The following is a 55,068-nucleotide window of genomic DNA, read 5'->3' as shown; positions in this document are numbered from 1 at the left end:
CCGCCTCGCTGACGTCCGTGTAGATGCCCCGCCGGTCGGTGTCGCAGATGTAGCGGTTCAGCAGGCCGCGGTCCTCCAGCCTGCTGACCAGCCGGGTCGTCGCGCTCTGGCTGAGGACCACCGAATCGGCGACCTGGTGCATCCGCAGGTGCCCGCCCGGTCCGCTGTGCTGGCGGCTGAGCACGTCGAGCAGCGAGTACTCGCGCACGCTGAGCCCGTGGCCCGCCTGGAGCGCCCGTTCGATGTGCGCCTCGATCCGCCCGTGCAGGAGGGAGAGGGCGCACCAGCCCTGGGAGAGGGCGGTGAGCGCGCTGTCCGTGGCCGTCATGGGCTCCTCCATCGAAGCGTCCCGGGCTGGGATGTGTGACCACCAGGATAGTCCACATGCGCAATAGCCCGCGCTTGCGAATATCCCGCGCCTGCAACTAATGTGGACGCATGCAACCGGCGACCGCAATCAGCGGTGCTCAGCCGTGATCGACCGTGATCGACCGTGATCCACCGGGATCGCGCCGTCGCCGACCTTGCACCCGGCACCACCCCCTCCCCTGAAGGACACCTCCCGCCATGCCTCTCGCACTCCTCGCCCTCGCCGTCGGGGCCTTCGGGATCGGCACCACCGAATTCGTGATCATGGGCCTGCTCCCCGAGGTCGCCGGCACGTACGGGGTCTCGATCCCCACCGCGGGCTTCCTGGTCACCGGCTACGCCCTCGGCGTCGTACTCGGCGCGCCGCTCATGACCGTGCTCGGCACCCGCATTCCCCGCAAGCGCATGCTGATGCTGCTCATGGGCCTCTTCATCGCGGGCAACGTGCTCTCCGCCCTCGCCCCCTCCTTCGGCATCATGCTCGCCGGCCGCGTCGTCGCCTCACTCGCCCACGGCGCCTTCTTCGGTATCGGCGCGGTCGTCGCCGCCGAACTCGTCGCCCCCGAGAAGAAGGCCGGCGCGATCGCCATGATGTTCACCGGACTGACGGTCGCCAACGTGGTCGGCGTCCCGCTCGGCACCCTCGTCGGGCAGACCCTCGGCTGGCGCGTCACGTTCCTGATCGTCGCTTCGCTCGGCGTCGTGGGCCTGCTGGGCATCGCCCGGCTGGTGCCCGAGCTGCCCCGCCCCGAGGGCGGCGTACGGATCCGCCGCGAGCTCGCCGCCTTCCGCAACGTCCAGGTACTGCTCGCGATGGCGATGACCGTCCTCGGCTTCGGCGGCGTCTTCGCCGCGATCACCTACATCACCCCGATGATGACGAACGTCGCCGGCTTCGCCGACTCCTCCGTCACCTGGCTCCTGGTCCTCTTCGGTCTGGGCATGGTCGCCGGAAACCTCATCGGCGGCCGCTACGCCGACCGCGCGCTGATGCCCATGCTGTACGTGGCCCTGGGCGCCCTGGCCGTCACGCTCGCCGTCTTCACCCTCACCGCCCACACCAAGGCCGGCGCGGCCGTCACCGTCGTCCTGATCGGCGCCCTCGGCTTCGCCACCGTGCCGCCGCTCCAGAAGCGGGTGCTCGACCAGGCCGCCGGGGCGCCCACCCTGGCCTCGGCCGTCAACATCGGCGCCTTCAACCTCGGCAACGCGCTCGCGGCCTGGCTCGGCGGGCTCGTGATCGCCGCCGGCCTCGGCTGGACCGCCCCCAACTGGGTCGGCGCGGCACTCGCCGCCTCCGCCCTGGCGCTCGCCCTCGTCTCCGGCGCGCTGGCGCGCCGTACGGCGGGACGCGCGGCCCGTAGCCGGCAGGGCGCGGTCGCCGCGGCGGGAGCCCCCCGGGCGCCCGCGGCCGTCCCCGCCCACCACTGACCACCACTGCCCCCCATCACCACCCCCTTCCCCCGTACGGACCTCCCGCAAGGAGAACCCCCGCATGTCCACCCCCACCCGTACCGCAGTCGCCCCCCTGACCACCGAGGACGCCGAACTGCTCGTCGCCACCGCCACGGCCGCCGCCGAAGCGGCCGGGGTCACGGTCAGCGTCACCGTCCTCGACGCCGGCGGCCACCTGCTCGCCTTCCGCCGCGACGACCGCGCCGTACTGATCTCCGGCGAGACCGGCACCCGCAAGGCCTACACGGCGCTCCAGCTGAACGCAGCCACCGCCGACCTCGTGGAAGCGGTCCGGCCCGGCGGTCCCTTCCACACGCTGCCCACGGCCCTGGACCGCCCGCTGCTGTTCATCGCGGGCGGGCTGCCCGTCCACCGCGACGGCCGCCTCATCGGCGCCATCGGCGTCGGCGGCGGCGCCCCCGACCAGGACCACGTCTTCGCCACCGCCGCGCGGGACGCCCTGGTCTGAGCCCGCCCGGTCGCGCGTCCGCGTCCCCCGTGCCAGGTTGGTACGGGGGACACACGCACATGATGAGCACACCGAGGCGGCACAAGAGGGTCCACACGATCGCGACGGCCACGGTCGCCGCGCTGGTCACCCTTGCCCTCCCGGGCTGTACGGCGGCCTCGGACGAGGCACGCGTCCCCGGTGCCCCGGACTCGTCCACCGCCTCCTCCGCGACGGCGGCGCGCCCGGCCGAGGCCGCCCCCACGCCGACCCCGTCCTACCCGCTGTCCACCGCCCCGCGCACCATCCCGGCGGTACAGGAGCACGTACCTGCCCGCGGACCAGGCTGGAAGCCCACCCCAGAGGCCCGCGTGGTCGTCGCCCCGGACGACACCGCCGCCCTCTCCGACGAGGCCGAACTGCTCGCCGGTGAGCTGAACATCGGATACGGGGCGGCGGCGGCTCCGCGCGCCGGCGACGTCCAGCTGTCCCTGGACGCCGGGGCCGCGGGAGGGTCCGAGTCGTACACCCTCGACGTCAAGGACGGCGGCGTCCGGATCAACGGACGCGACCAGGCCGGGGTGTTCTACGGCACCCGCACCCTCAAGCAGGCGGTCAAGAGCGGCGGTGCGGCCCCCGAGGGAACCGTGCGCGACGCCCCCGCCAAACCGCAGCGAGGACTCAACCTCGACATAGCCCGCAAGTTCTTCACCCCGGACTGGATAGAGGACCGGCTGCGCGAGATGGCCGACCTCAAGCTCAACCAGCTCGGCCTGCACTTCTCGGACGACCAGGCCTTCCGCATCCAGTCGGACACGCACCCCGAGATCGTCTCCACCCCGCACCTCACCAAGGCCCAGGTCAGCGAGATCAATGCGCTCGCCGCCCGGCTGCACATCACGGTGGTCCCCGAGATCGACTCGCCCGGCCACCTCGGCGCGGTCCTGCGCGCCCACCCCGACCTCCAGCTCCGCGACACGCAGGGGCGGGCGGTCAAGGGCGCCGTGGACATAGCGAACCCGGCGTCCGCGAAGCTCGTGGACGAGCTGCTGCGGGAGTACATTCCGCTCTTCCCCGGCGGGGCCTGGCACCTGGGCGCCGACGAGTACCAGGCGCTGGTCTACCGCGACCCGCAGGCCTCCTTCCCCCAGCTCGCCCGCGCCGCCCGGCAGCGGTACGGGCCCTCGGCGCGGGTCCAGGACCTGGCGACGGGCTGGCTGAACGACCGCGCGAACGTCGTCCGGCCGTCGGGGAAGGCGCTCAAGGCGTGGAACGACGGGTTCTTCGCGGGCGGGGTGACGAGCGCCGCCAAGGACATCCAGGTCGAGTACTGGACCGGCAAGGAGACGGGCGCCCGGCCGCCGCTGGAGTACCTGCGCGAGGGCCGCAAGCTCGTCAACCTCAACGACGAGTTCCTGTACTACGTGCTGGGGGAGCCCAACCAGTTCACGTACCCCACCGGGAAGCGGATCTACGAGCAGTGGACCCCGCTCGTACTGCGCGGCACGACCCCCGTCCCGGCCTCGTACGGGCCGCAGATCCTCGGCGGGCGCCTGGCCATCTGGAGCGACCTGGCCGGCGCCCAGACCCAGGCCCAGGTGGCCCAGGGCATCCAGGCCCCGATGGCCGCGCTCTCCCAGAAGGTGTGGGACGCGCGCACCCCCCAGCTGCCCTGGACCGACTTCAAGGCCCTCGCCGACCGCCTCTGACCCACCGGCGGCCGGCCGGCCTTACGGCTTTACGGGCTGATGGGCCTACGGGCTCACGAGCGGTCGGCGCGGCCCCGGCGCTGCCCGCGACGCCGGAACCACTGGCCGACGAGGGGCAGCGCCAGGATCACCGCGACGGTCCAGACGGCGGCGAAGACCCAGATCACGACCCGGGAGACGGTGACCGACGCCGCCACGAACAGCACCGCCGCCACCACACCGAGCAGCCAGGCCGCCACGATGCGCAGACGACGGTGCGACGTGGACCGCAGGATCCGGTCGAGCGAACGATCACCCTTGAGTTCGGCCTCGATCGCGGAGAGGGCGCGCTGCTCGCGATCCGAGAGTCCGGCTCCGTCCATCACGACGTACCTCCGCCGGCTGCTGCCGTCGGGCGCGGGTCGCAGCCTCTGGCCTGGGAATACCCTGCCTGACGCGGCCCAACCCCCGCAGGAGGCGGTGACTGGCGACCATGGTCACCAAATGGAGTTGACCCACTCCGGGTGGTCGATGAACGGGTTGCGGTTGTGCTGGTACTGGTCGAATATGACCTGGTTCCGGCGCTGCTCGAAGGCGTCCGGCGGGTCCATCTGGCTCCACTGCTTCAGCAGGCTGATCCGGCCCATCGCCGGCGCCGACCCGTTGTTGACCTTGTCGTTCATCTCGAGGTTGGCGAAGCCGTCGCCGCCGTCGTAGCGGACGGCCATGTACAGCAGCATCCGGGCCACGTCGCCCTTGACGGCGTCGCGCGGCTCGAAGGAGTCGCTGTCGGTCAGGCTGCCCGGTGCCTCGCTGACGGGGCTGCCGCCCTTGTCGAAGTCCTTGTTGCCCCGGGTGCTGTTGACGGTGACGTCCTCCGGGCGCAGGTGGTGCAGGTCGGTGCCCGGGCCGGTGGCGGTACCGAAGTCGCCGTGGCTCTTGGCCCAGACGTGCTCGCGGTTCCAGTCGTTGGCCCCGCCGCCGTTCGTGGCCTTGGACTGGGAGCGGCCGGAGTAGAGCAGGATGACGTTGTTGGCGTTCGCCGGGTCCTGGTCGGTCACCTTCAGGGCGTTCCACACGCCGTCGTAGGTGACCTTGGACTGGGTCTTGATGATGTCGTGCAGGGCCGTCTTCAGCGCGGCCCCGGTCTTGCCCTGGGCGTTCGCGTAGTAGTCGGCGTAGGCGGCGCTTCGGTCCCCCGCGGGGGCCGTCGCGTTCTCGGGAGTGGCCGCGTTCTCCTGTCCGGCGGACGCGGCCGCCGGTATGCCTATCAGGGCGGCGGCGGCGAGGGCGGCCGCCCAGGGGGTCATGCGCGAGATCTTCATCAGGTGGGGGGTACCTCTCCATACGCACCGTCCCCGCCCGGGGAATTGGCGGAGTGTCAGTGGCACAGCGAGGGTCACATTGTCATGTGCCGAACAGGTGAAAACCATGTGTCTGTAGTGGGGGGCCTTCGTGTGTGCCGGCCGTCCGCCGCGGGCAGGGTAGCGGTGGCCCCGGGCGGGGCCGGACCGATCGTGACCAGCCCCATCGGGAGCAGCCCATGGCAGTGAAGATCCTCATCGTGACCGGCGACGCGGCCGAATCGCTGGAGGTCCTGTATCCGTACCAGCGCCTGCGCGAGGAGGGGTACGAGGTCCACATCGCGGCGCCGCAGGTGAAGAAGCTCCGCTTCGTGGTGCACGACTTCGAGGACGGCTTCGACACCTACACCGAGAAGCCGGGCTACACCTGGCCCGCCGACCTGGCCTTCGTGGACGTGGTCACCGAGGACTACGCGGCCCTGGTCGTCCCGGGCGGCCGGGCGCCGGAGTACCTGCGCAACGACCCCGAGGTGCGCCGCATCCTGGCCGCCTTCGCGGAGGCCGACAAGCCGATCGCCCAGATCTGCCACGGCCCGCTGATCACCGCCGCGGCCGGTGCACTGAGCGGCCGGCGGGTCACCGCGTACCCGGCGCTCGAACTGGACATGAAGGCGGCCGGGGCGGAGTTCGAGGACTCCGAGACCGTGGTCGACGGCACGTTGGTCTCGGCCAGGGCCTGGCCCGACCACTCGCGCTGGATGCGGGAGTTCCTGACCGTGCTGCGGAGCAAGGCCCCGGTGGTCTGAGCGGGACGCACGCGGACGGCCGTGACCCCCGGTGCCAGGGGGTCGCGGCCGTCGGGTCGTTCGGGTGGAGGGCGCGGAGGGCGGGGGCCGATTTCAAGCCAGCCGTGAGGCCGCCGCCTCGGTGATCGTCAGCCGACGGGGGCGACCGCCGGGGCCGGCTCGTACTTGTAGTTCGCCCCGAAGTTCTTCTTCACGGCCGTCTCCCAGGAGCCGTCCGCGACCATCTTCTTCAGCGCGTCGTTGATCTTGCGCTGGAGTTCCTTGTTGCCCTTCTTGACGCCGATGCCGTAGTTCTCGTTGCTCAGGTTCTGGCCGAGCAGCTTGAACTTGCCCTCGTTGCCCTTGCGGGCGGCGTAGCCGGCCAGGATGGAGTTGTCCGTGGTCATGGCGTCGACCCGGCTCTCCTGAAGGGCGACGACGCAGTCCGAGTACCCGCCGAGCTCCAGCAGGCCCGCCTTGGGGGCGAGGTTCTTGCGGAGGTTCTCGGCCGAGGTGGAGCCGGAGACCGAGCACAGGCTCTTCGAGTTGAGGTCCTCGGGCTTGTTGATCGACGCGTCGTCGGCGCGGGTCAGCAGGTCCTGGTGCGCGACGAAGTACGGGCCGGCGAAATCGACCTTCTCCTTGCGCTTGTCGTTTATCGAGTAGCTCGCGACGACGAACTTGACCTCGTTGTACTGGATCAGCAGTTCGCGGTCGTTGCTGTAGACCTGCTTGAATTCGATCTTGTCGGCCTTGTAGTCGAGCTCCTTGGCCACGTAGGTGGCGACATCCACGTCGAAACCGGTGAAGGTTCCGTCCGTCTCCCGCATTCCGATGCCGGGCTGGTCGAACTTGATACCGACGGCGAGGGTCCCGTCCCCCTGGTCCCCTTCGTCACCGACGCACCCGGAGGCGGTCAGGGCGATTGCGATCACTGCGGCGACCGCACCGGCCTGGGGAACCTTCATGCTGCACTCTTTCCTGAGGAACGCGGGGCGCGTCACCGGGATCGCCGGGGGCGTGTGGAACCGCGGGAATACGGGGAACGTGGGGACGCGTGTACGAGGAAGCTAGGAAGTGGACGGGCGCACCGTCACTACATTTGAGGAAAACTTGAGGATAACAATCCGGTTCTGCTCGACGTTCTGCGGTTGACCTGGGGCAGGGCGGGAAAAGGGGTGGCCTCATCCCTCATTCGTGCCTGGCGCCTGCCCGAATTCAGTACTCGGCTACTTACATCGGGTTTAGGGGTATTTGTGCTGAGGTGGGTGAGGATTCGCCGGTTCGCCGGGATCGGTGTGGAGTGGGAGGTCGAACCGGCCCAACTGGCCTAAGTGGCCGGGAACGTATGGTCGTTCGGAGCGGGCTGGGGGGGCTCGTGGGATCATGGACGGGCAATGCCTGTGAACGAAGGGGGAGTTCGGTGACCGGTGTACGCAAGGGCCTGGCCAAGGTGGAGTTCGCGCTGCGATGGGACCCCAGCCCCGCCGGCACGCCCGCGAACGACCTGGACATACTGGCCGCGGTCTACGGCGCCGCGGACCTCCACGGGACGCCCGTCCAGCTCGTGCACTTCGGCAGCCGGTCGCCCGACGGGACCATCGCGCTGAACCGGGACAGCCATACCGGCCAGGGCTTCGGCTTCGACGAGGTGATGACCATCGAGCTGGACCGGATGGCGCCGGAGTCGGGACGGGTGGTGGTCGGCGTCGTCATCCAGAACTCAGAGGCGGGCCCCGAGGGCGACGCGAAGACCTTCGCCGACATCGCCGGCACCGGATTCCGGATCCGCGAGGGCCACACGGACCTCGCCCAGGGAGACTTTGCGGCCGTGGCCGCCGCCACCGCCGCCACGGTGGCCGAGTTCACCCGTGACGCGTCGGGTGCCTGGTCCTTCGACCTGCGGCTGCGGGGATCGGATGCCGACCCGGAGGAATTCGCCCGGACCATGGGCGCACTCGGCTGAGGCGGGCCGCCCGGGCCCGGTGCGGAGCCGCGCAGACCGGGCGGCGACCACCCCTGGGGTGAGTGGTCGCCGCCCGGTCCGGGTGGCGCGCTGCCGCCGTCCCCACGAGGCAGCGCGGGCAGGTCGCCGTCAGGTCATCAGGACGGCGGCCCGCCGGTTCAGGGGGCCTGACCGGCCGGGGGCCGGGCGGGGTGGGAGGGTGCGAGGCCCAGGGACGGGAGCATCACGGCGTCGACGAACCGGACCAGGTAGTCGGCGTCCGCGTACCGGCCTTCCAGCACCGGCCGGATGCGGAGCACACCCATCAGCTGCGCGGGCAGGAACTCCACCGCCGGGTGGTCCGCGGCGATCTCGCCGCGCGCCACGGCCCGGTCGACCATCTCGGCGAACGCGGCCAGCTCCGGCTCGACCAGCGCCTCGCGCAGGGCGGCCTGGAGCTCCTCGTCACTGAGCACGGCGTGCCCCAGGGCCTGCGTCAGCCGGGTGTCCCTGCCGGAAGTACCGGCCGCGATCCGGGCCGCCTCGCGCAGGTCGCTCGCCAGCGAGCCGGTGTCCACGGCGACGAGGGTGCCCCGTCGGCCCGCACGCAGGGCGGCGGCGACGAGCTGGGGCTTGGTCTTCCACTGCCGGTAGAGCGTGGACTTGCCGCAGCTGGCCCGGGCGGCGACGCCCTCCATGGTCAGGGCCTCGTAGCCGTGCTCGCGCAGCTGCTCCAGTACGGCGTCGTAGAACTCCTGCTCACGCTCCGGGGTGATCTTGGAGCGGCGTGCGGGGGTCGGTGTCGACGTCATGGATGCGGCTCTCCTCGGGGGCGCCTCGGCGGCAGGTTCCACTACGGAAGTGTACGGGAACGCGACCGTATCGGTACACAAGCGTATCGATACGCCAATGTATCGATACACTGGCGTGTCGCTGTGCGCGCAAACAGGAAGAGAGACCGGGGGATGAGCTCCCACACCACACCTGCCGAGCCGGCAGCCGGACCGAGAGCCGCGCGCCGCCGACTCATACGCGAGCTGCTGCTCGTCGCGGGCTTCTTCACCGTCTACAAGGCGGGCCGGCTGCTCTCGACCGACCGCACCGAAGAGGCCTTCCGCAACGCGGGGCGAATATGGGACGCCGAGCGGGCCGTGCACCTGCCCGGCGAAGGCTTCGTACAGCGGCTGCTGCTGCACGGGGACGCCCTCGTCACCAGCGCGAACACCTACTACGCGGGAGTCCACTTCCCCGCCACCGCGCTCTTCCTGATCTGGCTCTACGTCCGCCGCCCCGCCCACTACCTGTGGGCGCGCCGGGTACTCGCCGGACTCACCGCGGCGGCCCTCGTCCTGCACCTGGCCTTCCCGCTCGCGCCCCCGCGCCTGCTCGACGCCGCGCGGCTGATCGACACGGCGCAGGTCTACGGGCCCAGCGTCTACCGGGCCGCACCGGCCGAGGACACCCTGGCCAACCAGTTCGCCGCGATGCCCTCACTTCACTTCGGCTGGGCCCTGATGCTCGCGCTCGGCATGATCGCGGCCACCTCCTCGCGATGGCGCCTGCTGTGGCTCCTGCACCCGCTGCTGACCCTGATCGTGATAGTCGGTACCGCCAACCACTACTGGCTCGACGCCGTCGTCGCCGCGGTGCTGCTCGGGGCGGCCCTGCTGCTGGTCCCGCGGCCCCGTCCCGGCGACGACCCGGACCGTGACACCGGGCCCGGCCCGCAGGCCGCCGCCGAGAGCGACCCGGACGGACCCGTACGAGGACTGCCCCGCCCGCGGAGCGCGGACGCGGCCGTAGGAGCAAAACCATGAATGACACCGCCCTCGCCGTCGGACTCTGCCTCGCGTCGGCCGTGGCCTACGCGGCCGCCGCCGTCGCCCAGGAACGGCTCGCCCGGGCCGCCGTCGCGCGCACCGCCAAGGCCTTGCTGGGCTCCGGTGCCTGGTGGTCGTCGGCCGGCCTGAACGCCGCCGCCGCGCTGCTGCACGCGGCGGCCCTGCGGTACGGCCCCCTCACCCTGGTGCAGCCGCTCGGCGCGCTCACCCTCGTGGCCGCCGTCCCGCTGGGCGCGCGCAGGTCCGGCCGCCGGGTCGCGGCCACCGAATGGCGGGGCACCCTGGCCACCGTCGCAGGCCTCGGCCTGCTGCTGCTCCCGGCCTCCGGTCCGGCCCCCGACGACACCCTCACGCTGGTCGAGGCGCTGGCCGTCTCCGGAGCGACCGTCGCCGTGATCATGATGCTGACCGCGGCCAAGGACCCGCGCTCGGGCCTGCGCCACGCCACCGCGTCGGGCCTCGCCTCCGCGGCCGCCTCCGCGCTGACCCAGACGGTGGCCGTTGCGGCCGGTCGCGGCGGAGCCCTGCTCAGCGTCCGGGTCGTCTCCGTGGCCCTGCTCGTCATGGTGTTCGCGGTCGGCGGGATGCTGCTGTCGCAGCGGGCCTACCGCGGCGGACTCGGCGCCCCGCTCGCCGTGGTGAACCTGGCCAACCCGCTGGCCGCGGCCGCCATCGGCATGGTCCTGCTCGGCGAACGCCTCCAGGGCGGGCCGGCGGGGCTGCTGCTCGCGGCCGCCGGAGCCCTGTTAGCGGCGCGCGGGGTGCTCCTGCTCACGCGGACGCCCTCCGCCCCGGCGGGTCCCGGGGCCGGAGCCGTCACGGGTGCCGATCTCGCCGTACCGGTCGGCCGCGTGGCGGTCTGAGCAGCGGAGAACCGATTCGGCCCCGGTCGCGTCCTCCCAGGAGAACGCCCGAACGACTGAACGACCGGACAACCGAAGCGGAGTGACTGGACATGGGGATCGTCAGCTGGATCATCCTGGGACTGCTGGCCGGAGGCATCGCCAAGGTCCTGCTGCCCGGCCGGGACCCCGGCGGCCTGATCGGTACCACCCTCATCGGCGTCGCCGGAGCCTTCATCGGCGGCTGGCTCTCGGCGAAGGTGCTGGACAAGCCGATCCAGACCGAATTCTTCGACCTCGCCACCTGGGGCTCCGCCATCGCGGGCTCGCTGGTCCTGCTGATCGGCTACCGCATCCTGTTCGGCAACTCCCGCGACTGACCCGCTTCCCGGCGGGCCGGACCCCGATCCACGACCCCGGCCCGCCCCCGGTTCCCCGTACGTCTCCCGCCCGGACAGCCTCGCCCCGCTGCTCGCTGCCGGTGTTCTGCACCCGTCGCGAGGAGGCGGGCCGGCAGCGCACGAGCAACTTGTCGTACGCGCTCGTCGCAGCCCACGCGCGCTGAGAGGGCCGGACTCACCCCGCTGCCGGTGCCATTGCTGTTCAGCTCTTGCGGGTCAACGGCTGCCCGGCGAAGCTCACCCCTGCCAGACCATGCGTCATGAGGTTGCGGATGTTGCCGTGATCAGTGTCGTTCGGCGTTGCCAGCACGCTGCGGTAGTGCTCGCCGAATGCCTGGAGGGCTTCCTGGTCGCTCAGCCCTTCCAGCAGGGCCAGTCCCAGCGTCTTGCAAGAACCCTCGTTCTCACCTGCGGCGTTCTCCAGTTCTCCGTTGCGGAACGCCTGCCGCTGGTACGCGTAGTGCGCGGCGATGAAGGCCAAAGTGTCGGCGAACTCGTGTGCACCTGACGCAAGGCTCGCCCGCAGTGAGTTCAGATCAGTCATGTCGGTTTCCTCGGGTTGAGCAGACGATCGGGTTGCCGTCCGTGACCGGGGGACAATAACTCTCTGAGGCCAGCCGGTAGGAATCGCGCCACATATCGGAACGAGCGGCGTCTGCGCAGGTCACCACGTACGTCGGGGTAACCCGCCGGGTTCGGCCCGAGCGATCGGCGGGCTCGGTCGAGTGTCGCGCAACGGCGGCGGGAGGGGCTGTGCAGGGGCCAGCTGGCGAACCGGTGAGGTTATACCGCTGCGACGGCGGGTCCCCCCTGTGCGGCCCTGGCGTGCTGCATGGCCGTCAACCTGCGGACGAAGACAACCGCGAGGACGGCCGCGGCGATGTCGAGGAGGTCACTGACCAGCATCGTCGTGGCCGCGTCATGAGCGGCCTCGGCGCTGTCCGCAACGGAATAGGTCCGGCCGCCGTACCAGCTCAGCAGCTTGGACAGGATGAAGACTCCCCACCACAGGTTGACCAGGGTCAGCGGGAACCGGCGGTAGCCACCGTCGGACCCGGTGGGGATGCTCGACCCCCAGGTCGTGACGGCGATCCGGTACGGCAGCCAGAGGTTGGCGAGCGGTACGAACCACGCGCCGATCGCCCAGCCGCGCGAGAGCCTGTCCGCGCCGGGTGCGAAGACCTCGGCGTTCGTGCGCACCAGGTGGAACCAGATGATGAAGACGATGCCCGTCAGGATCGCTGCCTGCCCCTGGAGCATGCCGGCCCTGCCCGTCAGACGGTGGCCGCGGTCCAGCTCGGCATCGCTCAACGCGGGATCCGTGATGAGCCGCTCCATGAGCAGGCGGAGGTTCCAGTCCGCGTACACGGCGAAGACGTCGAACCCGATGACCAGCGCGAACAGCACGGCCAATGTGATGGCCAGGCCCACGGGCGCGCGCAGCCGTACGCCCTTCACATCGGGCGCGGCGTACGGGGACGGGGTCGGTGGACCGACCGGAACTGCGGGCATGCTGAAAAATCTCCTACGGGTGCGCAACAACAAGAGGGCACGCCGCACAGGGCGGGCCAGGCAGGAACCTACGTCAGAAGGCCTGGCCGCGTCACGCTCGTTTCCCCAGGCCGGAGCCGGTTGGATCCTGCCTCCTTGCCACGAGTCCTTCGGTCAAGGAGCCTCCAAGGAGCGGAACCACTCCACCAGCGGTCCCCAAGTGGGCTCCGGGTCCTCGCTCGCCTGCTCGCTCAGTCGCTCCGCCAGTTCCGCCAGTTCCGCCGGTTCCGCCGGCTCGACGGTGGTCGCGGCGAACTGCTCGGCGTGCCGGCGGATCGCTTGCCAGGCGTTCTCCAGGGCCTCCTGGAGGGTGTGGATCTCCTGGGCGCCCTGCCGGATCCGCGCCGTGAGACGGAGGATCTCGTCTTTCCGGTGCGCCAGGCCCCCGTACGCACCTTCGGTCACATCGGTCAGCCTGCTCACGGCCAAGGCGTAGCGCGAACGGGCGTCCTGCAGCTGTGTTCGCTCCTTCCGGCCGGGTGGCCCGGTGGGACGCGAACAGCCGGGTGCTCGAACTGGTCGCTCCGCTGGCGCTGGTGGCCGGGTGGGGGCGTTCGGAAAGGGGAGCGCCCACCACGTGGGGCGCGCGGTGAGAGCGCCCCCGCGAAGGCACCGGCGGAGGTACGTGTTCCGGTCGAGGCCGTCGGGGACACCGCTCCCATGAGCAGCTATGCCGCGGGCTTTCTGATCGTCCCTACCCTGACGGTCGTCGGCCGGGGCCTGGCACGGGGGAAGCTCTCGAGTGCCGCCGGGAGATCGACGACCGTGCCACGGCTCGCCGGTGAGCAGCCGTCGGGCCGGCCGATCCCGTCCCGTCGCCGCGCGAGCAGCACGCCGCATGCCTCGGGCGGGGGCCGCGCGATCGGGCCGGATCCGCGGCTGCGGACCGTACGGGAGGGGGCGCGGCCCTGAACCGGACCGCCCGGGACCGCCCGCCCCGGACTGCCCCGCCGGACGGACGGCCGCATACCCTGGCCGCACCACCGCGATGTACGAGTTCGAGCCCGAGTGCGAGCAGCGAGGAAACCGGTACCCGATGAGTGTCACCCCCGTCCCCACGGCCGACCTGTACGACGAGTACGGCGAGTCCCTCGCCATCTGCGCCACCGGGTTCCGCCAGTTCGGCGGCCGCCGGCTCTTCGCGGGCCCCGTACGGACCGTCCGCTGCCACGAGGGCAACGCACTGCTGCGCACGCTCCTCCACACACCGGGCGAGGGCGCGGTCCTCGTCGTGGACGGCGGCGGCTCGCCGCGTGCCGCGCTCGTGGGCGACCTCATCGCCGGCGCGGCCGAGGCCAACGGCTGGGCCGGACTGATCGTCAACGGCTCGGTCCGCGACAGCGTCGCCCTCGGCGGCCTCGACCTCGGCATCAAGGCACTGGGCACGGTCCCCCGCAAGAGCGGCAAGACCGGTGAGGGCGCGGTCGACGAGCCCGTCACCATCGGCGGGATCACCTTCAGTGTCGGGGACACCGTCCACGCGGACGAAGACGGCGTGGTCGTCCTGCCCCGCTGACGCACCCCCTGACACGCCCCCTGACGCACCCGCTGACATGCCCCCGACGTGCCCCGTTGACGACCGGTCACGGACCAGAACCGGCCAGGGCCCGCGACCGGGCCCTGGCACGGCCGTCGCCGGCCGGGTATCACTGCGGGCCCATGAGACGACGACACCGGATCACCGGCCTGCTCGGCGCCATCGCGCTGACCGCCGCCACCCTGACCGCCGCGGGACCCGCGTACGCCGGAACCCCGGCCGCCGACCCGCCGCCCGCGGAGTTCGGGACCGACTGGCACGACCCCCTCACCGCGGCGCCGCCCGTCACCCGGCCCGCGACCCGGTCCTGCCGGGTGACTCTCGCGGAGGCGCAGTTCCGCGACTTCACGCCGTACCGGGGCGCCTACACACCGCCCACCGGCTGCGGCGCCGACGGCTGGGCCAAGGTGGTGCTGCGCCTCGACGGCAAGGTCGAGGGCCGCCAGTACGACCGCCTCGGCCACCTCTCCCTCGGCGGGGTGGAGGTCCTGCGCACCTCCACCCCGCAGCCCTCGCCCGACGGCATCACCTGGTCCGTCGAGAAGGACGTCACCCGCTACCGTGACACCCTCACCCGCCCGCAGTCCGTCGAGATGCTCATCGGCAACGTCGTCGACGACACCTACACCGGCGTCATCGACGTCAAGGTGACCCTGACCTTCTACGCGGCCGACGGCCGCACCAAGGCCCCCGACACCCCCGACCGCGTCCTGCCCCTCACCTCGCCGGCGGTCACCACCCCGCGCAACACGGAGCGCCTGCTCGCGGAGGTGTACGCCACCGGCTCGGGCGGCGGCTGCGAGGAGTACTGGTACATGACCACGCCGGAGGCGGCCCCGTACTCCTGCAAGGCCGCCGACGGCCCGCACCGCGAGGTCCGCGTCTCGGTCGACGGACAACTCGCCGGAATCGCGGCGCCCTTCCCCACCGTCTGGACCGGCGGCTGGTCCAACCCCTTCCTCTGGTACGTCACCCCCGGCCCGCGCGCCTTCGACGTCCAGCCCGTCCGCTACGACCTGACCCCCTTCGCCGCCCTCCTCAACGACGGCCGTCCGCACCGGATCGAGGTCTCGGTCGCCGGGGTCCCCGCCGGGCAGAGCGGCTGGAGCACCCCCACCAACCTGCTCCTGTGGCAGGACGAGGCCCGCGAGGTCGTCACCGGCGCCCTGACCCGCCACGAGCAGAGCGATCCGACGGGCCACTCCCGCTGGACCCCCGCGGCGCCCGGCGGACAGCACCGCCTGGACACCGAGGGCGGACACCGGCTGACCGTCGCCGGACACCTGAACACCTCCCACGGCCGGGTCGCCACCACCGTCACCCGCACCGTGCGGGGCAGCTCCGTCCACCGCTGGACCGACGGCGAGAACCAGGACGCGCTCACCGCCACCTGGACCGACGAGGAGAGCGTGACGCACGGGCCGAGCACCACCCGGACCGACCGCACCTACACGATGGACGGCGAGACCACCCTCGGCGCCGGCGACCGGCTGCGCACCGTGCTCTCGCTCGGCGACCGCGCGGACACCGTGACCCTGCGGGGCGGCCGCACGGTCGACAGCTCCCGGTTCGACGACCGGTACACGGGCGACGCCACCTACACCGCTAACGTCCCCCGCGACCAGCGGCACGCGGTCGCCACCACCACCGCCCGCTACCGGTGGTACGGGTCCGGCGCGCCCGGCGGATGTTACGACCGCACGGTGGCCACCGCCCAGGGAACGCTGACGGCGGACCGCCTGCGCTGCTGATCCGTCCGCCCCCTACGATGAGCGGCCATGGATACGAGTGAGGCCGGCAGACAGCTGATCGACGGCCGTTTCGAGCTGGTCGCACCCCTGGGCAGCGGGGGTATGGGTACGGTGTGGCGCGCCCGCGACATCGCACTGCACCGCGAGGTCGCCCTCAAGGAGGTGCGCCCGCCGGACCCGGCGACCGCCGCCGCCCAGCCCGGACTCGCCGACCAGCTGCGCGAACGGGCTGTCCGCGAGGCCCGCGCCCTCGCCCGCCTCGCCCACCCGCACGTGGTGACCATCCACCACATCGTGGAACCGCCCGAAGGCGCGGACGGCCACCCGTGGATCGTCATGGAGCTGGTCCAGGGCGGCTCCCTGCACGACCGGCTGGCCTCCGGGCCGATGCTGCCCGCCGACGTGCTGCGGCTCGGCCTCGACGTGCTCTCCGCTCTGCGCGCCGCACACGACGAAGGCGTCCTCCACCGCGACGTGAAGCCGGCCAACGTGCTGCTGCGTCCCAGCGGGTCGGCCGTGCTCACCGACTTCGGCATCGCGGCCCTGCACGGTTCGACCGGGCTCACCTCGACCGGGGTGCTCATCGGCTCGCCCGAGTACATCGCGCCCGAACGCGTCCGCGGCGAGGAGGGACTGACCGCCTCCGACCTGTGGTCGCTGGGCATGCTGCTCTACGTGGCCGCGGAGGGCGTCCACCCGCTGCGCCGTGCCACCAGCCTGGCCACCGTCGTCGCCGTGCTCGACGAGCCGATCCCGGCGCCCGTGCGCTCCGGCCCGCTGGCGCCCGTACTGGAACGGCTGCTCGTACGGGACCCGGCCGCGCGGCCCGACGGGGCGCAACTGGAACAACTGCTCCGGGACGCGAGCGCCGCTCTCGGATCCGGCTACGGGGCGGGCGTACCGCCGGTCGCCGCCGCGCCGTCGGTCGCGGCCACGCCGGTCGGCGCCCCGATCGGCGCTCCGGTCGGCCCCCAGCCGGCCGTCCCCGGTCAGTTCGGCCCGTACGGCGGCCCCTACGGGTCGCCCACCCCGCCGTACGGCTCCGGCGGGTCCCCGTACGCGGCCACCACGACGCCCGTCCCGCTGGCATCGGCCCCGCGCCGGCGCCCGGCCCTGATCGGCGCCGCACTCACGGCGGTGCTCGCGGCAGCCGTCGTCGGGATCGTGCAGCTGCTGCCCGACGGGAACTCCGGCGACGACGACACCGCCGACGCGCGCGCCACCCGGCCCGCCGTCGCCACCCCGGCGGGTACCCCGGGCGCCACCCCCGGCCCGAAGACGAGCACGTCCAAGGCCACCGCGGCCCGCGGCAGCATGCTCACCCCGCAGAACATCCGGACCGCCCTGGAGGCGCTCAAGGAGAAGACCGGCACCACGACCTTCGTGGACCTCAAGGTCTACGACGGGTACGTGCTCGCCTCGATCCCCACCGCCAACGGTGCCGAGACCGTCGACGCCTGGCAGTACCGCGACGGCGCGGCCAAGCGCACGGGCCCGGACGGCACGGTCGAGGAGGGCGAGCCGCTGATCGACATGTCGACCGTCAACTGGGACGCGCTGCCCGCCCTGCTGGAGCAGGCCAAGAAGGAACTCGGCGTGGAGAAGCCGACCTCGACCTACGTGATCGTCGAGCCGTGGATGATGGACCAGGTCCCCTGTATGCGGCCCTACCTCAGCGACGAGTACGGCCGCGGAGGGTATGTGCTCGCCGGTATCGACGGCAAGGTCAAGAAGGTCGTCGGCTCCTGACATCGTGTACCCGTACGCGCGTACGGTCCGACAGGTCAGGGAGCCCCACCACCATGCCCAGCTGGCGCACCACCCTCACGGCGGCCGGGATATCCGGCCCCCGGCTGCGGGACGACTACACGCACGCCGCCCGCCGGGTACTGCGCCGCGAGCCGGCCCCGTACCTGGCGCTGCGGCTGCTCGCGGCGCCGCCGCTGGTGCCCTGCCTCGCCGCGGGTCTCGCCTTCATGAACCTGGTCGACGACGTCGCCGAGACCGGTACCCCGCGGGAACGGGCCGCGGCTCTCGCCGCGTTGTCCGAGCGGGTGGAGGCGGCCCTGAAGTCCGGGGACAGCCCCGACCCCCTCCTGCGGGCCTACGCGCACGCGGTGGACTCCCGCGGCCTGCCGCCGCACTGGGTCTCCCGCTTCCTCGCGGGCGCCGCCACCGCCGAGGCCGGCTTCGACGGCTTCGAGGCGGAGGAGGACTTCCAGGTCTACCTCGACGACTACGCGTGGCCCGGCGTGCTGGTCTTCACCGGGCTCCAGTACCAGGGCGGCCCCGACCTCGAACAGGCCGCGGGCTGGCGGCGGTTCGTCGACGCCGCCCAGCGCGTGGACTTCCTCGCCGATCTCTGCGGGGACCTCGCTACCGGCTCTGCATACCCCGCGCCCGTCTCGCCGAGCACGAGGTGACTCGGGCCGATCTGGAACAGGCCCGCGACACCCCGGCCGTACGGGCCCTCCTCGCCGCCGAGTGCCGGCGTGCCCGTACGGCACTGGACGCCGCCCTGGGCGTCCTCGGCCTCGCCGAACCCGGGCTGCGCCCCGTGATCGCGACCATGGCGGAGCTGATGGCGCATCAGCTGACCGCCGTGGAGCGCGCGGGGGCCGCCGCCCTGCGCCGGGACATCGGGTACGGCCTGGCGGCGCCCCTGCGGATCCTCGTCCGCGCCGCCCGCCGTCGCCCGGTGTGAGCCGGCGCGGGGAGTTTCCTAGTAGGCCCCGTTGACGTTGTCTATCGAGCCGTAGCGCTTGGCCGCGTAGTTGCAGGCGGCGGTGATGTTGGCGACCGGGTCGTAGGAGTCCTGCGAGGTGCCCGGCACGTGGTAGGCGCGGAAGGTGGGATCGATGACCTGGAGCAGGCCCTTGGAGGGAATACCGTTCTGGGCGTTGATGTCCCAGTTGTTGATCGCCAGCGGATTGCCGGAGGACTCGCGCATCACGTTGCGGTGAATTCCGTTGTAGGAACCGGGAATACCGTGCTTCGCCATGACGTCGAGGGACTCGCGGATCCACCCGTCGAGGTTGTTCGAGTAGGCGGCGACGGGCTTGGCGGCGGTCGTGGCCGCGACGGCCTTGGTCCCCGCGGCCGTCTTCGCCTGGGCGGCGATGGTCAGTTTGGTGCCGGGGCGGATGACCGACGGGTTGTCACCGACGGCGTTCCGGTTCGCCTCGTAGAGTTGCTGCCAGCCACCGCTCAGGGAATGGTTCGCCGCGATCTGAGAAAGGGTGTCGCCCGCGACCACGGAATACGTCATGGGGGCGATGGCCGTCTCCACCGCTCCGGCGGTGGTCGCGCTGATCAGCGGGAGAGTGAGGGCCGCGCCGCCCGTGCCGGCGAGCGCCAGCTTGCGGGTGATCCGGTAGTGCTTCGGCCGACGGTGCTTACCCTTTGCAGGCATGGCGGAATTCCTCACGTGGGGGGACGGGAGATCCCGGGCGGCGGCCTCAAACAGCCGCTGACCACCAGGAACGAGGTGACCGTAGGCGAGCGCGCCGCGTGCGAACAAGCCCCGAATTCCACCGATAGATCGACATCTCGCTTTCGGTCGGGTAAATGACCTTGAAGGCGGCATGCCGCAATAGCCGATTTCCTTTCCGGGAAAAGGGAATCGGCTATTCGGTGGAAATGATGTTGAGGTGTCGGGTGTGGCTCACATCACGGGCCGCCGACCGGGCGGTCAATTCGGGCAAGTCCACTCTCTGGGTGCCTCATTCGGGCGACAGGCCCGTAGGCGGCGAATCGCCCATTCAGGACTCTTTCCGGCGGATTGCCGCCGGTTTGCCGCCGGACGACCCCAGGTCCGAACCCTCAGGTCACACCAGCCCCTCCAGTGCCGCAGTCACCGCCTTCACCGCCCCCTGCGAGGCCGGCAGCAGGGGCAGTCGGACGTCCGGGGTCGGGATCCGCCCCTGCGCGTGCAGAACGCCCTTGAGCACCGCCGGGTTGGGCTCGGCGAAGGCCGCCGCCGACATCCGGGCCAGCGCGTGCCCCAGCGGCCGCGCCCGTGCCGCGTCACCCGCCCGCCAGGCCCCGGCGAGCTCCGCGAAGCGGTCCGTCGCCAGATGGGCCGAGGCCAGGATCCCGCCCGCCGCACCCATCGCCAGTAGCGGCGACAGGTACACGTCGTCACCGGCCAGCACCTCGAACCCGGCCGGCAGGTCGCCGAGCAGCGCCACCGCGTCCTCGCCGATGCCGCCGGCCGCGTACTTCACCCCGGCGACCCCCGGCAGCGACCCGAGCGCGCGCAGGGCCGCCGCGTCCAGCGGCTGCCCGGTGCGGTAGGGGACGTGGTAGACGATCAGCGGGACGGGGCTCACTGCGGCCAGCCGCGCGAAGTGCGCCAGTACCCCCGCGGCAGCGGGCCGGACGAACGCCGGCACCGTCACCAGCGCCGCCCGCACCTCGGGCCACCGGGCCAGTCGGGCCAGCGAGGCCTCGGCGGCCCGGGTGCCGCTCGCCCCCGCCCCCACGGTCAGCGGCGCGTCCCGCTCCCCGCAGACCCGGGCGCACACCCGCGTGACGAGGTCGCGCTCCGCCTCGTCGAGGCAGGCCGCCTCCGCGGTGGTGCCGAGCGCGACGATGCCGGTGGCGCCCGCGTCGAGCACCTCGTGGGCGAGCGCCTCGAGAGCCTCGGCGGCGACCTCCCCGGCGCGGGTGAAGGGGGTGATGAGCGGTACGTGGATCCCGTGCGGCGGCCGGGCCGGGCGGGCCGCCGCGTGTGCCGCGGCTGCTGTGTCTGCGATGTCCTGTGCCATGCGAACGAGCCTCACCCACGGAATGGATCAAATCCAGTTCGCATTTCTTACCCGAACAGTAAGCTGAGCCGATGCTCGATGTACGACGCCTGCGCCTGCTGCGCGAACTGGCCCGCCGCGGCACCATCGCCGCCGTCGCCGAGGCCCTCACCTTCAGCCCCTCGGCGGTCTCCCAACAGCTCACCGTCCTCGAGCGCGAAGCCGGCCTGCCGCTGCTGGAACGCACCGGCCGCCGGGTCCGGCTCACCCCGGCGGGCGAGGACCTGGTCCGGCACGCCGAGGCCGTCCTCGAACGGCTGGAGCAGGCCGAGGCCGACCTCGCCGAGGCCCGCGGGGGCCTCGCCGGAGTCCTGCGGATCGGCGCTTTCCCCACCGCCACCCGGGCCATCGTGCCGGCGGCGCTGATCACGCTCGCCCACCGCCACCCGGGGCTGGAACCGATGGTCTCGGAGACCGACCCGGCGGCGGTGGCGCACGCCCTGCGGGCCGGGGACCTGGACGTGGCGCTGGTGCACGAGTACGACTTCGTACCGGCCGAGCCCGAGCCGGGACTGGCCACCGAGCCGCTCTACGGCGAGGCGATGTACCTGGCCGCGCCCGCCGACCCGGCCCCCGGCCCGGCCGCCCACCCGGTCCCCGACCCGGTCGCCGATTCGCCCTCCGAACCCGAACCCGACCAGGGGGTGACCCTGCGCGCGCACGCCCGGGCGCCCTGGATCACCGCCACCCCCGGCACCCTCTGCCACGCCATGACCGTCCGGGCCTGCCAGGCCGCCGGTTTCACCCCGCGCGTGCGCCACCAGGTCGACGAGTTCGCCACCGTGCTCGCCCTGGTCGCGGCGGGCCAGGGCGTGGCCGTCGTACCCCAGCTCGGAGTCACGCACCCGGCCGACCCGGCCGTACGCCTCACCCGCCTGCTCATGCAGCGCCGCACCGGCCTCGCCTTCCGCAGCGGAGCGGGCGGCCACCCCGCCGTGGCCGCCTTCGGAGCGGCACTTCGGGCCGCCGTACCACTGGATCTGGTCGGGTCGCGCGCCGTGACGTGACACAACTCCCGTACCGGGTGCCGTCCGTGTACGTTCGTTGATCCAGACCGATTCGATCAGAGCGGGGTACGAAGTGACGCATCGCGTACGAGGGGTCATCGCCCGGAGCAAGGGCGCACCGGTGGAGACGACGACGATCCTCGTGCCCGACCCGGGCCCCGGCGAGGCACTCGTGCGGGTGCAGGCCTGCGGGGTCTGCCACACCGACCTGCACTACCGCGAGGGCGGCATCAACGACGAATTCCCCTTCCTGCTCGGCCACGAGGCCGCCGGAGTCGTGGAATCGGTCGGACCGGACGTCACCTCCGTGGCCCCCGGCGACTTCGTGATCCTCAACTGGCGCGCGGTGTGCGGCACGTGTCGCGCCTGCCGGCGCGGCCGCCCCTGGTACTGCTTCGCCACGCACAACGCCACCCAGCCCATGACCCTGGAGGACGGCACCCCGCTCTCCCCGGCCCTGGGGATCGGCGCCTTCGCCGAGAAGACCCTGGTCGCGGCCGGCCAGTGCACCAAGGTGGACCCGGCGGCCGCCCCGGCCGCCGCCGGCCTCCTCGGCTGCGGGGTGATGGCGGGCCTCGGCGCCGCCCTCAACACCGGCAACGTCGGGCGCGGAGACTCCGTCGCCGTCATCGGCTGCGGGGGAGTGGGCAACGCGGCCGTGGCCGGAGCCCGCCTGGCGGGCGCCTCCCGGATCATCGCGGTGGACCTGGACGACCGGAAGCTGGAGTGGGCCCGGGGCCTGGGCGCCACGCACACCGTCAACGGGCGCACGGACGACGTGGTCAAGGCCATTCAGAGCCTGACCGGCGGCAACGGTGCGGACGTCGTCATCGACGCCGTGGGCCGCCCCGAGACCTACCGCCAGGCCTTCTACGCGCGCGACCTCGCCGGGACGGTGGTCCTGGTGGGCGTGCCGACGCCGGAGATGAAGCTCGAACTCCCGCTCCTGGACGTCTTCGGCCGCGGCGGCGCCCTGAAGTCCTCCTGGTACGGGGACTGCCTGCCCGAGCGCGACTTCCCCCTGCTGATCGACCTCTACCTGCAGGGCCGGCTCGACCTGGACGCCTTCGTCTCCGAGACCATCGCGCTCGACGACGTCGAGGACGCCTTCGCCCGGATGGAACGCGGCGAGGTCCTCCGCTCGGTCGTCGAGTTCTGACACCCCGTCCGGCCCACCCGGTCGGACGCGGCCCCACCTAGAATCGGGCCACCACCCCGCGCCCCCGCCGCCACCCGGCCGGGGCGCGGTCCTGCATCACCTCGTACCCCTGGGGGCCTTCCGTGACCATCGCACACAGCTACCGCCAGCCCGGCACGGTCCTCACCGACCACCGGTTCTCCGTCCCCCTGGACCACGAGCGCCCGGACGGGGAGCGGATCGAGCTGTACGCCCGCGAGGTCGTGGCCGCCGGCAAGGACCCCGGGACGCTGCCGTGGCTGCTCTACCTGGAGGGCGGTCCGGGCTTCGGCGCCCGCCGTTTCATCGGCCGCCAGGCCTGGCTGGAGCGCGCGCTGACCGAGTACCGGGTGCTGCTGCTCGACCAGCGCGGAACGGGCCGCTCCACCCCGGTGAACCGGCAGACCCTGCCGCTGCGCGGCACCCCCGAGCAGCAGGCCGAGTACCTCGCCCACTTCCGTGCCGACTCCATCGTGCGCGACGCCGAGGCCATCCGGCCCGGCCTGACCGGCGGCGCGCCCTGGACCGTGCTCGGCCAGAGCTTCGGCGGTTTCTGCGCGACCCACTACCTGTCCACCGCGCCCGAGGGTCTCAGCGCCGCTCTCATCACCGGCGGCCTGCCGTCCCTGACCGCCACTGCCGACGAGGTGTACGAGGCCGCGTACCCCCGGATCGAGCGCAAGAACCTGGCCCACTACGCCCGCTACCCGATGGACGTCGAACGCGCCCGCCGGATCGCCGCCCACCTCGCGCAGGCCCCGGCCGAACTCCCCGGCGGCCACCGCCTCACCGTGGAGGGCTTCCAGTCCCTCGGTATCCTCCTCGGCGGGGGCGACGGCAGCCACCAGCTCCATTACCTGTTGGAGGACGCCTTCGTGCCGACCCCCGCGGGACCCGCCCTCTGCGACGCCTTCCTGGAGGGCGTACGCGCCCAGCTCTCCTTCGCCGGACACCCGCTCTACGCGCTGGTCCACGAGGCGATCTACGCCCAAAACCCGGCCACGCCGACCGCCTGGGCCGCCGAACGCGTGCGCGCCGGCCACCCCCGCTTCGACGCCGCCAAGACCCTCGCGGGCGACGAGCCGATGCTCTTCAGTGGCGAGACCATCCACCCCTGGCACTTCACCACCGACCCGGCCCTCGCCCCGCTGCGCGAGACCGCGGAGATCCTGGCCGCCCGCACGGGCTGGCAGCCGCTCTACGACCGGGCGCGCCTGGCCGCCAACGAGGTGCCGGTGGCCGCCGCCGTCTACCACGACGACATGTACGTGGACACCGCGCACTCACTGGAGACGGCCCGCTCCGTCCGGGGCCTGCGGACCTGGGTGACGGACGAGTTCGAGCACGATGGCGTCCGCGCCGGCGGCCCCCGCGTCCTGGACCGTCTGCTGTCCCTGGTCCGCGACGAGGCGTGAGGGCTGTCCGTGCAGGTCAGGAGTGAGATGGGAAGTTGATCACACGCTTGGGGCGGGCCCTCGTACCCGAGGAACCGACCGAGGTGGAGTCGGCACCGCCGCCTCCACATCGACCGGAGCGATCCCCGCCGCCGCGGCCCGATCGCACCCGGATCCAGCTCCGCGCCAGCGCCCACGCGGCCCCGCCCGTCCCCGGGAAAGCGGTGCGGGCCGGCTCGAAGAAGATCCCCGTGGTGTCGAGCAGCGCCACCACCTGCCCCTGTCGATCCATTCGCCTATGGTGCGAGATATGACCGAACAACCTGACCAGCAGGACACCTTGCAGCCCATGCCCACCGACTGGACGCGCGCCCTCGCCGTGGTCGCGCACCCGGACGACCTGGAGTACGGGTGCGCCGCGGCGATCGCGGACTGGACGGACGGGGGCCGGGAAGTCGTCTACCTCCTCGCCACGCGCGGCGAGGCGGGCATCGACAGCATCGCCCCCGCCGACTGCGGTCCGCTGCGCGAGGCGGAGCAGCGGGCGAGCGCCGCGGTCGTCGGCGTGTCCGAGGTGGAGTTCCTCGACTACCACGACGGCGTCATCGAGTACGGCCTCGGCCTGCGCCGGGACATCGCGGCGGCCATCCGGCGGCACCGTCCCGAGCTGATCGTCACCCTCAACCACCGCGACACCTGGGGCGGCGCGCAGGGCGGCGGCTACTGGAACACCCCCGACCACAAGGCCGTCGGCCGGGCGGTGCTGGACGCCGCCGGTGACGCCGGCAACCGCTGGATCTTCCCCGAGCTGATCGAGCAGGGTCTGCAACCGTGGAACGGCGTGCGCTGGGTCGCGGTGGCCGGATCCAGCACCCCGACGCACGCGGCCGACGCGGGCCCCGGCCTGGAGCGCTCGGTGAAGTCCCTGCTGGAGCACAAGGCGTACATCGAGGTGCTCACCGACCAGGACCCCGAGGAGTACGTCCGCACCTTCCTCACCGGGAACGCCCAGCAGGCGGCGGCCCGGTTCGGCGGCCGCCCCGCCGTGCCCTTCGAGGTCTTCCCCCGCTGACCGGCCACCCCTAGTCTGACGACTCGTCAGTACGGCAGTTCGTCAGGTCGTCAGCCATGGGGCCGGGGGTGCGGGACACGGTGATCGACACCATCTCCACGGAGATAGCGGAGGGTGAGGAGCGGATACGCCTGGAGGTTGCCGACGGCCTCGCGGTCCTCACCCTGTGCCGCCCGGACAAGCTCAACGGCTGGAGCTGGGAGTCCACCCGCCAGCTCGGCCTGCTCGCGGACCGGATCCGCTTCGACGAAGCCGTCCGGGCGGTACTGCTGCGGGCCGAGGGCCGGGCCTTCTGCGCGGGCATCGACGTGAGCGCCCCGGGCGGAGCCATCACGGGCGGATCCCCGGCCGAGCGCACCCGCAACTACTACGAGGGCATCCGCTGGGTTCACGAGCGCTTCGCGGTTCTCGCCCGCCTCCCGCAGCCCGTGGTGGCCGCCGTCCAGGGTTACTGCCTCGGCTTCGGCTTCGAGCTGGCGCTGATGGCGGATGTCCGGGTGGCGGCCGAGGACGCCGTCTTCGCCCTGCCGGAAGCCGGTCTGGGCGTGGCGGTGGACGCGGGAGGCGACCTCCGCATCGCGCGCGAGGCGGGTGCGGGCTGGGCCAAGTACCTGGCCCTGACGGGCCGCCGCATCGACGCCGAGACGGCGCGGCGCCTCAACCTGGTCCAACTGGTCGTCCCCGGCGCGGACCTGGAGGCCACCGCCCGCACCGTGGCGCGGGAGATCGCCGCGAACGCGCCGCTCGCGGTCCAGGGCATCAAGCGCGCGATCGACGCCTACGCCGATGCGGCGCTCCCCGCGGCCCTGGACCGGGTGTCGATGACTGCGGCCCTCACTCTCACCTCGGAGGACTGCCGGGAGGGCTACACGGCCAGGGCGGCCCGCCGTCCCCCGCGGTTCACCGGAGGCTGAGCACGGGCCGCGTCGAGAACTCCTCGTACATGCCCACGCCGTCCGGCCCGTAGGCGAACTCCGCCGCGTACGGATTGCGGTTGGCGGTCGCCAGCGGCAGCCACCCGAGCAGGTTCCCGTATCCACCGCAGACGGCCTCGCCGCCGTCGCCGCCGTGCACCGCGGTCGGGTCGCCGCTGAGCTCGGTGCCGTAGCTGTCGTAGGCGATGTGCAGCCCGAAGGCGTTCGGTTCCTGCCGCGGTCCGGTACCGCCTCCGTACGGCGGCTCGTCCAGGGGGCATTCGTTCCCCCAGCGGAACAGGGTGCCGGCCCCGGCCCCGCACGCGTGCTCCCACTCGTCGGCGCCGGGCATCCGCAGCCCGCGCGCCGCGAGGGCGGCCGGCATCTCGTCCGGGCACGCGGTCAGCGCCTCGTCCCGCACGGCCATGAGCACGGTGGCCGGCGTCGCGGTGCGCGGCGGGCTGAGCACATCGGCGAGGTAGGACTTCAGGTCCGGCTGCCCGTACCCGTACCCCTCGTCCGCGCTCTCCAAGTAGTCGGCGCTCTGCGCGGGCGTCGCCGCGAAGGCGTCCGGGTCGAACCCCAGCCGCACGCTTCCGCCGGGTATGAGGGCGAACTCCTGTCCCTCGCGCTCGATGCGCACGCGGTGCAGGGGTCCGCCCAGGTGCTCGACGACGTCGCACAGCACGACCCGGCCGCCCACCTGCGCGGCGGCCTCGTGCGCGATGCGTCCGGCGGCGGCCGAATCGAGCGAGCGCCAGCGGTCAAGGGTCAGTTCGGCGAGAGACATGCCCCGATCCTCGCACCGGCCACTGACAACGGGGCTACGGGGCTACGGGGCGAAGGGGCCGCGGCCCAGCTGGGTGCGGATCGGGACCACCTCGGGATTGACCACGGACCGGCGCTGCCAGTTCGCCCCGTCCACCACCAGGGTGTGCCCGGTGATGAACCGGGCGTACGGCGAGGCCAGGAAGGTGGCGGCCCAGCCCAGTTCGCGCGGCGCGCCGACCCGCAGAGCGGGCTGCCGTGCGTCCCTCGCGTCGGGCGCGGAGTGCTCCAGACCGTCCCGGATGTCCTCGGTCATGTCGGCGTGCGGGAACAGCCCGGGGACGAGCCCGTTGACCTGGATGCCGTACGGCCCCCACTCGACCGCCAGCGTCTCCACCAGGTTCTTGACCCCGGCCTTGGCCGCGGCGCTGTGGGCGAAGCCCGGACCGCCCGTCCAGGCGTACGAGGCGCCGATGTTCACGATCGATCCGGGGGTGTTCGCGGCGAGGTGGCGGCGGCCGAACTCGCGGGTCATGAACCAGGTGCCCGTCAGGGTGATGTCGACCACCGCCCGCCAGGCGTTGGGGGAGAGGTCCTCGGCGGGGGAGGGGAAGTTCGCGGCCGCGTTGTTGACCAGCACGTCCGGCAGGCCGAAGGCCGCCTGCGCCGCATCGAAGACCTCCGCCACCCGCTCGGGGTCCCTGATGTCGCAGACGGCGGCCGTCACCCGGCCCGCGCCGGGGACGGCCGTCAACTCCTCACGCGCCGCCTTGAGCTGCCCGGCGCGCCGGCTCGCGATGACCACGTCGGCGCCGAGCCGGGCGAACTCGGCGGCCACGGCCTTGCCCAGCCCGGTGCCGCCGCCGGTCACGAGGACCACCTGTCCCGCGTAGGTCCCGGCGGGCAGGGCGGCGGCGCCGAGCGCCGGTGGCGCGGGCAGCCCGCGCAGAGGGTTCTCCATGCGCCCATCGATAGCGTGCGGGCGCTCAGATCACCATCCCCGGGCGGACCCGAGCGCTGCGGCAAGATCCGAAAGAGATGGTCTAGCTCCCCGGGTTGTACGCCTGCTTGGTCGCGCAGGTCCAGATCACCGGCTTGAGCTTGCCCTTCGCGTTCACGGCCGCCCCGCCGACCCGGTCTCCGTCCGAGACCGCTTCGGCCATGCTCGCCCCGCCCGCGGCCAGCCGGGGCAGTGCCTTGACCGGGCCGGAGCCGGAGCGCAGCAGTGCCTGGTCCGGCAGGGTCAGCATGTCCGGGTGGAACTTGGCCGTGCCGACGCTGAGGTTCGTCGTCGCACTGATCGCCTCGAAGGTGGCGTACGGGTGCGTGCTCAGCACGCCGGGGGAGGTGGGGGTGCCGGTGAGCGGGGGCTCCCAGACGAGCGGGGCGTACTCGTGCCACGGTCCGGCCCAGTCGTAGCCGACGATCCGGCGGCTCTCGTCGATGTCCTGGACGTAGCTGTCGTTCGCCGCGGGGGCCAGCAGCCGGGCGGTGGAGCCGTCCCCCGGCCACAGCACCGGGTGGGTGCCCTGCAGGTGCTGTCCGGTCTCGGGGACCTCGTAGTCCTGGGTGGCCATGGCGAGGATGTCGCCCTGGTTGTTGATGCCGGTGACCATCGTGATCCGGGTCCCCGGGCCGGCGTCGGCCGGGAGGGGCAGCTCGCGGACCTTCTGGCCGTCCTTCCAGACGGTGGCGACGCCGCTGTCGGAGCGGGAGACCACATACCCGGCGTCGTTGACGTCGGCCTCGGTGTCGTAGCCGTAGCTGTCCGGCAGCAGGGTGATCGCCGCGTCGCCCACCCGGTACGTGAACAGGGAGGGGCGGACGGCGCCGTGGACGACACCCACCATCAGGCCGTGCGCGTTGACCGCGATCACCTGCCCGGTCCCGTCCGGGTCGCTCAGCGGGACCCGGTGCACGGTGGCGCCGGTCCAGTAGACGGGCTGGTGGCCCGAGACGCCGACGGCGAGGTTGCCCGCGCCGAGGTCGAAGACACCCTGGCCGGGCCGGGCGTCGCGGGCGTACGACTCGTCCCCGATCGAGCCGAGCACCTGGATCTTCGGTGCGCACTTCGCGTCGGCCGCCACGGCCGGGCCCGCCGCGCTGATCAGGCCGGTCACAACGATCGCGGCGGCTGCTGCTGACATGCTTCTTCTCATGTGGTGGTCCCCCCTGGACAGGTGCTGTTCCCCGTTGAGTCACGACACGTGCGCGCCACAATGCTGCCTGATCTTGAGGCGTATGTGGCCTGAATGACCCGTGTTGATTCGGACCGGAGGGTTCTACATCCCGACCGGCGGTTCCCAGAGAGGCAAGCGACTGCTTAGTATGCCCGCGGAGCGTGGTTCTCGACGGCGGCTGGAGGCCCCGGATGCAGGCATGGCGAGTACATACCCCCGGCGAGCCCCGTGAGGCCATGCGCCTCGAAGAGGTTCCCGAACCCGTACCCGGCGAGGGCGAGGTGCGGCTGAAGGTGCTCGCCGCCAACGTCAACTTCCCCGACGCGCTGCTCGTCCGCGGGCAGTACCAGATCCGCCCGCCGCTGCCCTTCACCCCGGGCGTCGAGATCTGTGGCGAGACCGAGGACGGCCGGCGCGTCATCGCCAATCCGAGCCTGCCGCACGGGGGCTTCGCCGAGTACGTCACCGCGTCCGCACGCGCCCTGCTCCCGGCCCCCGAGAACCTCGACGACGCCGAGGCCGCCGCCCTGCACATCGGCTACCAGACCGGCTGGTTCGGCCTGCACCGCCGCGCCCGGCTCCAGCCCGGCGAGACCCTCCTCGTGCACGCCGCCGCCGGCGGGGTCGGCAGCGCCGCCGTCCAGCTCGGCAAGGCCGCCGGAGCCACCGTCGTCGGCGTCGTCGGCGGCAAGGCCAAGGTGCGCACCGCCGAGGAGCTCGGCTGCGACCTGGTCATCGACCGGACGAGCGAGGAAACGGCCGGGATCGCGGCCCGGGTCAAGGAGTTCACCGGCGGACGCGGCGCCGACGTCGTCTACGACCCGGTCGGCGGCGCCGCCTACACCGCCTCCACCAAGTGCGTGGCCTTCGAGGGCCGGATCGTCGTCGTCGGCTTCGCCGGCGGCACCGTCCCCGCCCCCGCCCTCAACCACGCCCTCGTGAAGAACTACGCCATCCTCGGCCTGCACTGGGGCCTGTACGCCACCAAGGACCCCGCCGCCATCGCCGCCTGCCACACCGAGCTGACCCGGCTCGCCGCCGAGGGCGCCATCAGGCCGCTCATCAGCGAACGCGTCCCGCTGGCCGGAGCCGCCGACGCCGTACAGCGCCTCGCCGACGGCACCACCACCGGCCGGCTGGTCGTCGTACCGGCCCTGAACGGAGGCGGTCCGCGATGATCACCGCCGAGGAGCTGGTGGCGCGCGCGGCGGACCTGCTGCGCGCCCGCCCGCCCGCCGACACCGACCGCGCAGACTTCCTGCGCGCCCGCTTCGACGCCGGACTCGCCTGGGTCCACTATCCCGAGGGGCTCGGCGGACTCGGCGCGCCCCGCTCCCTCCAGGCGGTCGTCGACGCCGAACTGGAGGCCGCCGGCGCGCCCGACAACGACCCGCGCCGGATCGGCATCGGCCTCGGCATGGCCGCGCCCACGATCCTCGCCTACGGCAGCGAGGAGCAGAAGCACCGCTTCCTGCGCCCCCTGTGGCTCGGCGAGGAGGTCTGGTGCCAGCTCTTCAGCGAGCCCGGCGCCGGATCCGACCTCGCCGCGCTCGGCACCCGCGCGGTCCGCGAGAGCGGCTCCGGCGACTGGATCGTCGACGGACAGAAGGTGTGGACCTCCAGCGCCCACACCGCGCGCTGGGCCATCCTCATCGCCCGCACCGACCCCGGGCTCCCCAAGCACCAGGGCATCACCTACTTCCTCTGCGACATGCACGCCCCCGGCGTCGAGGTCCGCCCGCTGCGCCAGATCACCGGCGAGGCGGAGTTCAACGAGGTCTTCCTCACCGGCGTCCGCATCCCCGACAGCCATCGGCTGGGCGCCGTCGGCGAGGGCTGGGCCGTCGCCCGCACCACCCTGATGAACGAGCGGGTCTCCATCGGCGGCATGCGGATCCCGCGCGAGGGCGGCATGATCGCCCCCGTCGCCGCCGCCTGGCGCGAACGCCCCGAACTGCGCACCCACGCCCTGCACCAGCGGCTGCTGGAACTGTGGGTCGAGGCCGAGGTCGCCCGCCTCACCGGCGAACGGCTGCGCCAGCAGCTCGTCGCCGGACAGCCCGGCCCCGAGGGATCGGGCCTCAAGCTCACCTTCGCCCGGCTCAACCAGGAGATCAGCGGGCTGGAGGTCGAACTCCTCGCGGAGGAGGGCCTGCTGTACGACGACTGGACCATGCGCCGGCCCGACGGGGTCGACTTCACCGGCCGCGAGGCCGGCTACCGCTACCTGCGCGCCAAGGGCAACAGCATCGAGGGCGGCACCAGCGAAATCCTCCTCAACATCGTCGCCGAACGCGTCCTCGGCCTGCCCCCCGAGCCCCGCGACGACAAGGACCTCGCCTGGAAGGACCTCGCCCGATGACTTCACCGACCGCGTCGACGACACCGACCGCGCCGGCCACCCCGGTGGCCCCCGCGACGCCGACCGACCTGCTCTACTCCGAGACCGAGGAGGAGCTCCGCTCCGCCGTACGCGCGCTCCTCACCGACCGCTGCGACGCGAAGAGCGTCCTGGCACGGGTCGAGAGCGACCGGCCGCACGACCCGGAGCTGTGGAACACCCTCGCCGCCGGGATCGGCGCGGCCGGCCTCCTCGTGCCCGAGAAGCTCGGGGGACAGGGCGCGAGCCACCGCGAGGCGGCCGTGGTCCTGGAGGAACTGGGCCGGGCCGTGGCACCCCTCCCGTACCTGACGAGCGCCGTGCTCGCCACGGAGATCCTGCTCGGCTGCGAGACCGCGGAAGCCGACCCGCTGCTGCGGGAACTGGCCTCGGGCCGCACGGTCTGTGTACCGGCCGTGCCGCTGACCCTCGCTCCGGGCGCGCCCCTCCCGGCCCCCGTACGGGACCTGGGCGACGGAATCCTGACCGGCACGGTCACCTCCGTGGCGGACGCGGCGGCCGCCGACGTCCTGCTGGTCCTGGCCGACACCGGGCTGTACGCGGTTGCGGCCGCATCGGCCCGGCTGACCCCGCGGATCCCCCTCGACCTGACCCGCCCGCTCTCCACCGTCACCCTGGAGGCCGCGCCGGGCACCCGTCTCGCCGACCCCGGAACGGCCCGGGCGGCCGTCGCCGGAGCCCTGCTCTCCGGCGCCGGACTGCTCGCCTCCGAGCAGCTCGGGCTCGCCGAGTGGTGCCTGACGGAGACCGTCGGCCACGTCCGCGGCCGCCACCAGTTCAATCGACCCATCGGCTCCTTCCAGGCACTCAAGCACCGCCTCGCCCAACTCTGGCTCGACGTGGCCTCCGCGCGCGCGGCGGCCAGGGCCGCGGCCGACGCCCTGGCCACGGCGGCCCCCGACGCCCCGCTGACCGTCGCCGTGGCCCAGGCCTACTGCTCGGGAGTGGCCGTCCGCGCGGCCGAGGAGTGCGTACAGCTGCACGGCGGCATCGGCATGACCTGGGAACACCCGGCCCACCTGTACCTCAAGCGGGCCAAGGCCGACTCCCTGGCCCTCGGCACGGCGGGCCACCACCGGGGCCTGGTCGCGGACTTCGCGGAACTCCCGGCACCGTAGGCCATCTCCTTCGGATCCTGCCGGGCCGAAAGAGACGACCTCAGGGGGCCTGTGTATCGGGCAGGGCGCTCCCCTTTCGGCAGCCGTTCCTGGTAACGGGGGGATGCTCTGCTCGGGGCCGGCCGACAGGACCGTCGTGCGTTTGGCGATCTTCCCGTCGTACTTCCCGCCCCGGTGATAAATGATCCACTCCAGCGGTCCGCCCGTCCCGGGGTCGACGATCATGCGGTAGCGGGAGTTGAGCCGCCGTCGTGGAGGTGCGGCGATACCCCCACGACCAGCGCCTCGAAGGCGTCCGGTTCCCGGGCCGACCGGGTCAGCAGTTCGTCTTCGTCCTGCCCCGTCCCGCCCCCGATCACCGCCGAGACGGCTCCCCGGCGCTCGCCCCGCCCGCGGCGAGCCCCCGGCCGATCCCTATCCTCGCCCCATGACGGCCACCATCACCGCGCTCACGGCGACCGCACTGCGCGCCCACCGCGACGAACTCGCCTCCCTGCTCCTCGCCGTGGTCGACGGCGGCTCGTCCCTCGGCTTCCTCGCCGGCCTCGACCACCGGGACGCGGCCGCCTGGTGGGACTCGCTGATGCCCGCCGTCGAGGACGGCTCCCTCGCGCTGTGGGTCTCCCGCACCGGCGGCGACGGCCGTATCGACGGCACCGTCAGCTGGTACCGGGAGACCAAGGCCAACGGCCGCCACCGCGCCGAACTGCGCAAGTTGATGGTCCACCCGGCGGCGCGCGGCCGCGGCGCCGCCCGCGCACTGCTCGCCGAGGCCGAGTCGGCGGCGGCCCGTGCCGGTGTGGTGCTGCTGTTCCTGGACACCGAGACCGGGAGCGGCGCGGAGCGGGTCTACCGCTCCGCCGGCTGGACGGAGGCCGGCACCATTCCCGACTACGCCGCCGACCCGGCGGGCCGGCTGCACCCCACCACCCTCTACTACAAGCGGCTCCACGGCGCCCACGGGTGACCTCGCCCGCCGCGCGGCGTTAGACCCGTAGCCGCCGGCCACCGAGTGAGGGAGACCGTATGTCCGCAGCATTGCCCGCCGCACCCCTGACCCGCCGCGCGCTTCTCCGTACGGCCTTCACCGCGGCCGTGCTCGCCGGTACGGGCGCGGTCCTGGCCCCAGTGCTGCGCGCCCGGCGCCCCCGGCAGACCCTCACCCCGGCGCCGCTCGCCGAGGAGGAGACGTACCGCGGCCGGCACATCGCCGTGGACGTCGCCGGAGTCCGTATCGACGGCCGGCCGCTGCACGTCATGCGCCGGGCCGACGGCAGCTACCTCAGCGGTATCAACCACTTCCAGTCCTATTCCACGCCACTGGAACTGGCCCGGGCCGCCGTGGACGAACTGGGCACCGCCCAGCTCGCGCTCGCGGCCCCGCACCACGCCTGAGAGACCCACGGGAACGGGAGGAGCCCCGCATTGCACACCCGGCAGAACCAGAAGAACCTCACCAGCGCCCAGAAGAAGCGCTTCACGGCGGCGGTGCTGGAGCTCAAGCGCAGCGGCGCGTACGACGCCCTCGTGCGCACCCACGACAAGTACTTCGTGCCGGACCGGGCCCGCAAACTGCGCGTCGGGCACATGTGCCCGTCGTTCTTCCCGTGGCACCGGCGCTACCTGCTGGAGTTCGAGAGGCAGTTGCAGGAGATCGACCCGGGCGTCAGCGTCCCGTACTGGGACTGGACCACCGACCCCAGCCCGGTCTCCTCGCTCTGGGCCGACGACTTCCTGGGAGGTACGGGCCGGGCGAGCGACCGCAAGGTGATGACCGGGCCGTTCGCCTACGACAAGGGCAACTGGACGGTGACGGTGGGCATCACGGAGTCCGCCTTCCTGACCCGCAACCTCGGCCGGCCGCAGAACCCGATCGCACTGCCCACCGCGGCCGAGCTCCAGTGGGCGCTCGACGATCCGACCTACGACGTCTCGCCCTGGGACTCCACGGCAACCGCGGGCGGCTTCCGCAACAAGCTGGAGGGCTGGGCGGCTCCCAAGAGCGAGCGCTGGCGCAACCACAACAAGGTCCACCAGTGGATCGGCGGCCACATGACGGGCGGTACCGCGCCCAACGACCCGGCGTTCTGGCTGCACCACGCTTTCGTCGACCTGATCTGGGACCGCTGGCAGCACAAGCACCCCGGCTCCGGCTACCTGCCCGCCGCCCCCCTGGCCGCCGGCGACCTCCAGCGCGGCCGGGTCATCGCCGTCGACGAGCCGATGCCGCCGTGGAACATCAGCCCGCGCGAGATGTCCGACCACCGGGCCCTGTACCGCTACGAGTGATCGGCCCGGCCCCTGCGCACACGGGGGACACGGGGACAGTGGGACAGGGGATACGACAGCGGAGACGACATGGGGAAGGGCCCCCGCCAGGTGGCGGGGGCCCTTCCGTCGATCAGCCGATCAATTGATCAGGCGATCAGTGGCCGTAGTCGCCACCCTCGGTGTGGTGGGCGGCGCCGCCACCGGAGGCGTTGACGCAGGTGTTGCCGAACGCCGGGTTCAGCAGAGCGATCACGTTCACGGTGTTGCCGCAGACGTTGACCGGGACGTGCACCGGAACCTGGAGCAGGTTGCCCGAGAGGACACCGGGGGAGCCGACCGCCGCACCGTGCGCTCCGGCATCGGCGACAGCCAGGCCCGCACCGGCGACCACGGCGCTACCGGTGACAGCGGTGATGGCGAATGCCTTCGCGATACGCGACATCAAGATCTCCTCGTGAGATATGTGGGGCGCCACAGAATCTGTGGCATTTGACATGGCATACAACGCTGGGGCAGCCGAGGGGTCACGGCCGATGCGCCTACCCGGTGACGGAAAAACGGACGGAGGCGAAGTACGGCCGCACCTGGCCCACCTCCCCGGGCCGCAGGACCCGCAGGACCCGGCCCGAGCACCGGGGGCCCTCGAACAGGGTCGCCGAGCTTCCGGTCCCGTTGGTGACCGCCCGGGCGCCGCCGCCCTCCGCCCCGACGCAGCCCTTCGGCGCGGTGAGGCCGTGGACCCGGTCGTCCTGGCCGACGTACTGGAACTCCGGGCCGGCGGCGGCCTGTGCCGCGCCGGGCAGAAGCGTGGCGCCCGCCATCAGCAGGACGGGCACGGCATGGTGGATACGCAGGAATCGCATGCCCGTCCAACCGGGACGGGCCCGGACCCGGTCACGCCTTGTCACCCGTTGGACAGCTGTGCGACGGTGCGACCGGCCCCGGTGCCGCCGGCCACCGCAGGCAACGCCCGTACCGCAGGAGGACGAGATGAGCGCAGAGGCCGCCGACGACGGCCGCCGCCCACGGGTCAGGACCGCGGCCGGAGTGGTCGAGGGCCGGACCGGTCCCGGCGGGACCGCCGTCTTCCGGGGCATCCCGTACGCCGCCCCGCCCGTCGGCGCCCTGCGGTTCGCGGCGCCCGCGCCCCCGGCCGCCTGGGACGGCGTACGCGACGCCGGGGCCTACGGGCCGACCGCGCCCAAAGTGCCGTATCCCGAGACCTTCGCGGCCCTGCTCCCCGACCCCGTGGTCCCCGGGGACGACTGCCTGAACCTGAACGTGTGGACCCCCGACCCGGCCCCCGGCGCCCGGCTGCCCGTCATGGTCTGGATCCACGGCGGGGCGCACACCCGCGGCTCCTCGGCCGTCCCGGTCTACGACGGCTCCGCCTTCGCCCGCGACGGCGTCGTGCTCGTCTCCGTCAACTTCCGCCTCGGCGTCCTCGGCTACGGCCCCTTCCCCGACGCCCCCGCCAACCGCGGCCTGCTGGACCAGATCGCCGCTCTGGCATGGGTCCGCGACAACATCGCGGCCTTCGGCGGGAACCCGGACCGCGTCACCGTCTTCGGGGAGTCCGCCGGCGCCATCAGCATCGGCGCACTCCTGGCCGCCCCGCGCGCGGCCGGGCTCTTCGCCCGCGCCGTACTGCAGAGCGGAGCCCCGGAGGTCCTGCCGCGCGTCCGGGTCCGCGCCATGGTCCGGCGGATGGCCTCGCTGCTCAAGGTGGACGCCACCGCTGCGGCCTTCACGGCCACCGCCCTGCCCGACCTGCTCGCCGCGCAGGCCGCCGTCCTGCGCAGATCGGGACCGCTCCTCGGCGGACCCGCCTTCGGGCTGGTCACCGACCCGGACACGGTTCCCGCCGACCCCCTCGACGCCCTGTGCGACCGCGCCGTCTCCGACGAGGTACCGCTGCTCCTCGGCTGGACGAGCGAGGAGTACCGGCTGTGGCTCGCCCCCAGCGGCGGGATGCGCCTGCTGGACCGGATGGGCCCGCTCGCCGTGGAACTGGCCCGGGCCCGCGCCGGCAAGGACCGGGCGGCCGTACGGGCGCTGCGCGCCGCCCTGCCCGCGGCGAGCCCCGCAGAACTCGCCGGGCAGCTGCTCACCGACCGGCTGCTGTGCGACCCGCTGCGCAGGCTCGCCGGGGCGCGACGGGGGGCGCCGAGCTTCCTGTACGAGTTCGGCTGGCCCTCCGGCGTCCCGGGGCTGGGCGCCTGCCACGCGCTGGAGCTGGGCTTCGTGTTCGACACGCTGGCGGTGCCCGAGGCCGCCTGGCTCGCCGGGCCGGACACCCCGCAGGCGCTGGCCGATGAGATGCACGCGGCCTGGGTGCGGTTCGCGGTGGCGGGCGATCCGGGCTGGGCGCCCTGGGACGGCGACGGCCCGCCGAAGGTGTTCGGCGGGCCGTCGCTGGATGGGACGCGGGCGTCGGTGGTTACTCGACGGGCCCTTCCATGACCTTGCTGATGAACTGGACCGGTCCCTCGCCCATGTTCGGCACGTAGGTCTTGGCGTTGTGCTGGCCGCCCTTGATGACCCTCAACTCGGTGTGGACGGGGCCCTTGTTGCCGTAGGTGGCGATGAATTTCTGCACGTCCGGCAGGGTCTTCTTGTTGCTCTCGTTGTCGCCGACCTGGAAGGCCAGGTACACGTCCGGGCCCTTGCTGTCGATGAGCTGCTTCGCCAGCAGCTCCGGGTTGTTCTCGGCCTTCTCCTTGTCGTGGCCCTTCCACAGGGAGGAGTCCGGGACGATGTCCGGGCCGGAGGCGATCACGGCCTTGAACTTGTCCGGGTGCTTGAGCACGGCCTTCAGGCCGGCGAAGCCGCCGGTGGAGGAGCCCATGAAGGCCCAGCCGTCACGGGACTTGACGGTACGGAAGTTCGCCTTGACCAGGTCCGGGACGTCCTCGGTCAGCCAGGTGCCCATCTTGGGCTGGCCGGGGATGTCGGAGCCGTCCCAGTAGACGCCCTTGTCGTCCGGTCCCGGGTTGAGCACCGGCATGGCCAGGATGAAGGGCTTGCTCTTGCCCTCGGCGTACCACTTGCTGACGCTGGTCTGGAGCCCGAGGTCGGTGCCCATCCAGTAGTTGTTGGGGTAACCGGCGCCGCCCGGCAGGGCGATCATGACCGGGAAGCCGCTCTTGGCGAACTTCGGGTCGTTGTACTCCTTGGGGGCCCAGACCCAGACCTTGCCCTTGAAGCCGGACTTCTTGCCGTCCAGCGTGGTGACGGCCACGTGCGTGCCGTCGGGGAGGGTCATCGAGTTCTTGAACTCGGCGGCCGGCCCGGTGGGCATCAGCATCTTGGAGTTCGCCGGCGGGGGAGCGTCGCTCTTCTTGGAGCCGCCGCCGGCGGGCGACTGCCCGAACGACACCGCGGAGCCCTTGTCGGTGAAGGGGGGAATCTCGTAGTGGTTCAGCACGAGCGCGGCCGTACCGGCGAGTGCGAGTACGGCGGCGCCCGCTATCAGCCAGCGGCGCCCCTTCCGGCGGCGCGGCGGCTCCTCGGGGTAGAGGTCCTGCGGTCCGTACCGCGCCGTCTGCTCGTACGGGTCCTCCGGAGCGTACTGAGCCTGCTGCCCGTACGGCTGCTGCGGCGGCTGCTGTCCGTACGGCCGGCCGTACTGGTCGCCTTGGGGCGCCTGGGGTATCTGTCCTTCCGGCCGGTACGGCTGGTACTGCTGCCCGTCGGGTGCGTACGACATGTGCGGTGGCTCTCCGGCTGGTGCTGCCCCAAGGGGGCGGGGTGGTCTGACGGCTGCATCCTTCCGTTCGAAGGATGAACGAAAGCATGTCAGGGTTCCGCACTTTTCCTTCTCTTGGGGTGCTTTGGGGGAGGCCATTGCCCGGCGCCCGCACGGCCGGTGGAGTTCACGTGCCCACCCCCGTCCATGCCTGGCCCTTGTACATGCCGCTGGGTATGGTGCCCCCGCGCCGCCCCGGAACCCCCACCCCGCCCCGGAGTCCTCCCATGACGCTCCAGCGCCGGATTCTGATCCTGGCCACCGCCGTGGCCCTGCTCGCCGCGGTCGGTGTGCTCGCCGTGCTGCGGGCCTCCTCCCGCGCCGACGAGAAGGACCACGCCCGGGCGGGCGGCCCGTCCGTCACCCCCGGCGCGGTCTCGCTGGCAGCGGGTGGCGGGGGCCGGCGGATCGTGTTCCGCAACATGGCCTGGGGGCCGCACCGCGACGAGCTCGCCACGGTCGCGGCCGGCGCGCCGGAGGGCACCCGTACGGCGTCCGGGGTCAGCTGCCTGCGCTTCCACGCCGCCGGAGGAACCGGAGTCTGCCTCCAGGCGGACCGGAGCGGGGTGCAGGAGGGCTATCGCGCGGTCGTCCTCGACGCCCGACTGAAGGAAGTGTCCGCGCACCCGCTGGGAGGTCTCCCCACCCGGGCCCGGGTCTCGCCCGGCGGGCACCTCGCCGCCTGGACCGTCTTCGTCGGCGGGGATTCGTACGCGGGCACGGACTTCTCGACGCGCACCTCGGTGCTCGACCTGCGCACGGGCCGGCTGGACGCCTCGCTGGAGGACTTCACGATCCTCAAGTACGGGAAGCCGTACCGCAGCGCCGACGTGAATGTCTGGGGGGTCACCTTCACCGCCGACGAACGGACCTTCTACGCGACCCTCGCCACCGGCGGCCGGACCCACCTGGTCCGCGGAGACCTGGCCGAACGAACCGTGACCACCCTGCGCGAGAACGTCGAGTGCCCGTCGCTGTCACCCGACGGGACCCGGCTGGTCTTCAAGAAGCGGGTGCCGGGGCTGCCGGCCGAGGCGCCGTGGCGGCTGTACGCCCTGGACCTGGCCTCCGGCGCCGAGACCCCGCTCGGAGAGGAGCGCAGCGTGGACGACCAGGTGGTGTGGATCGACGACAGGACCGTCGTCTACGCCCTGCCGGGGGATTTCGGCGCCGATCTGTACGCCGTACCGGCCGACGGGAGCGGCGTCCCGGCCCGGCTCATGGACTCGGCCCTCGCCCCGGCCTTCCTCGGGTGAGGAGGCCGCGGCGGGGGACATGAGGCAGGACCGTTTTCCGCTCTTCCGACCGGCCGGCCGGGTTACGCGGGGACGAGGGTCTTGCGGCGCCGTTTGCGCTGCGCGCCCGCCGACACCCTCAGCTCGATGATCGACCGCACGGCCGGCCACTCCTCGTCGAGGATCGAGTAGAAGGCGGTACTGCGGACGGCGCCGTCGAGGCCGCGCGAATGGGCCCGGCGGACCCCCTCGCAGGTGAAGCCCAGACGTTCCATGGCGGCCCGCGACCGGCCGTTGCGCGCATCAGCACGCAGAGAGATGCGCCGCACCCCCCAGGTCTCGAAGGCATGGCGGAGCATGAGCAGCTTCGCCTCGGTATTGATGCCGGTCCCCTGGGCGCCAGGGGACAGCCAGGTATTGCCGATCTCGGCGGCATCGGGGATCGCCGTCGCCGGATCGCCGAACGGGACGCCGGGCACGGCGGGCCAGACCAGAGGCCCTTGCCAGTAGTCGAGTTCCAGGAAACGGGTCGAACCGACGACCCGCCCGTCGGTGGCTCTGACCACCGCGAACGGGAGCGATCGACCCGCAGCCTGATCGGCGAGGGCACGGTCGATGTACTCGTGGGACGCCTGCAACCCGTGAGGTACGGGAGTGAAGGCGTAAGTCGTACGATCCTCGGCCCCGGCCACGGCCAGGGCCTCGGTGTGGTGGGGGGCGAGGGGCTCGAGCCGCACGGTGCGGCCCGCGAGGTGTACGGGTACGGGCACGGAGCCTTCGGTCCTTCTGGGCGGTGGGGTGGTTGCACAGTCTGCGTCCATGACGTCGCCCCCCGTGCAAAACACGAGTGAAAGGCAACCGGCTGTCAGGTGAACGCGAGTGGCTCAATGTAGCCCCTTGAAGTCCTCTCATGAACCCCCAATTTGGCAATGGCGTGCCACTGATTTTCGACGACTTGGGTCCCCGCGACGGAGCGCCCGTAATCCTGATCCACGGACATCCCTTCAACCGCACGATGTGGGCCCCCCAGACGGCCGCGCTGACGGCTGCCGGGTACCGCGTGATCACGCCTGACCTGCGGGGATACGGAGAAAGCCCGGTGGTTCCGGGGGCGGCTCTGCTGGCGGATCTCGCGGACGATCTCGCCGGGCTTCTCGCCGGCCTGGGCATCGAACATGCGGTCGTCGGTGGTGTGTCCATGGGCGGTCGGATCGCGATGGAGGTACGACTGCGCCACCCGGGTCTGGTACGGGCCCTGGTGCTCTGCGACACCTCCCCGGTGCCGGAGACCCCCGACGGTGCGAAACTCCGCCGGGAGACCGCCGAACGGCTGATCGCCGAGGGCATGCGGCCCTACGCCGAAGAGGTCATCGACAAGATGCTGGCGGCCTACAACGTGAGCGCCATGCCCGAGACCGCCGCACGGGTCGGCGCCATGATGTGCGCGACCGACCCCGAGGGCGCCGCCGCGGCGCTGCGCGGCCGGGCCGAGCGCCCGGACTACCGGCCCGTGCTCGGCGAGAGCGCCGAGCCCTGCCTGGTGCTGGTGGGCGCCGACGACGTCTACACCCCGGTCGCGCAGGCCGAGGCCCTGCACGCGCTGTTGCCCCATGCGGTGCTCACCGTCATCGAGGGGGCCGGACACCTGCCGGGGATGGAGCAGCCGGAGGCCTCCAACAAGGCACTGCTGGACTTCCTCGCCGGCCTCTGAGGGGCGCACCGGCCGGCCCCCGGCCCGTTCGGCAGGCGGCGACCCCGACCCGGACCGACCCGCGTTCCGCGCCGCTGAGATCATTGCGGGCATGGACGACGTACTGCGGAGACTGGCCGCCGTAGGACCCTTCTTCACCGTTTCGTACGGGACGGAGCCGCCCGGCCCCGGCTTCCGGCCGCTCACCGCGCTGTACGGGGAGCAGCTCGGGCCGCACGTGGCCGAGGTGGGCCGGCGGATCGGCACCGGGCCCGGCCGGGTCGCCGCCTCGACCGCGCAGTTCGGGATCGTCTCCCGGCTCTGGTCGCTCGGGCTCGGCTCCGCGGCGCTGGCGGGCCGGGTACCGGACCTGGCCGCCGACCGGGTGTGGTGGCGGCTGCCCGAGGCCGGGTCCCTCCAGCTGTGGCTGCCCGAGCCCGGACCCGGCCTGCCCGCGGAGGCGCTCGGGGAGAGCGTCCTGGCGAACCTGGCCGTGCTCGACGCGGCCCTGCGCGAGCGCTTCGGGGTCTCCGCGAAGGTCCTGCGCGGCAACGCGGCGTCCGGGCTCGTCGGGGCGCTGCGGGTGCTGATCGACCGGGTGCCGGGCGGCGCTGCCGTGCAGCTGGCGGGCGCCCTGCTGGCCGACGGCGGAGCGCTGGCGGGCACCGGCACCTTCATCCACGAGGAGGGGCTCGGGGTGGCCTTCGTACGGCGCAGCTGCTGCCTCTACTACCAGGTGCCCGGCGGCGGCCTCTGCGGGGACTGCGTGCTGCGGGCCGGGCGGCGGGCCTGACGGCACGGGCCGCCGCCGCACGCGTCCGTTCGGGGCAAGGGAGGGCGTGCCGCACGGGGACCCGCCACGAGCCCGGCGTACGGTCCGCTGCATGAGCGCTCGTACACCTCGCCGGCCGTCCGCACTCACCCGCCGCGCGGCCCTGACCGGGCTCGCCGCGGGCGCCGGGGCGCTCGCCGTCGGCGGCACGGCCCGCACCGCGGCCGCCGCGCCCGAGCCCTCCGCGAAGGCCGTCGATCCCACGCCCGGAGCCATGGAGCTCTTCGACGATCCCGGCTTCAACTTCGCGGGCCTGCTCGCACTCGGCGCGGCCGGGATGCGCGCCTCCGAGGTGGGCGAGGTACTGACCGCGGTCAACGCCATCAACGCGGCCGGTCTGTCCGAGCAGACGTTCAGCGACACCTTCCGCGCCTGGGGGGACAGGCTCTCCGCGCCCCCGGCCGCCGGCCGTCACGGCCGCGGGACCCCCTCGCAGACCCGTCGCTTCCGCTCCCTGCGGGCCTCCCAGTACTACGCGCAGGCGCTGTTCTACGTGCTCGGCACCGACCACCCGGGTGACGAGGAGGCGGTCTACCTGGCCGGGCGCAAGGCCTGGGACACCTTCACCCAGCTGTGCTCACCGGCCGCCGTCCGCGCGAAGGTCCCGTACGGCAGGACGCACCTGCCGGTCTGGTTCTTCCGCCCGGACGGTCCCGCCCAGCCGCGCCCCACGGTGATCCTCACCAACGGCAGCGACGGCCAGAACCTGGACATGTGGACCTACGGCGTGGCCGCCGCCCTCGACCGGGGCTGGAACGCCCTCGTCTACGACGGCCCGGGCCAGGGGCAGTTGCTCTTCGTGGAGGAGATCCCCTTCACCACCCGCTGGGAGAAGGTGGTCGCCCCGATCATCGACTGGCTGGACGACCGCGAGGACGTCGACAGCGGCCGGATCGCGATCACCGGCCTCAGCATGGGCGGCAACCTCGTCGCCCGCGCCGCCGCATTCGAGCACCGGCTCGCGGCCGTGGCCTGCCAGCCGGGCTGTGTCAGCCCCTGGCTGGGATTCGACGCGGAGCTGCGCGCCGTCATCACCCCCGACAAGGAGGAGACCAACCGGGTCTGGAACGAGGAGGTCGTCCCGGAACTGACCCCGCAGCTCGCCTTCACGGTCAAGAAGCGCTTCGAGATCTTCGACAGGCAGGCACTGCGCCAGGCCCGCGAGGGCGTCGTGCTCACGGACGTCTGGACCCCGGCGCAGGTGGCCATGGGCCTCGACATCACCGGGGTGGTCGGGAAGATCAAGGCCCCGACGCTCGTCCTGGACTACGACTTCGAGCTGTTCTACCCGGGCCAGCCGCGGCAGATGTACGACCTGCTGCGCACCCGCCGCGAGTACGTGAAAATGACGGAGGCCACCGGGGCGCAGTTGCACTGCTCCCCGATGGCCCCGCAACAGCACTGCGACGTCGTCTTCGACTGGCTCGCCGACGTGCTCCAGCGCTAGGAGGACTTCCGGAGGGACCTCTAGAAGGTCAGGTTCCAGGAGTCGACCTTGCCGGTGTCGCCGCCGGCGTTGTCGTTGACCCGCAGCTTCCAGGTGCCGCCCGCCACCTCGGAGGAGGCGTTCACGGTGTAGACCTGGTTGATGTTGTCGGTGCTGCCGCCGGAACGGTTGTGCACCGTGTAGACGGTGCCGTCGGGCGCGATCAGGTCGACCTTGAGGTCACCGATGTAGGTGTGCACGATGTTCACGCCCACCTTCAGGGTGGCCGGAGCGTTGCCGGTCACACCGGTGACGGTGATCGGGCTCTCCACGGTGCTGTTGTCGCCGATGGCGAAGTCACCGAGGTTCTCGAAGTACTTGCCGGGCGGCGGCGTGCTGCCGACGGCCTTCAGCGCGTCGACCTGGCCCTCGCCGAAGAAGCCGTTCTTCGCCGTGGTGCCCTTGCAGCGGCTGTCCGACGGGCAGGCGACGTCGTTGGCCTGGGTGGCCAGCTTGTCGCGCAGCTGCGCCGGGGTGATGCCCGGGTTGGTGCTGGCCAGCAGGGCCGCCACACCGGTGACGTGCGGGGACGCCATCGACGTACCGCTCATGGAGCCGTACTTGCCGCCCGGCAGGGTGCTGTAGATGCCGGTGGTGTCACCGCCGGGGGCGGTCACGTCGACGACGTTCAGGCCGTAGTTGGAGTACGAGGCCTTCGCGGTCGTGCCCATCGCCGAGACCGTGACCACGCCCGGGAGCTCGGTCGGGATGTCCAGGCAGGCGTTGGTGATGGTGCGGGTGACCGGCGTCGAGTCGTTCGGGCTCTCGGTGTCGGTCGTCTTGTTGGCCAGGTCGATGTTGGAGTTGCCGGCTGCCGCGACCTGCAGCGAGCCCTTGCCCTCCGCGTACTCCTGGGCGCGCTTGACGCCCTCGATGATCGCGGCCTGGTCGGCGTTGTCCGGGCAGTTGAACTGCCACGGGTCCGTGTAGTAGCTGTTGTTGGTGACCTTGAAGCCGTGGTCACCGGCCCACATGAAGCCGCAGACGGTGTTCTCGGCGAAGAAGAGCGAGGAGGTCGGCTCGGCGATGCGCACCGAGGAGATCTTCACGCCCGGGGCGACGCCGATGACGCCCTTGCCGTTCTTGGCGGCGGCGACCGTACCGGCCACGTGCGTGCCGTGGGTGCCGACGTCGCGCCAGGCGCCCGTACGGGTGTCCGGCTTGCCGTAGGCGCAGGACGCCGAGTCCGCCGCGTTGAAGTTCGGAGCCAGGTCCTGGTGCTGGTCGTCCACACCGGTGTCCAGGATGCCGACCTTGACGGAAGCGGATCCGGTGGTCACGGCCCAGGCCTGGTCTGCCTTGATCTGGGTCATGTCCGCACGGACCGGCTCGCCCGAAGGCGTCGTGGACTGCGCCGGGTTGGCGGGCAGCGCCGGGTTGTAGGCCTCCGCCGGCACGTCCGAGGTGCGGGTGGCGCCGACCTGCTGGACCCCGCTCACACCGCGCATGGTGGTGGCGAAGGTGCCGGACGCGGAGTGGGCGATGATCACGCCGATCGCGTCGTAGTTGTTGAACACCGTGCCGCTGTTGGCGGTGACGGCGTTGCGCACCGCCGTGGTGTCACCGGGAGCGGTGATCACGAGGTAGGCACGGGTACCGGCAGCCCAGGTCGCACTCTGGGAAGTCGGGGCCGCAGCCTTGGGGGCCGCCGCGGGGGCGGGGGCCGAGGAGCCGGACGGAGAAACGGGAGCGGTGCCGGCGAGTGCGGCGGGAGCCCCGAGAGCAAGTGCCGCGCCGAGCGTGGCGGCCAGCACGAGCGTACGTCGAGGTCGGCTGGATATGTGGGGTATCAATGCGTCCTCCGAAGACCCGGTGGTCAGGCCGGGTCGAACGAAACAAGTGGTGGACGCAAGATGTCATGCACACAGCCTGTTACGGAAGTACCTTTTACAGCCTGGGGGTTCGTTTATCGGTGGCCGAATACCGACTATGGGTGCAAGTAGGGAGAATGCGTCGGCCGACCGGGCTGGGCACCGTGGGGGCGAGCCCGGCCCGGTCGGGCCGTGGGTGCGTACCGGTTAGACCGGTACCCCGTCCTTGGGGCTGCCCGAGGGAAGCGGCACGGAGTTCGGGCTTCCGTCGGACTCGCCGGATCCGGCGGGCTGTGCGGCTCCGGCGGCCCCGGCGGCTCCGCCGGACCCCGCGGACTGCACGGGTTCGCCCGGCCGCTGCGCTTCGTGGGCGTCGTCGACCAGCGTGCTCTCGTCGAACGGCAGGCGTCCCGCGAGGACTTCGGCGGCCCGTGCGTGGTCGAACTCCTTCGTCCAGGTTCCGATCAGCACCGTGGCGACCGCGTTGCCCGCGAAGTTCGTCAGGGCCCGCGCCTCACTCATGAACCGGTCGATGCCCACGATCAGGCCGACCCCGTCCACCAGTTCCGGTCGGTGCGACTGCAGTCCGCCGGCGAGGGTGGCCAGGCCCGCGCCGGTCACCCCGGCCGCGCCCTTCGAGGCGATGATCATGAACAGCAGGAGCGAGATCTGCTCGCCCAGGGCGAGCGGCTTGCCCATGGCCTCGGCGATGAACAGCGAGGACATCGTCAGGTAGATCGCGGTCCCGTCCAGGTTGAAGGAGTACCCGGTCGGCACCGTGATGCCGGTGACCGGCCGCGAGACCCCGAGGTGTTCCATCTTCGCGATCAGCCGCGGCAGCGCGGACTCCGAGGAGGAGGTCGAGAGGATCAGCAGGAACTCCCGGCCGAGATAGCGCAGCAGGGCGAAGACGCTGACCCCGGTGCACACGCGAAGGAGCGTGCCGAGGACCACGAACACGAACAGCAGACAGGTCGTATAGAAGCCGATCATGATGACGGCGAGGGACTTCAGCGCGTCGATGCCGGTGGCCCCGACCACCGCCGCGATCGCCCCGAAGGCGCCCACGGGCGCCGCCCACATGATCATCGCGAGCACCCGGAACACCAGCTTCTGGAGGTGCCCGATGCCCCGCAGGACGGGCTCGCCCGCCGTGCCCATGGCCTGCAGCGCGAACCCGCAGAGCAGGGCCACCAGCAGCGTCTGGAGCACCTCGCCCCCGGTGAAGGCGGACACCAGCGTGGTCGGGATGATCCCGAGCAGGAACTCCGGCGTGCTCTCCGCCCCGCCCGCCTTGGCCTGCGCCTCGCCCGCACTGCGGACCGCCTCGGTCAGGTGCAGCCCGCTGCCCGGCTCGAGCAGGTTGCCGACGAGCAGGCCGATGGCCAGGGCCACCGTGGACATGACCATGAAGTAGCCGAGGGCCAGCCCGCCCACGGCGCCCACCTTGGCGGCCTTGCGCACCGATCCGATGCCCAGCACGATCGTGCAGAAGATCACGGGCGAGATCATCATCTTGATGAGGCTGACGAAGCCGGTGCCCAGCGGTTTGAGCTCCACGGCCACGCCGGGGGCGGCGAAACCGACGGCGATGCCGAGCAGCACCGCGCCGATCACCGCGATGTAGAGATAATGCGTTCTGTCGCGTCTGGCGGCCACGATGCCTCCTGGTGGTGATTGCGTTCGGGGAGACCATCGCCCAGGGCTGTGACCCCGGTCACCCTTGCGTTCATTGAGTTCACGACCCGGTGCACACTGAGCGCCATGTTCCGCTTCCCTCGCCCCCCGCGCAGCCTCGCCGGCCAGCTCTTCGCCATGCAGGTGCTGCTGGTCGCCGTGGTCGTCGCGGGCTGCGCCGTCTTCGCGTACGCGACCGCCCGGGGCCAGGCCGAGGAGGCCGCCCGCCGCCAGGCCGGGGCGGTGGCCCTCGCGGTCGCCGACTCCCCGTCCGTACGCGAGGCCGTACGCGCGGGGGCGCGCGGCACCGACCCGTCCGTCGAGCTCCAGCCCTACGCGGAGCGGGTCCGCGAGGACTCCGGGGTGGCCTTCGTGACGATCATGTCCCCCGAGGGGCGGCGCTGGACCCACCCGGACCCGCGCCGGATCGGCGAGCCCTTCATGGGCAACACCGCGCGGGCGCTGCGCGGCGAGACCTTCAGCGAGACGTACACCGGCACCCTCGGTCCCTCCATCCGCGTGGTCACCCCGCTCCGGGACGACGGCCGCATCGTCGGCCTGGTCAGCGCGGGGATCACCGTCCGCACCATCAGCGACCGGCTCGCCACCCAGCTCTCCGCCCTCGCCTGGGTCGCGGGCGGCGCGCTCGCGCTGGGCGGGGTGGGAACGTACGTCGTCAACGCACGGCTGCGCCGTCACACGCACGGCATGAACGCGGACGAGCTCAGCCGCATGTACGACTACCATCAGGCGGCCCTGCACGGGGTCCGCGAGGGGCTGCTCATGCTCGACGGGCAGCGCCGGATCACCCTGATCAACGACGCCGGACGCGAACTGCTGGCCCTGCCGGTCGATGTCACCGGCACCGGGGTCGCCGACCTCGGTCTGCCGGCCCCGCTCACCGGGGCGCTGCTCGCCGACCGGCCCCGGGTGGACGAGGTGCACCTGACGGCGGACCGGGTACTGGTGGTCAACAGCTCGCCGGTCGCGGGCGGCGGCCGCCGGGGCACCGTCGTCACCTTGCGCGACCACACCGAACTGCAGGCGCTGACCGGGGAGCTGGACCACGAGCGGGGCTTCACCCAGGCGCTGCGTTCCCAGGCCCACGAGGCCGCCAACCGCCTGCACACCGTGGTCTCACTCATCGAGCTGGGCCGTGCGGACGAGGCGGTCGACTTCGCCACCGCCGAACTGGAACTCGCCCAGGCCCTCACCGACGAGGTGGTCACGGCGGTGGGCGAGCCGGTACTGGTGGCGCTGCTGCTGGGCAAGGCGGCCCAGGCGCACGAGCGGGGCGTCGAGCTGGTGGTGACGGCCGACAGCCGCAGCCTCGCCGAGGAGGGCGGGCTGCCGCCGGCCCGGGACCTGGTCACCGTGCTGGGCAATCTCATCGACAACGCCGTCGACGCGCTCACCGCCGTACCGGGGGCCCGGATCGCGGTGACGCTGCGGCCGGAGCCCGACGAGCTGCTGCTGCGGGTTGCGGACAACGGACCCGGACTGCCCGAGGGCGTGGACGTCTTTCGCCGGGGCTGGTCCGGCAAGGGGGAGGGCCGGGGCCTCGGACTCGCGCTGGTCCGGCAGGTGGCGGAGCGCTACGGCGGCGCGGTGGTCGCGGCGCAGGGCCCGGGCGGTGGCGCGGAGTTCACGGTCCGCCTGCCGCTCGCGGCCGCCCCCGGTGCGGACGCGCGGGACGCGGTCGCACCGTCTGACCCGGTCGCCCCCGTGGACCCGACTGACCCGACTGACCCGGTCGCCCCGGTCGCCCCGGTCGCCCCGGTGGACGCCGTGCGTCCGGCCGGTGCCGCCGATCCGGCGGGCTCGCGATGAGCGGGAGCGAGGTACGCGTGCTGGTCGTCGAGGACGACCCGGTGGCGGCCGACGCGCACGTGCTCTACGTCGGCCGGGTGCCCGGCTTCACCGCCGTCGGCGCGGTCCATTCGCTCGCCGAAGCCACCCGGTTCCTGGAGCGGACCCGCGTCGACCTGCTCCTGCTCGACCTCGGCCTGCCCGACGGGCACGGCCTGCGCTTCGCGCGCGGGCTGCGCGCTGCCGGTCACCCCGTCGACGTGATCGTGGTGACCTCCGCGCGGGACCTGGCGGTGGTCCGCGAGAGCGTCTCGCTCGGCGTGGTCCAGTACGTGCTGAAGCCGTTCGCCTTCCCCACCCTGCGCGAACGGCTCCTGCGCTACGCCGAGTTCCGCCAGGCGGCGGGCGAGGCGGTCGGCCAGGACGACGTGGACCGGGCGATGGCCGCCCTGCGCGCACCGCGCCCGGCCGAGCTCCCCAAGGGGCTGAGCGCGCCGACCCTGGACCGGGTCGCCGCCTTGCTGCGGGCGGCGCCCGAGGGGCTGACGTCGGCGGGGGCGGCCGAGGCGGCGGGGATCTCCCGGATCACCGCGCGCCGCTACCTGGAGCACCTGGTGGACACCGGCCGCGCGGACCGTACCCCCCGCTACGGCCAGGTCGGCCGCCCCGAACTGCACTACCGCTGGCTGGCGGCGGCGACCGGTTCGGTGTCGAAGGTGTAGAACTTGCGGTGATCCAGCATGTCCGCCGGGGTCACGTTGTTCCAGGGCCGCATGGTGTCGTTCAGGTCGACGACGTTCTGCGTGCCCGCACCCGGCAGGTATGTGGCCTGGGGGTGCTTGGCCTGCCACTCGGCCCACAGCTTGTCGATGAAGGCGTGGTGCATCCAGAACACCGGGTCGTTGGGGGAGACCCCGGTCGACATCTGCCCGCCGACCCACACGTGCACCCGGTTGTGCAGGTTGGCGCCGCGCCAGCCCTCCAGGTGATTGCGGAAGCCGTTGGAGGAGCTGTTCCAGGGCGCCATGTCGTAGACCTGCATGGCGAGTACGGAGTCCACCTCGGCCCTGGTCGGCAGCTGGGCGACGGACGTGCCGAGATCCCGGCGCAGGTAGGCGCGCCCGTCCACCCGTACGTTGATGTTCCACTTGCCCGTCGCGAATGCGAACGGGCCGTCCATCACCTGGCCGTCACGCGCCCGCCCGGTGCCGCCGAGGAAGTCGGGAGCCCAGAGGGAGGAGCGGGAGGTGCGGTCCGCGGTCCAGTCCCAGTAGGGCAGGGCGACGTTCGCATCCACTTTCTGCAGTGCCGCCTCGAACTCCAGGAGGAAGCGCCGGTGCCACGGCAGGAAGGAGGGCGAGCGGTGGCCGACGCGGTCGCCCGAATCGGTGTCGCTCATGATGAAGCCGTTGTGGGTGGTGACGAAGCGGTCGTAGCTGCCGTTGCGCTTGAGCTCCTGCAGGGCCGAGACGAAGGCGCGCTTCTCCTCGGGGGTCAGCGTGGCCTGGTTCTTGCGTACGGTCATGCCGCACCTCCGAAGGGGACGAGGGCGGCGCCCTGGAGATCGCGCACCGCGGCGCGGGCGAGCAGCTTCGGGTCGGCGAAGGTCTCGTAGTGGTTGATGACGCTGATCCAGGTGCCATCGGCGTTGCGCATGATGTGCAGTTCTCTGCCGTCTATTCGGACGGTGGGCTGGCCGGGGGAGTGGTGGCCGCCGTGGTGGCCACCCCCGCCCGCGGTGATCTGGATACGACGGCCCTTGTAGACCTCGTCGACCGTGCCCGGGGTGGTGGGCTCGGTGGGGGTCGCGGCGGCGTTCGTGGCGCCCGCGGCAGCGGCGGTCAGGCCAAGGACGGTGAGGGCACCGGCAGTTGTCCCCAAGGCTTGACGGCGAGTGATCTTCTTCATGGGTCGAAGAGGTATCAGGGTTGGGGAGAGGCTTGGCCTGTATCCGGACATGGTCGGATAAGTTGCTGGTAGAACAAGTTGGATGATCTTCCCGTCCGGAGCGGCTCCGGGGGTCCGAACGGGAAGATCTGCGGTGCCGAGTCTACTGGACAGTAATTTCTGCGGACGTCCGGGGGTCTTATGGGCAGGGTCACATTCCAGAGTCGGCTGGAAGCAGAGCGTCAACGATCCTTTGCGGTCTGTTACAGGCCCTCCCGGGTCGAGGGCGCGGCAGCGTAGCGCGTGGCTTTCGATCCCATCCCTGATCGGGGAGATTTGTCACTTATAGTCCCGATATGGCTCTTCATGAGACGAAGGACGTACGTGCCCAGGACGCCGACACGGACGTGTTCACGTCCACGCTGAGCGGCCAGATCCTCCCCAAGTACAAGATGCCTGAGGACCACTCACCGACCGAGGTGGTCTACGAGCTGCTCCGCAACGAGCTGCTCCTCGACGGCAACGCGGCCCAGAACCTGGCCACCTTCTGCACCACCTGGTCGGACGAAGGCGTGCACCGCCTGATGAACATCTGCCTCGACAAGAACATGATCGACAAGGACGAGTACCCGCAGACCGCCGAGATCGAGTCCCGCTGCGTCAACATCCTGGCCGACCTGTGGAACGCCCCCGCCGGCACCACCGCGGCCGGCTGCTCCACGACCGGCTCCAGCGAGGCCGCCATGCTCGGCGGTCTCGCGCTCAAATGGCGGTGGCGCGAGCGCCGCCGCGCCGCGGGCCTGCCCACCGACCGCCCCAACCTCGTGTGCGGCCCGGTCCAGATCTGCTGGGAGAAGTTCGCCCGCTACTTCGACGTCGAGCTGCGCCAGGTACCGATCGAGGCCGGCGCCACCGGCCTGCAGGCCCATCAGCTCGCCGAGTACGTCGACGAGAACACCATCGGCGTCGTCGCCATCCTCGGCGTCACCTACACCTGCGACTACGAGCCCGTCGCCGAGATCGCCGCCGAGCTCGACCGGATCCAGGCCGAGCACGGCTGGGACATCCCCATCCACGTGGACGGCGCGAGCGGCGGGTTCGTCGCACCCTTCCTCCACCCCGACGTGGTGTGGGACTTCCGGCTCCCGCGCGTCGCCTCCGTCAACACCTCCGGCCACAAGTACGGGCTCGCCCCGCTCGGAGTCGGCTGGATCGTCTGGCGCACCGCCGACCTCCTCCCGGCCGACCTCGTCTTCAACGTGGACTACCTGGGCGGCGACATGCCGACCTTCGCGCTCAACTTCTCCCGCCCCGGCGGCGAGATCATCGCGCAGTACTACCTCTTCCTGCGCCTGGGCCGGGGCGGCTACCGGCGCGTCCAGGAGGCCTGCGCCGACACCGCCCAGTACCTCGCCCGGCAGATCGCCGACATGGGCCCCTTCACCCTCCTCTACGACGGCCAGGGCGCCCTGCCGGCCGTCTCGTACAAGCTCACCGACGCGGCCACCGCGGGTTTCAGCCTGTACGACCTCTCCGACCGGCTGCGCATGCGCGGCTGGCAGGTGCCCTCGTACCCGCTGCCCGCCAACCGCGACGACACGGTCATCCAACGCGTCCTCGTCCGGCACGGCGTGACCCGCGACCAGATGGCCCTGCTCGTCACCGACCTGCGCGCGGCCGTGGAGCACCTGAAGGCCGCGCCCCCGCCGGTCCCGGCCGCCGAGCCCCGGTCCGGCTTCCACCACTGACCCGCGCCGGCCGCCGACCCGCGCCGGCCGCCGACCCGCGCCGGCCGCCGACCCGCGCCGGCCGCACCGTGATCGGCCCCGGCGGCGGAGCCGGGGCCGACGTACGGGCCGACCGATACCGGGCGCCGGGCCACGCGACCGTCTTTGCTACCGCGCGCCGAAGTTCTGCGTCCACCAGGGCCCCCCCGAGCCCTGGTGGATGCCCACGCCGATGTCCTTGAAGGAGCAGTTGAGGATGTTCGCGCGGTGGCCCGGGCTCTTCATCCAGGAGTCCATGACCGACTGGGCCGTCTGCTGCCCCCGCGCGATGTTCTCCCCGTACGTCGACCAGCGGTACCCGGCGGCGGTCGTCCGGTCGCCCGGGTCCTTGCCGTCGGGGCTGGTGTGCGCGAAGAAGTCCCGGGCCGCCATGTCGTCGGAGTGCCCCTGTGCGGCCGCGCGCAGCTGGGAGTCCTCCTTCAGCGGCCCGCAGCCGGCCGTCGCCCGCTCGCTGTTGACCAGCGCCACGACCTGGCCGGCCACCCCCGAGGGCGGGGCGGGCGCCGGCTTGGGCGCCGAGGCGCGCGGGCTCGGGGACTTGCTCTTGGACTGCGTCGGGCTCGGGCTCGCCGACGGGCTCGCCGAGGCGGAGGCCGACGGGGAGGGCGAGGGGGAGGGCGAGGCCGACTCCGAGGGCAGGGCCGCGGATTCGGTCGCCGAGAGCGCGGCCAGCGGGGTGGCGGGCGCGGCGGCGCCCTCCTTCGTGCCACCGGAACCGGGCAGCCCCCCGAGGTAGACGAGCCCGCCGCCCGCGACACAGGCCGCGAGCACCGCACCGCCGACCACCCGGCGGCGGCTCTGGCGGCGCTTGCGCAGTACGCCGCGGCCACCGGCGCCCGTGTTGGCCACGGGGGTGAGCTGGGTCGCCGCGTCCGCGAAGTTCGCGTCGAAGCCGTCGGCGAAGGCGACGCTCTCGGGAGCGAAGCCGGCCGCCCCGGCCGTCTTGACCCCGGCCAGCAGGGCCGCCGAGACCGGCACCAGGGCCAGACCGGCCAGCAGTCCCTCCGCCGGAACCAGTCCGCTCCACAGACCGGAGCAACGTGCGCATTCACGGGCGTGCCGGGCTATTCGCTTGCGCCACAGAGCCGAGGGCTGCCCGTCCCAGCCCGCCATGACGGTCTGCAGCTCCTGGCACGCCGGGTGCGTGTCCAGCGCCCGCTCCACCACGCGCGCGGATTCCAGCTGGGCCTTCATCCGCTGCACCCGCACCGCCGTGTGCTGCGGGGACAGCTCCAGGGCGCCGGCCACCTCCGCCCGGGTCAGCTCCCCGGCGCACTCCAGCCACCACAGGGACAGCAGCGCCCGGTCCTCGGGCTCCAGCCAGCGGGTGGCCCGCGCCGTCTCGCGCCGCTGGCCGGCGAGGTTGAGGCGGGCGACGGTCAGGTCGACGAAGTCGGCACCCGGGTCGGCGATATCGCTCGCCGCCTCCAGCGTGCTCTGGCCGAAGCCGCTCTGCCGGGCCTGCCAGTGCGCCCGCACCCGGTTCATCGCGATGGCCACCAGCCAGGACCGGAAGCTCTCGTCCACCCGCAGGCCGCCCAGCCCGTCGAGCGTCCGCAGCATGGTGTCCTGCACCACGTCGTCCACGTCGCAGGACCCGTTCAGGGCCCGCCCGACGATGTTGTAGACGAGCGGGAGATGGGCGCTGACGAGCTCGTCCTGCGCGCGGGGGTCACCCGCGCGGGCCGCTGCCACGAGTGCCGCGGTGTGCTGAGTAGTCATGTGATGTTCCCTGTCCGTACCGGCGGTCGATGATGCCCGATACCTGGGAGACCTGCGACCGGGGCGTCGATAACAGTTTTCCGAAAGAATCTTCCCGAAGATGTTTCGCGGGCCTCCCACCGGGGGTCACAGCAGCGGAGTCAGAGCCTCCGCGGTTGCGTGCAGGGCCGGCGCGTACGCCTCGATCTCCTCGCGGGAGACCAGGAAGGCGACGGTGGTGACGCTGACCCCACCGACCGGCCGCCCCGTCGGACCGAGGACCGCGGCGCCGACACAGCGGATGCCGGGCTCGTTCTCCTCGTCGTCCAGGGCGAAGCCCCGGGTGCGGATGTCCGCCAGTTGGGCGTACAGGGCCTT

Annotated in this window: 53 protein-coding genes and 1 pseudogene (2 of these 54 cut by a window edge); 31 read left to right on the top strand and 23 right to left on the bottom strand. The window is 72.4% G+C overall.

Annotated elements, in window-relative coordinates; translation table 11 throughout:
- On the bottom strand, nt 1-328 hold the 5' portion of the coding sequence (locus tag ACIQZO_RS04010) for a MarR family winged helix-turn-helix transcriptional regulator (RefSeq protein ID WP_403619695.1). The gene continues 125 nt to the left of window position 1, outside the view; the window shows 328 of its 453 coding nt (coding positions 1-328); it begins with the start codon at nt 326-328; its stop codon lies off the left edge, out of view.
- Nucleotides 329-567: 239 nt separating this feature from the next.
- Between ACIQZO_RS04010 and ACIQZO_RS04005 the strand changes: the two genes are divergently transcribed.
- The 3 genes from ACIQZO_RS04005 to ACIQZO_RS03995 all read left to right on the top strand — a co-directional run bounded on the left by ACIQZO_RS04005 (nt 568) and on the right by ACIQZO_RS03995 (nt 3,981).
- Nucleotides 568-1,800: an MFS transporter gene (locus ACIQZO_RS04005; RefSeq protein WP_403619692.1), complete on the top strand. Its 1,233-nt coding sequence runs from the start codon at nt 568-570 to the stop codon at nt 1,798-1,800.
- Nucleotides 1,801-1,864: 64 nt separating this feature from the next.
- Nucleotides 1,865-2,293 (top strand): heme-binding protein, encoded by a 429-nt coding sequence (locus tag ACIQZO_RS04000; protein ID WP_403619689.1) that lies wholly within the window; start codon nt 1,865-1,867, stop codon nt 2,291-2,293.
- Between the two features lie 62 nt (nt 2,294-2,355).
- Nucleotides 2,356-3,981, top strand: a complete 1,626-nt coding sequence (locus ACIQZO_RS03995) for a glycoside hydrolase family 20 protein (protein ID WP_403620871.1) — start codon at nt 2,356-2,358, stop codon at nt 3,979-3,981.
- A gap of 53 nt (nt 3,982-4,034) precedes the next feature.
- Here ACIQZO_RS03995 and ACIQZO_RS03990 read toward each other — a convergent pair whose 3' ends face one another.
- Together ACIQZO_RS03990 and ACIQZO_RS03985 are read right to left on the bottom strand one after the other, a co-directional pair.
- Nucleotides 4,035-4,343, bottom strand: a complete 309-nt coding sequence (locus ACIQZO_RS03990) for a DUF3040 domain-containing protein (RefSeq protein ID WP_403619686.1) — start codon at nt 4,341-4,343, stop codon at nt 4,035-4,037.
- A gap of 114 nt (nt 4,344-4,457) precedes the next feature.
- Nucleotides 4,458-5,285: an endonuclease I family protein gene (locus ACIQZO_RS03985; protein WP_403619683.1), complete on the bottom strand. Its 828-nt coding sequence runs from the start codon at nt 5,283-5,285 to the stop codon at nt 4,458-4,460.
- Nucleotides 5,286-5,503: 218 nt separating this feature from the next.
- Between ACIQZO_RS03985 and ACIQZO_RS03980 the strand changes: the two genes are divergently transcribed.
- Nucleotides 5,504-6,070, top strand: a complete 567-nt coding sequence (locus ACIQZO_RS03980) for a DJ-1/PfpI family protein (RefSeq protein ID WP_403619680.1) — start codon at nt 5,504-5,506, stop codon at nt 6,068-6,070.
- 128 nt (nt 6,071-6,198) lie between these two features.
- Here ACIQZO_RS03980 and ACIQZO_RS03975 read toward each other — a convergent pair whose 3' ends face one another.
- On the bottom strand, nt 6,199-7,017 hold the full coding sequence (locus tag ACIQZO_RS03975; protein ID WP_403619678.1) for a glutamate ABC transporter substrate-binding protein: 819 nt from the start codon (nt 7,015-7,017) through the stop codon (nt 6,199-6,201).
- 455 nt (nt 7,018-7,472) lie between these two features.
- Between ACIQZO_RS03975 and ACIQZO_RS03970 the strand changes: the two genes are divergently transcribed.
- Nucleotides 7,473-8,015, top strand: coding sequence for a TerD family protein (locus tag ACIQZO_RS03970; RefSeq protein ID WP_403619675.1), 543 nt, complete (start codon nt 7,473-7,475; stop codon nt 8,013-8,015).
- Nucleotides 8,016-8,173: 158 nt separating this feature from the next.
- Here ACIQZO_RS03970 and ACIQZO_RS03965 read toward each other — a convergent pair whose 3' ends face one another.
- A complete protein-coding gene (locus tag ACIQZO_RS03965; RefSeq protein WP_403619672.1) occupies nt 8,174-8,806 on the bottom strand; it encodes a TetR/AcrR family transcriptional regulator in 633 nt (210 codons plus the stop codon).
- A gap of 153 nt (nt 8,807-8,959) precedes the next feature.
- Between ACIQZO_RS03965 and ACIQZO_RS03960 the strand changes: the two genes are divergently transcribed.
- The 3 genes from ACIQZO_RS03960 (at nt 8,960) to ACIQZO_RS03950 (ending at nt 11,057) form a co-directional block, all read left to right on the top strand.
- Nucleotides 8,960-9,811: a phosphatase PAP2 family protein gene (locus ACIQZO_RS03960; RefSeq protein WP_403619669.1), complete on the top strand. Its 852-nt coding sequence runs from the start codon at nt 8,960-8,962 to the stop codon at nt 9,809-9,811.
- A complete protein-coding gene (locus ACIQZO_RS03955; protein ID WP_403619666.1) occupies nt 9,808-10,698 on the top strand; it encodes a DMT family transporter in 891 nt (296 codons plus the stop codon). The genes ACIQZO_RS03960 and ACIQZO_RS03955 overlap by 4 nt, the downstream gene beginning before the upstream one ends.
- A 92-nt stretch (nt 10,699-10,790) precedes the next feature.
- The gene (locus ACIQZO_RS03950) at nt 10,791-11,057 is read left to right on the top strand and encodes a GlsB/YeaQ/YmgE family stress response membrane protein (RefSeq protein ID WP_030390536.1); all 267 of its coding nucleotides are present in this window, start codon (nt 10,791-10,793) and stop codon (nt 11,055-11,057) included.
- Nucleotides 11,058-11,280: 223 nt separating this feature from the next.
- On the opposite strand, the gene ACIQZO_RS03945 is transcribed toward ACIQZO_RS03950, so the two are convergent.
- From ACIQZO_RS03945 to ACIQZO_RS03935, 3 genes are all read right to left on the bottom strand, one after another.
- Nucleotides 11,281-11,622: a HopJ type III effector protein gene (locus tag ACIQZO_RS03945; RefSeq protein ID WP_403619663.1), complete on the bottom strand. Its 342-nt coding sequence runs from the start codon at nt 11,620-11,622 to the stop codon at nt 11,281-11,283.
- 239 nt (nt 11,623-11,861) lie between these two features.
- Nucleotides 11,862-12,590 (bottom strand): DUF4328 domain-containing protein, encoded by a 729-nt coding sequence (locus ACIQZO_RS03940; RefSeq protein ID WP_403619660.1) that lies wholly within the window; start codon nt 12,588-12,590, stop codon nt 11,862-11,864.
- Between the two features lie 153 nt (nt 12,591-12,743).
- On the bottom strand, nt 12,744-13,052 hold the full coding sequence (locus ACIQZO_RS03935; RefSeq protein WP_403619657.1) for a hypothetical protein: 309 nt from the start codon (nt 13,050-13,052) through the stop codon (nt 12,744-12,746).
- Between the two features lie 613 nt (nt 13,053-13,665).
- Between ACIQZO_RS03935 and rraA the strand changes: the two genes are divergently transcribed.
- The 4 genes and pseudogenes from rraA to ACIQZO_RS03915 all read left to right on the top strand — a co-directional run bounded on the left by rraA (nt 13,666) and on the right by ACIQZO_RS03915 (nt 18,621).
- Nucleotides 13,666-14,145, top strand: a complete 480-nt coding sequence (rraA, locus tag ACIQZO_RS03930; protein WP_403619654.1) for a ribonuclease E activity regulator RraA — start codon at nt 13,666-13,668, stop codon at nt 14,143-14,145.
- A 143-nt stretch (nt 14,146-14,288) separates the two neighbouring features.
- Entirely contained in the window at nt 14,289-15,917 is a 1,629-nt protein-coding gene (locus ACIQZO_RS03925) for a peptide-N4-asparagine amidase (RefSeq protein ID WP_403619651.1), read from the top strand.
- Nucleotides 15,918-15,944: 27 nt separating this feature from the next.
- Nucleotides 15,945-17,666: a protein kinase gene (locus ACIQZO_RS03920; RefSeq protein ID WP_403619648.1), complete on the top strand. Its 1,722-nt coding sequence runs from the start codon at nt 15,945-15,947 to the stop codon at nt 17,664-17,666.
- A 53-nt stretch (nt 17,667-17,719) separates the two neighbouring features.
- Nucleotides 17,720-18,621: pseudogene (locus tag ACIQZO_RS03915) on the top strand (squalene/phytoene synthase family protein).
- Between the two features lie 18 nt (nt 18,622-18,639).
- Here the strand turns inward: ACIQZO_RS03915 and ACIQZO_RS03910 are convergent.
- On the bottom strand, nt 18,640-19,329 hold the full coding sequence (locus ACIQZO_RS03910) for a transglycosylase SLT domain-containing protein (RefSeq protein WP_403619645.1): 690 nt from the start codon (nt 19,327-19,329) through the stop codon (nt 18,640-18,642).
- A gap of 415 nt (nt 19,330-19,744) precedes the next feature.
- Complete coding sequence (locus ACIQZO_RS03905; protein WP_403619642.1) at nt 19,745-20,686, bottom strand: dihydrodipicolinate synthase family protein; 942 nt, start codon at nt 20,684-20,686, stop codon at nt 19,745-19,747.
- 71 nt (nt 20,687-20,757) lie between these two features.
- Between ACIQZO_RS03905 and ACIQZO_RS03900 the strand changes: the two genes are divergently transcribed.
- From ACIQZO_RS03900 to ACIQZO_RS03880, 5 genes are all read left to right on the top strand, one after another.
- The gene (locus tag ACIQZO_RS03900) at nt 20,758-21,732 is read left to right on the top strand and encodes a LysR substrate-binding domain-containing protein (RefSeq protein ID WP_403619639.1); all 975 of its coding nucleotides are present in this window, start codon (nt 20,758-20,760) and stop codon (nt 21,730-21,732) included.
- A gap of 73 nt (nt 21,733-21,805) precedes the next feature.
- Entirely contained in the window at nt 21,806-22,891 is a 1,086-nt protein-coding gene (locus ACIQZO_RS03895) for an S-(hydroxymethyl)mycothiol dehydrogenase (RefSeq protein ID WP_403619636.1), read from the top strand.
- A gap of 128 nt (nt 22,892-23,019) precedes the next feature.
- Nucleotides 23,020-24,324, top strand: coding sequence for an alpha/beta fold hydrolase (locus ACIQZO_RS03890; RefSeq protein WP_403620868.1), 1,305 nt, complete (start codon nt 23,020-23,022; stop codon nt 24,322-24,324).
- Nucleotides 24,325-24,613: 289 nt separating this feature from the next.
- Nucleotides 24,614-25,375, top strand: a complete 762-nt coding sequence (locus tag ACIQZO_RS03885) for a PIG-L deacetylase family protein (RefSeq protein ID WP_403619633.1) — start codon at nt 24,614-24,616, stop codon at nt 25,373-25,375.
- A 68-nt stretch (nt 25,376-25,443) separates the two neighbouring features.
- Complete coding sequence (locus ACIQZO_RS03880; RefSeq protein WP_403619630.1) at nt 25,444-26,289, top strand: enoyl-CoA hydratase/isomerase family protein; 846 nt, start codon at nt 25,444-25,446, stop codon at nt 26,287-26,289.
- Here ACIQZO_RS03880 and ACIQZO_RS03875 read toward each other — a convergent pair.
- The 3 genes from ACIQZO_RS03875 to ACIQZO_RS03865 form a co-directional block, all read right to left on the bottom strand.
- Nucleotides 26,276-27,079 (bottom strand): hypothetical protein, encoded by an 804-nt coding sequence (locus ACIQZO_RS03875; protein ID WP_403619628.1) that lies wholly within the window; start codon nt 27,077-27,079, stop codon nt 26,276-26,278. The two genes, ACIQZO_RS03880 and ACIQZO_RS03875, sit on opposite strands and share 14 nt — an antisense overlap.
- A gap of 42 nt (nt 27,080-27,121) precedes the next feature.
- Complete coding sequence (locus ACIQZO_RS03870; RefSeq protein WP_403619625.1) at nt 27,122-28,018, bottom strand: SDR family oxidoreductase; 897 nt, start codon at nt 28,016-28,018, stop codon at nt 27,122-27,124.
- 82 nt (nt 28,019-28,100) lie between these two features.
- Nucleotides 28,101-29,204: a hypothetical protein gene (locus ACIQZO_RS03865; RefSeq protein WP_403619622.1), complete on the bottom strand. Its 1,104-nt coding sequence runs from the start codon at nt 29,202-29,204 to the stop codon at nt 28,101-28,103.
- 224 nt (nt 29,205-29,428) lie between these two features.
- Here ACIQZO_RS03865 and ACIQZO_RS03860 point away from each other — a divergent pair, with 224 nt between their 5' ends.
- From ACIQZO_RS03860 to ACIQZO_RS03835, 6 genes are all read left to right on the top strand, one after another.
- On the top strand, nt 29,429-30,415 hold the full coding sequence (locus ACIQZO_RS03860; RefSeq protein WP_403619619.1) for an NADPH:quinone oxidoreductase family protein: 987 nt from the start codon (nt 29,429-29,431) through the stop codon (nt 30,413-30,415).
- Entirely contained in the window at nt 30,412-31,599 is a 1,188-nt protein-coding gene (locus ACIQZO_RS03855) for an acyl-CoA dehydrogenase family protein (protein WP_403619616.1), read from the top strand. The genes ACIQZO_RS03860 and ACIQZO_RS03855 overlap by 4 nt, the downstream gene beginning before the upstream one ends.
- On the top strand, nt 31,596-32,756 hold the full coding sequence (locus tag ACIQZO_RS03850; RefSeq protein WP_403619613.1) for an acyl-CoA dehydrogenase family protein: 1,161 nt from the start codon (nt 31,596-31,598) through the stop codon (nt 32,754-32,756). Before ACIQZO_RS03855 ends, ACIQZO_RS03850 begins: the two co-directional genes overlap by 4 nt.
- Nucleotides 32,757-33,183: 427 nt before the next feature.
- On the top strand, nt 33,184-33,723 hold the full coding sequence (locus ACIQZO_RS03845) for a GNAT family N-acetyltransferase (RefSeq protein ID WP_403619610.1): 540 nt from the start codon (nt 33,184-33,186) through the stop codon (nt 33,721-33,723).
- Between the two features lie 59 nt (nt 33,724-33,782).
- Entirely contained in the window at nt 33,783-34,151 is a 369-nt protein-coding gene (locus ACIQZO_RS03840; RefSeq protein ID WP_403619607.1) for a tyrosinase family oxidase copper chaperone, read from the top strand.
- A 30-nt stretch (nt 34,152-34,181) separates the two neighbouring features.
- Complete coding sequence (locus tag ACIQZO_RS03835; RefSeq protein ID WP_403619604.1) at nt 34,182-35,045, top strand: tyrosinase family protein; 864 nt, start codon at nt 34,182-34,184, stop codon at nt 35,043-35,045.
- 136 nt (nt 35,046-35,181) lie between these two features.
- Here ACIQZO_RS03835 and ACIQZO_RS03830 read toward each other — a convergent pair whose 3' ends face one another.
- Nucleotides 35,182-35,469, bottom strand: a complete 288-nt coding sequence (locus ACIQZO_RS03830; RefSeq protein WP_403619601.1) for a chaplin — start codon at nt 35,467-35,469, stop codon at nt 35,182-35,184.
- Between the two features lie 97 nt (nt 35,470-35,566).
- Nucleotides 35,567-35,890 (bottom strand): hypothetical protein, encoded by a 324-nt coding sequence (locus ACIQZO_RS03825; RefSeq protein ID WP_403619598.1) that lies wholly within the window; start codon nt 35,888-35,890, stop codon nt 35,567-35,569.
- 127 nt (nt 35,891-36,017) lie between these two features.
- On the opposite strand from ACIQZO_RS03825, the gene ACIQZO_RS03820 reads away from it, so the two are divergent.
- A complete protein-coding gene (locus ACIQZO_RS03820) occupies nt 36,018-37,490 on the top strand; it encodes a carboxylesterase/lipase family protein (protein ID WP_403619595.1) in 1,473 nt (490 codons plus the stop codon).
- Here ACIQZO_RS03820 and ACIQZO_RS03815 read toward each other — a convergent pair.
- Nucleotides 37,468-38,736: an alpha/beta hydrolase gene (locus tag ACIQZO_RS03815; protein WP_403619593.1), complete on the bottom strand. Its 1,269-nt coding sequence runs from the start codon at nt 38,734-38,736 to the stop codon at nt 37,468-37,470. The two genes, ACIQZO_RS03820 and ACIQZO_RS03815, sit on opposite strands and share 23 nt — an antisense overlap.
- A gap of 266 nt (nt 38,737-39,002) precedes the next feature.
- Between ACIQZO_RS03815 and ACIQZO_RS03810 the strand changes: the two genes are divergently transcribed.
- Nucleotides 39,003-40,031 carry a TolB family protein gene (locus ACIQZO_RS03810; protein ID WP_403619590.1) on the top strand — a complete coding sequence of 343 codons (1,029 nt, stop codon included), beginning with the start codon at nt 39,003-39,005 and terminating at the stop codon, nt 40,029-40,031.
- 62 nt (nt 40,032-40,093) lie between these two features.
- Here the strand turns inward: ACIQZO_RS03810 and ACIQZO_RS03805 are convergent, their stop codons facing one another.
- Entirely contained in the window at nt 40,094-40,780 is a 687-nt protein-coding gene (locus tag ACIQZO_RS03805) for a GNAT family N-acetyltransferase (protein ID WP_403619586.1), read from the bottom strand.
- A 140-nt stretch (nt 40,781-40,920) separates the two neighbouring features.
- Here ACIQZO_RS03805 and ACIQZO_RS03800 point away from each other — a divergent pair, with 140 nt between their 5' ends.
- From ACIQZO_RS03800 to ACIQZO_RS03790, 3 genes are all read left to right on the top strand, one after another.
- Nucleotides 40,921-41,721 carry an alpha/beta fold hydrolase gene (locus ACIQZO_RS03800; protein ID WP_403619583.1) on the top strand — a complete coding sequence of 267 codons (801 nt, stop codon included), beginning with the start codon at nt 40,921-40,923 and terminating at the stop codon, nt 41,719-41,721.
- A 91-nt stretch (nt 41,722-41,812) separates the two neighbouring features.
- Nucleotides 41,813-42,493 carry a (2Fe-2S)-binding protein gene (locus tag ACIQZO_RS03795; RefSeq protein WP_403619580.1) on the top strand — a complete coding sequence of 227 codons (681 nt, stop codon included), beginning with the start codon at nt 41,813-41,815 and terminating at the stop codon, nt 42,491-42,493.
- Between the two features lie 91 nt (nt 42,494-42,584).
- Complete coding sequence (locus tag ACIQZO_RS03790) at nt 42,585-43,979, top strand: alpha/beta hydrolase family protein (RefSeq protein ID WP_403619577.1); 1,395 nt, start codon at nt 42,585-42,587, stop codon at nt 43,977-43,979.
- Nucleotides 43,980-43,999: 20 nt separating this feature from the next.
- Here the strand turns inward: ACIQZO_RS03790 and ACIQZO_RS03785 are convergent, their stop codons facing one another.
- Nucleotides 44,000-45,772 carry a S8 family peptidase gene (locus tag ACIQZO_RS03785; RefSeq protein WP_403619574.1) on the bottom strand — a complete coding sequence of 591 codons (1,773 nt, stop codon included), beginning with the start codon at nt 45,770-45,772 and terminating at the stop codon, nt 44,000-44,002.
- A 264-nt stretch (nt 45,773-46,036) separates the two neighbouring features.
- Nucleotides 46,037-47,488 (bottom strand): cation:dicarboxylate symporter family transporter, encoded by a 1,452-nt coding sequence (locus ACIQZO_RS03780; RefSeq protein ID WP_403619571.1) that lies wholly within the window; start codon nt 47,486-47,488, stop codon nt 46,037-46,039.
- Nucleotides 47,489-47,593: 105 nt separating this feature from the next.
- On the opposite strand from ACIQZO_RS03780, the gene ACIQZO_RS03775 reads away from it, so the two are divergent.
- Both ACIQZO_RS03775 and ACIQZO_RS03770 read left to right on the top strand, forming a co-directional pair.
- The gene (locus ACIQZO_RS03775) at nt 47,594-49,336 is read left to right on the top strand and encodes an ATP-binding protein (RefSeq protein WP_403619568.1); all 1,743 of its coding nucleotides are present in this window, start codon (nt 47,594-47,596) and stop codon (nt 49,334-49,336) included.
- On the top strand, nt 49,333-50,037 hold the full coding sequence (locus ACIQZO_RS03770) for a response regulator (RefSeq protein ID WP_403619565.1): 705 nt from the start codon (nt 49,333-49,335) through the stop codon (nt 50,035-50,037). The genes ACIQZO_RS03775 and ACIQZO_RS03770 overlap by 4 nt, the downstream gene beginning before the upstream one ends.
- On the opposite strand, the gene ACIQZO_RS03765 is transcribed toward ACIQZO_RS03770, so the two are convergent.
- Nucleotides 49,992-50,840, bottom strand: coding sequence for a tyrosinase family protein (locus ACIQZO_RS03765; RefSeq protein WP_403619562.1), 849 nt, complete (start codon nt 50,838-50,840; stop codon nt 49,992-49,994). The two genes, ACIQZO_RS03770 and ACIQZO_RS03765, sit on opposite strands and share 46 nt — an antisense overlap.
- Nucleotides 50,837-51,223 (bottom strand): tyrosinase cofactor, encoded by a 387-nt coding sequence (locus tag ACIQZO_RS03760; RefSeq protein WP_403619559.1) that lies wholly within the window; start codon nt 51,221-51,223, stop codon nt 50,837-50,839. The genes ACIQZO_RS03765 and ACIQZO_RS03760 overlap by 4 nt, the downstream gene beginning before the upstream one ends.
- A 335-nt stretch (nt 51,224-51,558) precedes the next feature.
- Here ACIQZO_RS03760 and ACIQZO_RS03755 point away from each other — a divergent pair, with 335 nt between their 5' ends.
- Complete coding sequence (locus tag ACIQZO_RS03755; protein ID WP_403619555.1) at nt 51,559-52,950, top strand: glutamate decarboxylase; 1,392 nt, start codon at nt 51,559-51,561, stop codon at nt 52,948-52,950.
- 147 nt (nt 52,951-53,097) lie between these two features.
- On the opposite strand, the gene ACIQZO_RS03750 is transcribed toward ACIQZO_RS03755, so the two are convergent.
- Both ACIQZO_RS03750 and ACIQZO_RS03745 read right to left on the bottom strand, forming a co-directional pair.
- The gene (locus ACIQZO_RS03750) at nt 53,098-54,711 is read right to left on the bottom strand and encodes a sigma-70 family RNA polymerase sigma factor (protein WP_403619552.1); all 1,614 of its coding nucleotides are present in this window, start codon (nt 54,709-54,711) and stop codon (nt 53,098-53,100) included.
- Between the two features lie 126 nt (nt 54,712-54,837).
- Nucleotides 54,838-55,068: the end of an IclR family transcriptional regulator gene (locus tag ACIQZO_RS03745; protein ID WP_403619549.1), read on the bottom strand. Its footprint extends 588 nt past the window's final position; only the last 231 of its 819 coding nucleotides appear in the window; the start codon falls outside the window, past its right edge — the gene reads right to left on this strand; the stop codon is at nt 54,838-54,840.

It is taken from the genome of Streptomyces sp. NPDC097617 (genome assembly GCF_044761485.1).
GTDB lineage: Bacteria > Actinomycetota > Actinomycetes > Streptomycetales > Streptomycetaceae > Streptomyces.
This window is presented reverse-complemented; position numbering and strand designations above follow the sequence as displayed.

Bases quoted from the DNA above. Each gene is read 5' to 3' on its own strand.
- ACIQZO_RS03885 (WP_403619633.1), top strand. From the start codon at position 24,614: ATGACCGAACAACCTGACCAGCAGGACACCTTGCAGCCCATGCCCACC.
- ACIQZO_RS03850 (WP_403619613.1), top strand. From the start codon at position 31,596: ATGACTTCACCGACCGCGTCGACGACACCGACCGCGCCGGCCACCCCG.
- ACIQZO_RS03920 (WP_403619648.1), top strand. From the start codon at position 15,945: ATGGATACGAGTGAGGCCGGCAGACAGCTGATCGACGGCCGTTTCGAG.
- ACIQZO_RS03820 (WP_403619595.1), top strand. From the start codon at position 36,018: ATGAGCGCAGAGGCCGCCGACGACGGCCGCCGCCCACGGGTCAGGACC.
- ACIQZO_RS03760 (WP_403619559.1), bottom strand. From the start codon at position 51,223: ATGAAGAAGATCACTCGCCGTCAAGCCTTGGGGACAACTGCCGGTGCC.
- ACIQZO_RS03950 (WP_030390536.1), top strand. From the start codon at position 10,791: ATGGGGATCGTCAGCTGGATCATCCTGGGACTGCTGGCCGGAGGCATC.
- ACIQZO_RS03940 (WP_403619660.1), bottom strand. From the start codon at position 12,590: ATGCCCGCAGTTCCGGTCGGTCCACCGACCCCGTCCCCGTACGCCGCG.
- ACIQZO_RS03775 (WP_403619568.1), top strand. From the start codon at position 47,594: ATGTTCCGCTTCCCTCGCCCCCCGCGCAGCCTCGCCGGCCAGCTCTTC.
- ACIQZO_RS03810 (WP_403619590.1), top strand. From the start codon at position 39,003: ATGACGCTCCAGCGCCGGATTCTGATCCTGGCCACCGCCGTGGCCCTG.
- ACIQZO_RS04000 (WP_403619689.1), top strand. From the start codon at position 1,865: ATGTCCACCCCCACCCGTACCGCAGTCGCCCCCCTGACCACCGAGGAC.
- ACIQZO_RS03960 (WP_403619669.1), top strand. From the start codon at position 8,960: ATGAGCTCCCACACCACACCTGCCGAGCCGGCAGCCGGACCGAGAGCC.
- ACIQZO_RS03900 (WP_403619639.1), top strand. From the start codon at position 20,758: ATGCTCGATGTACGACGCCTGCGCCTGCTGCGCGAACTGGCCCGCCGC.
- ACIQZO_RS03800 (WP_403619583.1), top strand. From the start codon at position 40,921: ATGAACCCCCAATTTGGCAATGGCGTGCCACTGATTTTCGACGACTTG.
- ACIQZO_RS03910 (WP_403619645.1), bottom strand. From the start codon at position 19,329: ATGCCTGCAAAGGGTAAGCACCGTCGGCCGAAGCACTACCGGATCACC.
- ACIQZO_RS03825 (WP_403619598.1), bottom strand. From the start codon at position 35,890: ATGCGATTCCTGCGTATCCACCATGCCGTGCCCGTCCTGCTGATGGCG.
- ACIQZO_RS03830 (WP_403619601.1), bottom strand. From the start codon at position 35,469: ATGTCGCGTATCGCGAAGGCATTCGCCATCACCGCTGTCACCGGTAGC.
- ACIQZO_RS03875 (WP_403619628.1), bottom strand. From the start codon at position 27,079: ATGTCTCTCGCCGAACTGACCCTTGACCGCTGGCGCTCGCTCGATTCG.
- ACIQZO_RS03955 (WP_403619666.1), top strand. From the start codon at position 9,808: ATGAATGACACCGCCCTCGCCGTCGGACTCTGCCTCGCGTCGGCCGTG.
- ACIQZO_RS03790 (WP_403619577.1), top strand. From the start codon at position 42,585: ATGAGCGCTCGTACACCTCGCCGGCCGTCCGCACTCACCCGCCGCGCG.
- ACIQZO_RS03965 (WP_403619672.1), bottom strand. From the start codon at position 8,806: ATGACGTCGACACCGACCCCCGCACGCCGCTCCAAGATCACCCCGGAG.
- ACIQZO_RS03855 (WP_403619616.1), top strand. From the start codon at position 30,412: ATGATCACCGCCGAGGAGCTGGTGGCGCGCGCGGCGGACCTGCTGCGC.
- ACIQZO_RS03795 (WP_403619580.1), top strand. From the start codon at position 41,813: ATGGACGACGTACTGCGGAGACTGGCCGCCGTAGGACCCTTCTTCACC.
- ACIQZO_RS03860 (WP_403619619.1), top strand. From the start codon at position 29,429: ATGCAGGCATGGCGAGTACATACCCCCGGCGAGCCCCGTGAGGCCATG.
- ACIQZO_RS03995 (WP_403620871.1), top strand. From the start codon at position 2,356: ATGAGCACACCGAGGCGGCACAAGAGGGTCCACACGATCGCGACGGCC.
- ACIQZO_RS03990 (WP_403619686.1), bottom strand. From the start codon at position 4,343: ATGGACGGAGCCGGACTCTCGGATCGCGAGCAGCGCGCCCTCTCCGCG.
- ACIQZO_RS03945 (WP_403619663.1), bottom strand. From the start codon at position 11,622: ATGACTGATCTGAACTCACTGCGGGCGAGCCTTGCGTCAGGTGCACAC.
- ACIQZO_RS03925 (WP_403619651.1), top strand. From the start codon at position 14,289: ATGAGACGACGACACCGGATCACCGGCCTGCTCGGCGCCATCGCGCTG.
- ACIQZO_RS03865 (WP_403619622.1), bottom strand. From the start codon at position 29,204: ATGTCAGCAGCAGCCGCCGCGATCGTTGTGACCGGCCTGATCAGCGCG.
- ACIQZO_RS04005 (WP_403619692.1), top strand. From the start codon at position 568: ATGCCTCTCGCACTCCTCGCCCTCGCCGTCGGGGCCTTCGGGATCGGC.
- ACIQZO_RS03770 (WP_403619565.1), top strand. From the start codon at position 49,333: ATGAGCGGGAGCGAGGTACGCGTGCTGGTCGTCGAGGACGACCCGGTG.
- rraA (WP_403619654.1), top strand. From the start codon at position 13,666: ATGAGTGTCACCCCCGTCCCCACGGCCGACCTGTACGACGAGTACGGC.
- ACIQZO_RS03750 (WP_403619552.1), bottom strand. From the start codon at position 54,711: ATGACTACTCAGCACACCGCGGCACTCGTGGCAGCGGCCCGCGCGGGT.
- ACIQZO_RS03870 (WP_403619625.1), bottom strand. From the start codon at position 28,018: ATGGAGAACCCTCTGCGCGGGCTGCCCGCGCCACCGGCGCTCGGCGCC.
- ACIQZO_RS03755 (WP_403619555.1), top strand. From the start codon at position 51,559: ATGGCTCTTCATGAGACGAAGGACGTACGTGCCCAGGACGCCGACACG.
- ACIQZO_RS03985 (WP_403619683.1), bottom strand. From the start codon at position 5,285: ATGAAGATCTCGCGCATGACCCCCTGGGCGGCCGCCCTCGCCGCCGCC.
- ACIQZO_RS03815 (WP_403619593.1), bottom strand. From the start codon at position 38,736: ATGTCGTACGCACCCGACGGGCAGCAGTACCAGCCGTACCGGCCGGAA.
- ACIQZO_RS03765 (WP_403619562.1), bottom strand. From the start codon at position 50,840: ATGACCGTACGCAAGAACCAGGCCACGCTGACCCCCGAGGAGAAGCGC.
- ACIQZO_RS03905 (WP_403619642.1), bottom strand. From the start codon at position 20,686: ATGGCACAGGACATCGCAGACACAGCAGCCGCGGCACACGCGGCGGCC.
- ACIQZO_RS03975 (WP_403619678.1), bottom strand. From the start codon at position 7,017: ATGAAGGTTCCCCAGGCCGGTGCGGTCGCCGCAGTGATCGCAATCGCC.
- ACIQZO_RS03845 (WP_403619610.1), top strand. From the start codon at position 33,184: ATGACGGCCACCATCACCGCGCTCACGGCGACCGCACTGCGCGCCCAC.
- ACIQZO_RS03840 (WP_403619607.1), top strand. From the start codon at position 33,783: ATGTCCGCAGCATTGCCCGCCGCACCCCTGACCCGCCGCGCGCTTCTC.
- ACIQZO_RS03980 (WP_403619680.1), top strand. From the start codon at position 5,504: ATGGCAGTGAAGATCCTCATCGTGACCGGCGACGCGGCCGAATCGCTG.